Consider the following 55,300-nt stretch of genomic DNA (forward strand, 5'->3'; position numbering starts at 1 on the left):
TTTCAAGCCTGTTCTGCTTGTCCGCTGGGCAGCTTTTTGTCCAGATGATCAAAACCGGGCGTTCCGCGGTCTTCCGGGTGGCGCGCCAGATGCTTGGCCTTGATCTGTTCCGAACTGTCCCGGCTGCCGTCATGGCTGTACCCAGGTGGGGCAAAGCAGTAGGCCAGCCGCTGTTTCAGGGTCAAACCCGGCTGGGTCGCGTCGCGCCAGATGGCCACCCATTCGTGAAAGGCCACCCGCAGGGGATTGAAAGTGCCGATATTGTGCACCAGGCCATAGTCCACCCGGTCGTCCTCCTGCTCGGGGACGAAGGTGCCGAACAGCTTGTCCCAGATGATGAACACCCCGGCATAATTGCAATCCAGATAGCGTGCGTTGCGACCGTGATGGGCGCGGTGGTGACTGGGGGTGTTCATTACCGCCTCGAACCAGCGGGGCATCTTGCCGATGGCCTCGGTGTGAATCCAGAACTGATAGATAAGATTGAGGCCACCGACGAACAAAACCATCGCAGGATGGAACCCAAGCAGGATCAGTGGGGCGCGTACGACCATCATGAAAGTAAACGTATAAGTCCAGGTCTGCCGCAGCGCGGTCGTCAGGTTGTAGTGCTGCGAGCTGTGATGGTTTACGTGGCTGGCCCAGACCCAGCGGATGCGATGGCCAAAGCGGTGGACCCAGTAGTAACGCAGATCGTCCAGGACAAAGCACAGGATGATAACCGGAATTGACGTACCCAGGTTCATCGGCGTGATCTGCCAAAGCCACATGAAAAACGCATAGGCGATAAAGCCCAGCAAAAAGCCCGATGCGATGTTTCCGGCCCCCATGATCAAAGAAGTCACCGCGTCGCGTGTTTCATAACGCCCGCCTTTGCCTTTGACTGCGATCCACAGAAACTCGGCCAGAATTGCTGCGATGAAAAAGGGAACGGCCCATTGCACCGCATCGGGAAAACTAATTTGGTCTGTCATGCGGGCTCCATCAGGTCACGCCAGTGATGGCGTTCGAATTCGTCCAGTCGGATGAGTGTTTTGGGCACCGAGAATTCGTGAAACAGAATCTCAAATCCTTCCGGATGATCCAGAAGATCATAGTCCAGCAGATGCCGGGCCACGGTGTCGGCCCCGAAGGACCAAAGCAACCCATTGCCTGAACTGGTGCGCACCATCGCGGCGTGGCCATCATGGGAAACCGTGACGTCGACCACATCATCGTCCGGAAAGTGACGTGCCCATTGTGATCGTGCAATGTCGGGCGTCAGCATCACTTGCTGCGATTTGCCGGTGAGATGCAATAACAGGGTGACACCAGCTATGCCGCCGACGACCAGCGTCAGTAGAATTTCAAGTGGCATTCCATCCTCCTGAGCGCAGAGTGCAAAGGAGTTGAAACTCTGTCAAAGGTGGCGTTGCGTCAGCTGTTTTCCAGCCGTTCCAGTATCTCGTGTTGCACCACACGTTCGACGAAGGGCACCAGCCCCTCGGGGCCGGATGTACGATCCTTCAGATGGATGCAGATATCCGGGCGCCGGGCGGCAATTATGCCCACCATTTCACCACGGATCGTGTCGTCAAGCCCCGCGCCCAAGATGGCGCAGGCAATTCGGGGCTCGGCATCCAGCTGTTTCCGGACCTCGTCCGTGTCATGTGCGCCCAGCCACTGAATCGGCAGATGATCCAGTTGCCGTGCCACATCACCGATCACATTTGGCAACCGTCCGATCAAAAGAACCACCGGCTTCATCGTCGCCTCCTTCCTATAAGGTCACAAACGAAAACCGGCCCAATTGGGCCGGTTCGAGTGTATCACAAACAGGCGGACGCTGCGCCATTCGTCAGCTATTGGATTCCACAAGCGTCGAGATAATCGCCTTCGCACTGTCCGAGTTCCACTCGGCGTCGCCGATCAGCCGGGCGATTTCCTGCCCTTCGGGGTTCAGGATGACCGTGATCGGCAAGGCGATGACGCCGAACTCACGGGCAGCGGCTGAACTGGGGTCCTGGTGACGGGGCAGGTTGGCGATGCCGTTCTCTTCAAAGAACTTTTTGATGCCGGCAGGCGAGTTGCGGCCCGTGGCCAGTGTCAGAACCTGAAACTTGTCGCCGCCGAACTCTTCCTGAAGTTCAGCGATCTGAGGCATCTCTTTGCGGCAGGGCGCACACCAGGTGGCCCAGAAATTCAGCAGCACATACTTGCCCTCATAATCAGCAAGCGTGCCGACACCGCCGTCATCTTCCAGCTGGAATTCGATTGATTTGGCGGGTTTCGGTTCCTTGTGCAGGATCAGACGTTTCAGGCTCTCTTCCCGCAGAGGGGCCAGCGTCTCGGCATCGGTCGCCAAGGCGGCATTTGCACCCAGCGCAAGGGCCATATAAAGGGGGATCAGACGAAATAGGCGCATATCAACTCCGGGTTTTCTTACATGACCGATCAATCCTCGAACCAGATGTGGGGCGGCCGCTTTGCCGCCGGTCCAGACGCGATCATGGAGGCAATCAACGCCTCGATCGGGTTCGATCAGCGGATGGCAGCCCAGGACATCGCAGGCTCGCGCGCCCATGCGGCCATGCTGGCAGCCACAGGCGTCATAAGTGATAGTGACGCCGAAGCCATTCGGGAAGGGCTGCTCACCGTTTTGTCAGAAATCCAGAACGGAGAGTTCCAGTTCTCGACCGCGCTGGAAGACATTCACATGAATGTCGAGGCACGTCTGAAAGAGATCATCGGAGAGCCCGCAGGCCGTTTGCACACAGGCCGGTCACGCAATGACCAGGTCGCAACCGATTTCAAGCTCTGGGTTCGTGATCAGCTGGACGCTGCTGAGAGCGGCTTGCTGGCCCTGATCCGCGCGCTTTTGGCGCAGGCCGAGGCTGGCGCCGATTGGGTCATGCCGGGCTTTACCCACCTGCAAACGGCGCAGCCGGTGACATGGGGCCATCACATGATGGCCTATGTCGAGATGTTTGGCCGTGATCTGTCCCGCGTTCGTGACGCCCGTGCCCGGATGAACGAATCGCCACTGGGGGCTGCGGCGCTGGCCGGAACGTCCTTTCCCATCGACCGCCATATGACGGCCGAGGCGCTGGGCTTTGACCGGCCTGCCGCCAACTCGCTGGACGCCGTCAGCGATCGTGACTTCGCGCTGGAGTTCCTGTCCGTGGCCTCGATCTGCGCCGTGCATCTGTCGCGGTTTGCCGAGGAACTGGTGATCTGGTCTTCGGCGCAGTTCCGTTTCGTTACCCTGTCGGATCGGTTCTCAACCGGATCGTCGATCATGCCGCAGAAGAAAAACCCCGATGCGGCAGAGCTGATCCGCGCCAAGGTGGGTCGGATCTTTGGCGCCAACACGGCGCTGATGATGGTGATGAAGGGCCTGCCGCTGGCCTATTCCAAGGACATGCAGGAAGACAAGGAACAGGTCTTTGACGCCGCCGACAACTGGATGCTGGCGCTGGCCGCGATGGAAGGCATGGTCAAGGACATGACCGCCAACCGCGACAGCCTGGCCGCCGCCGCCGGCTCGGGCTTTTCCACCGCGACCGATCTGGCCGACTGGCTGGTTCGGGTGCTGGGCCTGCCCTTCCGCGACGCGCATCATGTTACCGGATCGCTGGTGGCCATGGCCGAGAAGAAGGGTTGCGACCTGCCCGATCTGACGCTGGACGACATGCAATCGGTCCATGCCGAGATCACAAATGACGTCTACTCTGTCCTTGGAGTCGAAAATTCTGTAAACTCACGCCAGTCCTATGGTGGCACAGCTCCTGATCAGGTGCGTGCTCAGGTTGAACGATGGAAGGCAATGGTGTGATGACCGTGCTGCGCGCGATTCTGATTGCAGGGTCCGGCCTGATGCTGGCCGGATGCGGAGCCGATGGTGAGCCCGTTCAGCCAGCGCCCGCTCAGCCAACTGTCAGTGCAACCGTCGGTGTCGGCTCTGGCGGAGCGTATGTAGGCGGTGGCGTAGGTCTGAGCCGTGGCCCGCTGGGGATCTACCTGGGATTCTAAGCCACTTTCATATTGCGCATCGGTTTTATATCCACCAACGTGAGGTGGCATGTCGGTGCGCATGTCATCCAAAGAAAAGATACTGAAATGAGAACACTAGGACTGTTTCTGGTATTTGCGGCTTTGACGGCTTGCGAACCTACATCGGCAAGACGCCCGGAACCTGCGGCAGAGCCCAAACAATCGGGCACCGGAGTTTCGATCTCGGGCTATGGCCGGGTTGGAGTTTCGACCCGAAATTAAACTTGGTCGATGGGTTCGGAATCCATTGATCCGAAGCTATCTTCTGGTCTAAGCGCGCAGACATGGATCATTTTCTCTACCGCGACGGCGCGCTATTCGCCGAGGATGTCCCTGTCTCCGAAATCGCTGCCGCGGTCGGAACGCCGTTCTATGTCTACTCCACAGCAACCTTGCTGCGGCATTTTCAGCTGTTTGACGATGCGCTTGACGGCACGGACCACCTTGTCTGCTATGCGATGAAAGCGGCCAGCAATCAGGCGATCCTGAAAACTCTGGCAAAGGCGGGCGCAGGGATGGACGTGGTTTCGGGCGGGGAATACCTGCGCGCCAAGGCGGCGGGCGTTCCGGGCGACAAAATCGTGTTCTCTGGCGTGGGTAAAACGGCGGATGAGATTCGTACCGCACTGACCGGCGGCATCCGTCAGTTCAACGTCGAATCCGAGCCCGAGATGGAAGTGATCAACGCCGTTGCACTGGAATTGGGTGTGCTTGCGCCGATTACTGTAAGGGTGAACCCGGATGTCGATGCCAAGACCCATGCCAAGATTGCCACGGGCAAGTCCGAGAACAAGTTTGGCATTCCGATTGCCCGTGCCTCGGAAGTTTACGCCCACGCTGCCAGCTTGCCGGGGTTGGAGGTGATCGGCATCGACGTCCATATCGGCTCGCAACTGACCGAACTTGAACCGTATGAGCTGGCCTACACAAAAGTAGCCGAGCTGACCGAACGCCTCCGTTCTGAAGGTCACAACATTCGGCGTCTCGATCTGGGTGGCGGTCTGGGCATTCCTTACACCCGGTCGAACAACGCACCTCCCTTGCCGATTGAATATGGTGCGCTGGTCAAGAAAACATTGGGCCATCTTGGCTGTGAGATCGAGATCGAGCCGGGCCGCCTGATCGCGGGCAACGCCGGGATCATGGTTAGCAAGGTCATCTACGTGAAATCAGGCGAAGGTCGCGATTTTTTGATCCTTGATGGGGCGATGAATGACCTGATCCGCCCGGCAATGTACGAAGCTTACCACGATATCGTCGCGGTGCAGGAACCTGTCGCCGGTGTGGAACAGCGCCCTTATGACATCGTGGGCCCGGTCTGCGAATCCGGTGACACTTTTGCCAAACAACGCAACATGCCGCCGCTTAAATCGGGTGACCTGATCGCCTTCCGCAGCGCGGGTGCCTATGGCGCGGTGATGGCCAGCGAGTACAATACCCGCCCGCTGATCCCCGAGGTTCTGGTCAATGGTGATCAATTTGCAGTCATTCGTGAACGACCAAGCTTTGACGAAATCATAAACCGCGATACCATACCTTCATGGCTTTGACGCGATGACCGCGCGGGCCTAACCCCGGAGGCCCGTCTTGTCCGACCGTTCAAACCTGCCCATTCCGCGCCTGTCCGTGTGGCTGACTCATGTCGGCATGGTGGCAGAACAGGTGTTGCGCGCGTTCTGGCCGGCGTTCTCGATTGTTCTTGTTCTGCTTGCGGCATTGATGCTGGGGCTTCAAGATGTTGTTTCCGTGGAAATTGTCTGGGCGGTCGGCGCGCTGTCCTTGGGGTCGTTTTTGACGGCTGCGGTGCTTGGCCTGAGGGGTCTCAAGTTGCCTTCGCGCGCCGAGGTTTTGATGCGGCTGGATGAGACCTTGCCGGGACGCCCAATTCAGGCCTTAATGGATGATCAGGCTATCGGTGCGGCCGATCGGGATTCCGTGGCGCTGTGGCAAGCCCACAAAGCCCGGATGGCGCAACGGGTCGCGACGGCCGAGGCCGTGAAACCAGACCTTCGGCTGGCATCGCGAGATCCTTATGCACTGCGCTACGCGGCATTGCTGGCTTTTGTCGTAGCGCTGGTTTTCGGCTCTTTGTGGCGCGTGGGGTCTGTGGCGGACATGGCCCCGGGCACTGCCGCCGCCGGGCAAGGGCCGACTTGGGAAGGATGGGTCGAACCCCCGCGCTATACGGGCCTTCCAACGCTGTATCTTGCGGACCAAACGGATGCAGAGCTTGCCGTTCCCAAGGGCAGCCGCGTTACCTTGCGGCTTTATGGTGAGGTTGGCGCACATAGCCTGACGGAAAACAGCTCGGCCCTGGGAGCCGAGGCGGCGACCGACCCCGAGCAGGAGTTCGTGGCAGAACGCTCTGGCCAATTGCGCATCGACGGGCCAGCGGGGCGGGAATGGGCCGTTGAGATCATTGACGACACGGCACCACAGATAGCCGTGGCTGGATCGGCTGAGGCCGAGGCGGGCGGGCAGATGAAGCTGCCATTCGTCGCAGGAGATGACTATGGTGTGGTTGCAGGCTCTGCCCTGATCGAACTGGATCTGGCTGCCGTTGATCGCCGCTATGGTCTGGCGGCAGAGCCCGAACCACGCGAAGCGATCGCAGTTGAACTGCCTATGCCGATCACCGGCGACCGGGTGGATTTTGCAGAAGATCTGATCGAGGATTTCTCGCAACACCCATGGGCGCATTTGCCGGTTCGGATCACCTTGATGGCCACGGACGCGGCGGATCAGCAATCGTCTTCCGAACCTTATGTGACCGATCTTCCGGCCCGTCGGTTCTTTGATCCGCTGGCCGCTGCGGTGATCGAACAACGGCGCGATCTGCTGTGGTCGCGGTCCAATGCGCCTCGGATCGCGCAACTGCTGCGGGCTGTATCTCATCTGCCAGAGGACTTGTTTCGCTCGGAAACTGCCTATTTGCGTCTGAGGGTCGTGCTGCGGCGGCTTGAGACCTTTGATCAATACGGGCTGAAACCCGAACAGCAGGCAGAGATCGCCCAGGCGCTCTGGGATCTTGCCGTGTTGATTGAGGACGGCACGCTTGCGGATGCGCTGGAACGGATGCGGCGCGCGCAGGAACGTCTGACCGAAGCAATGAAGAAAGGCGCCAGCGACGAGGAAATCGCGGAACTGATGCAGGAATTGCGCGAAGCGACGCAGGATTACCTCCAACAGCTGCAACGGTTGGCCCAGCCGAACGGCGAAGATGGCGAGCGTCAGCAGGGCCAGAACGGCGAGTCCCTGCAAATGACGCAGGATGATCTGCAACGCATGATGGACCGCATTCAGGAGCTCATGGAACAGGGCCGGATGGCCGAAGCCCAGCAGGCACTGGAAGAGTTCCAGCAGATGATGGAAAACATGCGTGTGACTCAGGGCCAGGGCGGAGGGCAGCAGTCCGAAGGTCAGCAGGCCATGGAAGGTCTTGCGGAAACCCTGCGCGAGCAACAAGGTCTGAGCGATCAGGCCTTCCGTGATTTGCAGGAACAGTTTAATCCAGGTGCTCAATCCGGTGAAAGCCAGGGCAATGAGGGACGCAATGGCGGGCAAGGCCGGGGGCAAAGCCACGAAGGTCAGGGCGGTCAGGGGGAAGGCTCGGATCAGGCTGGCGAAGGCCAGCAGGGTCAAGGCTCACTTGCGGATCGGCAGCAAGCGCTAAGAGATGAGCTGAGCCGCCAGCAACAGGGTTTGCCCGGCGCCGGCACGCCCGAAGGTGACGCCGCGCGCGAGGCGCTGGACCGGGCCGGGCGCGCCATGGACGAGGCGGAACAGGCCCTGCGTGGGGATGATCTGGCCGAAGCCATCGACCGGCAATCCGAGGCGATGGAAGCCCTGCGCGAAGGGATGCGTTCGTTGGGTGAGGCGATGGCGCAGAACCAGCAGAATCAGCCGGGTCAGGGAACGCAGGATGGCGACATGCAAGCCAACAATCGCGATCCGCTGGGCCGAAATCCGGGTGCCGCCGGTTCGATTTCAACAGATGAGAATTTGCTGCAAGGCGAAGACGTGTATCGCCGGGCGCGGGAACTGCTGGATGAAATCCGGCGCAGAACCGGGGAATCGGACCGCCCCCAGATCGAACTGGAATACCTGAAACGTTTGTTGGAGAGGTTCTAGACCTCAGTTCTGGGCACCGGATCCAGCCTGTGCTTCAAGCCAGATACGCGCCTGATCCACAAGCGACACGTATGAGCTGAGCAACGGGTCGGCCTGAGGGACCGCTTCGCTGATCTGTTGGGCATTTCCATAGATCAGATACAGAACCACGCCGATGATCAGCATCAACGCGAAGCCGCGCAGGAATCCGCCCGATTTGCGGGGTGGCTGCGGGACCTCTTCCGACTCGTCAGATCGCATTGTCGAATTGATGGCTTCAACATCCGGCAGCGCGTCTTTCTGCCCTGCATCGACAGCGGTTTCGGAAGCCGAAGGCCGTTTGGGGCGCACCTTGGGTTCTGGTGGCGTATCCAGCCCCAGATCGGGCTGGCTCTCAAGGCTGCTGCCTTCCTGCGCCCGCAATTCCGCTTCGCGGGCAGCTTCCTCTTTCAGAATGCTGGCAACGGACGGATCGACATTCCCTGTAGGCGCAGCGGGTTTTTCAACTTCTGGCTTGCCTTCGGATACCGCTTCTTCAACAGGACCCGGTTCGGCGTCCTGCGGAGCGTCGACCACGTCGGGCGATGTGTCATCCTGTTCGGGGGTTTCCGCTTTTTCGTCCGGTGCGCCTGCGGCTTCGGCAGGGTGCTTCGCTTGAAACCAGGTCTGATCACAGTTGGAACACTGTACGTCGCGGCCTTCCTCGGGGATGACCTCGTCAGGAACCTCGTACTGCGCGCTGCAATTCGGACATGTAAGACGCATGCTGCCTCCTCGGCCGGGCGAAGGGCCGATAATAGTTTTTTCAGGAATGATATTCGGTTAAGACCCAACAGCAAAGAGCGTTTTCGGTTTCGCGGGTCAAGTGTCACCAATTGGACCCGGTAGAGCCATTGAAACCATCACCATGCTCGGGCAAGAAGAGCGGCAAAATAACGGGGGCACGTGTGATCGAGCTGGAAAATGTCAGCTACACCTACGGTGGCGGCGAGTTGCTGAGTGATGTCTCGGTACAATTGCAGCCGGGTTCGTTTCACTTTCTGACCGGGCCTTCCGGGGCGGGCAAGACCACGTTGCTCAAGCTGTGCTATGGTGCCCTGCTGCCGAGCTCGGGGCGGTTGAGTGTGTTTGACCAGGATATTTCAACCCTTGATCGCGACCAGCTGGCCGTATTGCGTCGCCGCGTTGGTGTCGTGCATCAGGATTGTCAGTTCCTTGACCACATGACGCTTGCCGAAAACGTCGCGTTGCCGCTGATGGTGTCCGGGCGTTCGGAAACATCCGAGCAGGAAAACCTGACCGAGCTGCTCAGCTGGGTGGGACTTGGCGCCAGGCTCGAAGCGCTCCCGCCTGAACTGTCCGGCGGCGAGCGGCAAAGGGCCGCTCTGGCGCGTGCCGTCATATTGTCGCCTGACGTGGTTTTGGCGGATGAGCCGACGGGCAATGTTGACTGGGAAATGTCGCAACGGCTGCTGCGTCTTCTGATCGAACTGAACCGGATGGGCAAAACCGTCCTGATCGCCACCCATGATCTGAGCCTGATCCGCGCGGCCAAAAGCCAGGTACAGGCTCGTGTCCTGCGTATTTCGCAGCGCAAGCTGCAACTGGCGGGGGCGGATCTATGATCAGTCCTGATCTCAAAAATCTGTTGCGCGGTGACAAACGGGCAGACCGGGTTGTTCCCCCAACGGGATATACGGCACACCTGACCCTGTTTGTCGCGGGTGCGATGGCGTTTCTTGCAGTATTCGCACTGGCCCTGTCTCTGGCTTCGGGGCGCATTGCGGATCGCTGGGCCTCGGAACTGGCCGGAGCTGCAACCCTGCGCATCAACGCGCCAGCGGAACAGCGTGCGGCCCAGACCGAGGCCGCGCTGACCGTTCTGAGCCAGACGCCTGGCGTGGCCTCGGCCCGTGCTTTGACGCAGGAAGAGCAGGCGGCGTTGCTTGCCCCTTGGTTCGGGCCGGATCTGCCGCTGGATACGCTGCCCGTGCCGCAGCTTATCGAGATCATTGAAACCGAACCGGGCATCGACGTGGCTGGGTTGCGTTTGCGACTGGGGGCCGAGGTGCCGGGCGCCGTGCTGGATGATCATACGCGGTGGCGGGAGCCTTTGGTTGATGCGGCGATGTCCCTGCGTCGTCTGGGGTGGATTTCGATCCTGCTGATCGGTGGTGCGACCGCGGCCATGATTACTCTTGCCGCCAATGCGTCGCTTGCCGCAAATGCCCAGATCATCGAAGTGCTGCGCCTGGTCGGTGCACGCGATGGGTTCATAGCGGGCGCATTCGTAAGGCGGTTTACATATCGCGCATTCTTTGGGGCATCAGTCGGTACATTGCTGGGCATGACCGGTGTTCTGATGCTGCCCGAAGCCTCGGAATCGGGTGGTTTTCTGGCCGGCGTCGGCTTTCAGGGCAAAGACTGGGCGTTGCCGGTTCTTATCCCGATCCTTGGTGCCATGGTCGCGTTTTTTGCTACTTGGGCTGCGGCCCGACGCAAATTGAAGGAGCTTTCCTGATGTTGATGGCTGTTCAATGGGTTAGGTCATTGATCTTCATGATCGTGATCTACGCCTGGATGCTGATCCTTGGCATTGTCTTTCTGCCCTATGCACTGTTTTCCAAGGCTGGCGCCCTGAGGGCGTGCAAGACCTACGCGCGCAGCACCATGTGGCTGGCCCGGTGGATGGTTGGCATTCGGTGTGAAGTGCGGGGTAGGGTCCCAACGAATGAAGTGGTCATAGCCGCAAAACACCAGTCGTTTCTTGATATCATCATAATTTTTGATGCGATTCCGCACGGCAAGTTCATTATGAAGCGCGAGCTTTTGTTTACACCCGTCATTGGAATGTATGCGCGGCGACTTGGCTGTATTCCGGTCAATCGCGGCAAGCGCGGTGCTGCCGTGACCAAGATGGTCAAGGATGTATCGAAAGAGTTTTCGGAACCCGGGCAGCTTGTGATTTACCCGCAAGGGACACGTGTGGCGCCCGGTGCGAAGAAACCTTACAAGGTTGGAACAGCCGTTCTTTACGAAGGGCTCGGCTTTCCCTGCGTTCCGGTCGCGACGAATGCCGGCGTCTTCTGGCCCCGAACGGGTGTCATGCGCAAACCGGGCCTTGCGATCGTCGATTTCCTCGACCCAATCGAGCCGGGTGTTGGTCGGGACGAATTCCTTGCCCGGCTGGAAGATGTGATAGAAACGCGTTCCAACGAGTTGATGCGGGAAGTGGGGTTTGATCCGGATGGAGCACATTCGTGACATTGAAACGCTTGAAGCGTTGTATGGTCGGCCCGGCGCGCCGTCCTTGCGAAAGGTCGTTCATCAGCTGACGCCTCTCTATCGCAAGTGGATCCTCGCATCGCGCCTCTGTGTGCTCAGCACGGTTGGCCCAGAAGGTGTGGATGGCAGCCCGCGGGGCGATGATGGCCCGGTCGTGAAAGAGCTGGATGCGAATACGCTGGCTCTGCCGGACTGGCGCGGCAACAACCGTCTGGACAGTTTGCGCAATATCGTGCGCGATCCACGTGTTTCGCTGATGTTTCTTGTTCGGGGGGCCAACAACGTCGTTCGGGTGAACGGGTTGGCGCGGGTAACGGCGGATGAGACCCTGCGGCATCAATTCGAGAAGGTCGGCAAACGCCCGGCGACCGTTATCGTCGTTGAAATCGCCGAGATATACAGCCAATGTGCCCGTGCTTTGATCCGGGCGCGCATCTGGTCAAGCGGTGATGACAGCGGCGATCTTCCCACGATAGGTCAGCTTCTGTCCGAGGCATCAGACGGCGCGGAAGGCGGCGCGCAATATGACGAGGAATGGCCTGCACGCGCCGCAAAAACGATGTGGTAGATGTGGGTGTCGGCTGTGGTTCAAACCGCAGCGGCCCCGATCCTTGATACTTTTTCCACCCAGCGATCTACGCTGCCGGGCTTGGGATAGCTTGCGCCGGAAAAATAGGTGAAACGGGTTGGTTTGAAGCCGACGAACCCAAGAATCTGGTCCCGTACCTGACGGATTAGCGCCTGCCGGTATATCAGGCGCATGAACCATCCCGGGGTGTCTGACGTCAGGATGACGCGTGCAGTACGCCCAGTCAGCATGGGCGCCGGAAATCCGATCTTGGTGGTGTTCCGTGTGTCAAAGGTTCGTCCCGGAATGAACATTCGATCGATCAGTCCTTTGAGTTTGGCTGGAAGGCCGCCCCACCACATCGGGGTGGTCAGGACCAAGTGGTCGCTCCACTCAAAGTCCTGAAGCACTTGTTCCAGAACCGGCTCAAGTGGTTTGAAGTCGTGATAATTGCCCTGACCGAAATCAAAATCAAATTGCAGATCGCTCAGATGAACCAACCGTACATCGTGCCCGTTTTTGCGGGCCGCGTCTCTGTATGTTTCGGCAAATGTGCGTGACAGGCTGCTTTCTGCGGGGTGTCCGTCAAGGATGAGAATCTTTTTCGGTTGCATCGGGTATCTCCTGAAAAATGACCGTGGTCAATTTATAGAATCAAAAAATGACTACGGTCAATAAAAATTTGACCACGGTCAGAAATTATGCGATTGAGCCGTATGCAAAAGACAATTCAGAAACGTACGATCAAGACCCGCGCCAAGCTTCTCTCGGCCGCTGAAGAGGTCATCCGCAATGGCGGATATGAAGCGTTACGGGTGGAAGAGGTCGTGAAGGCCGCTGGGGTCGCGAAGGGCACCTTTTTCGCGCATTTTCACGACAAGGATGCGCTGATGGAAATTCTGATCGCAGACAAGCTGAACGCCTGTCTGGATCAGGCCGAGGCCGGAACACCGCCCAAAACTGTTGCAGAAATCGTCACTGCGCTGGAACCGGTTCACAGTTTCATGACGTCCGAGCGATATGTATTCGATTTGTTGATCAGGTATTCCGGTGCTACGGCTGTCGCCGAAATAGGACCGGTGGCCTATTGTTTTGAGCGATATTTCCGCATCGTGATGCTGTGGCTCGAAGATGCAGAGGTGCGCAAGGATGTGCCACCCGAGTTGTTGGCCGAAGGTGTGCAGGCCTTTGCCATTCAGGCCATGTCACTAAGATTCTGCGCATTGCATTCCGCGACGACATTCACCGACAGGTTGGAGACCTATCTGGATGCCTGGTTGACCCCGACAGGCTGATCGCTGCCGGGGGCAAGGTTGTCAGCTGTGGATCGGACCGTCGCCGCAGGCCAGTGCGGCCTCGCGCATGGCCTCGGAATAGGTCGGGTGCGCGTGGCAGGTCAGGGCCAGATCTTCGGCGGATGCGCCGAATTCCATCGCCACGCAGACCTCATGGATCAGGTCGCCTGCGCCGGGGCCGATGATGTGGCAGCCCAGGATACGGTCGGTTTCCTTGTCGGCCAGGATCTTGACGAACCCGTCAGAGGCAAAGTTGGCTTTGGCGCGGCCGTTGCCCATGAACATGAACTTGCCGACCTTGTAGGCACGGCCTTGTTCTTTGAGCGTCGCCTCGGTTTCACCAACATTGGCGACCTCGGGCCACGTATAGATCACACCCGGAATGACACCATAGTTCACATGCCCATGCTTGCCCGCAACCTGTTCCGCCGCGGCCATACCTTCATCTTCGGCCTTGTGCGCCAGCATCGGGCCTTCGATCACGTCGCCGATGGCGTAGATGCCCGGTACGTTGGTCTGCCAGTCCGCACCCACCTTGATCTGGCCGCGCGGGGTCATCTCGACGCCCAGAGCGTCCAGCCCCAGACCATCGGAATAAGGCTTGCGCCCGGTGGCCACCAGCACGGTATCGGCGTCGATCACATGCTCGCTGTCGTCCTTGAGCAGCTTGTATGTCACTTTGGCCTTGGTCTTGGTTGCTTCGGTTTTCTGCACCGCTGCACCCATGATGAAGTTCAACCCCTGTTTCTTGAGGATACGCTGGAATGTCTTCTGCACCTCAGGGTCCATGCCCGGCGTAATTTCCTTGAGGAATTCGATCACCGTTACATCTGCGCCCAGGCGGCTGTACACCGAACCCAGTTCGAGCCCGATCACACCCGCGCCGATCACCACCATTTTCTTCGGGATCTTGCCCAGAGACAGCGCTCCGGTTGAGGTCACAACCACCTTCTCATCGACTTCGACACCGGGCAGCGAGGACGGTTCGGAGCCTGACGCAATGATAATGTTCTTGGTTTCATGGATTTCATCGCCAACCTGAACCTTGCCGGCCGCAGGGATCGAGCCCCAGCCTTTCAGCCAGTCGATCTTGTTCTTCTTGAACAGAAACTCGATGCCCTTGGTGTTGCCCTCGATCACCTCATCCTTGTAGGCCTGCATCTGTTTCCAATCGACCGAAGGCGATTTGCCCTTCAGGCCCATCTTGGCAAAGTTGTGTTCGGCTTCATGAAGCTGATGGCTGGCATGCAGCAGAGCTTTTGACGGGATGCAGCCCACGTTCAGACAAGTGCCACCCAGCGTTTCGCGCCCCTCGACCACAGCGGTTTTCAAGCCCAGTTGAGCGCAGCGGATCGCGCAGACATAGCCGCCGGGTCCGGCGCCGATTACGATGACGTCATAGTTTGCCATTACATTCTCCTAAACCGACCGGACGATCCGGCGCTTTCCCGACCCGATCTGGCGGGTCGGGAATATCTTTGTCAAACGGGTTCCAGCAGCTTGATCGAGATATGCGCAATGCCGCCTCGTTCATGGTGCATTGCCAATTCTTCGGATCCGAAAAATGCCTTGGCCTTGTCCAGGTTGATCACCTCGAACATCGCGATCGCATGGTCCTTCTGATCGGGGTCGCGCCAGACATGCAGGTCGCGGATACCCGCGGCCTTGCGCATCGGCTTGTCCTCGCGGAACACTTTCAGCCAGGCGTCGAAATCGGCCACATCGGCCTGCCAGAGTACATGTGTCGCCATGGTTACAGATCCATCAGCAGGCGGCGCGGATCTTCAAGCGCCTCTTTCACGCGAACCAGGAAGGTTACCGCGCCCTTGCCGTCAACAATGCGGTGGTCATAGGACAGGGCCAGATACATCATCGGACGGATCTTGATCTCGCCATTGATGACCATCGGTCGTTCCTGAATCTTGTGCATGCCCAGAATGCCCGACTGCGGGGGGTTCAGGATCGGCGAGGACATCAGCGAGCCGTAGACGCCACCGTTCGAGATTGTGAAGGTACCGCCCTGCATCTCGGCCATCGAAAGCTTGCCATCGCGGGCGCGCTTGCCCTTTTCGGCGATGGCTTTTTCAATGGCTGCAAAGGACATGCTGTCCGCGTCGCGAATGACCGGAACCACCAGACCCTGCGGCGTGCCGGCCGCAACGCCCATGTGAACGAAGTTCTTGTAGACGATGTCGGTGCCATCGATCTCGGCATTGACCTCGGGCACTTCTTTCAGGGCATGGCAGCAGGCCTTGGTGAAGAAGGACATGAAGCCCAGGCGCACACCGTGCTTCTTCTCGAACTGGTCTTTGTACTGATTGCGCAGGGCCATGACTTCGGTCATGTCCACCTCGTTATAGGTGGTCAGGATCGCGGCGGTGTTCTGCGCATCCTTCAGGCGCTTGGCGATGGTCTGACGCAGACGGGTCATCCGTACACGCTCTTCGCGAGCCTCATCTTCGGCAGCAACCGGTGCGCGCGGAACCTGAGCAACGGGCGCCGGCGCAGCCGCCGCAGGTGCGGGGGCCGAAGCAGCCGCGACTGCCTTGGCGACATCTTCCTTCATGATGCGACCATCGCGACCGGTGCCGATGACCTGATCGGCTGACAACCCGGCTTCGGCCATCGCCTTTTCGGCAGACGGCGCATTTGCAACATCCTTGCCGGTGCTTGCCGCAGCAGGAGCCGCAGCAGCAGCTGCCGGTGCAGGGGCTGCGCCTGCGGCCGCGCCCGAGATAACTGCCAGCTTGGCGGTTGCATCAACGGTTGCACCTTCCGGCGCGACGATTTCCGCCAGAACACCCGCAGCCGGGGCGGGTACCTCGACCGAGACTTTGTCGGTTTCCAACTCACACAGCATCTCGTCCTGCGCGACGCTGTCGCCGACTTGCTTGAACCAGGTCGAAACAGTCGCCTCAGTCACAGATTCGCCAAGCGTGGGCACCATCACGTCAACCGACCCGCCCGATGCAGAGGGTGCGGCCTCGGGGGGTGCTGCAGCTGTTGCCGGGGCAGGCGCGGCTGCACCTTCACCGGCAGCAATCGTCGCCAGCAAAGCATCGACACCAACCGTGTCGCCTTCGGCGGCCACAATCTCACCCATCACGCCAGCTGAGGGAGAGGGCACTTCGACCGTCACCTTGTCAGTCTCCAGCTCACACAGCATCTCATCCATGGCGACCGCATCACCGGGCTTTTTGAACCATGTTGCAACAGTGGCTTCGGTGACCGACTCGCCAAGCGTGGGAACACGAACTTCAATCGTCATCGCTTATTTTCCTTCGAGGCTCAGCGCTTCGTTAACCAGCGCTTCTTGTTGGGCTTTGTGTTGGCTGGCCAGGCCCGTCGCGGGCGAGGCCGAGGTTGCGCGACCGACATAAGCCGGACGGGTATGTTTCGCGCCGATCCGGGACAGAACCCATTCGATATTGGGTTCGATAAAGGTCCACGCACCTTGGTTTTTGGGCTCTTCCTGACACCAGACCATTTCGGCATTCTTGAACCGTTCAAGCTCGTTGATCAGAGAATGCGCCGGGAAAGGATAGAACTGTTCGATCCGCATCAGATAAATGTCGTCGATGCCGCGAGCATCGCGTTCCTCCAGCAGGTCGAAATAGACTTTTCCGGAACACATCACCACACGTTTGATCTTGTCATCCGCCACCAGTTTGGTGTCGGAATTGCCCTTCTGTGCATCATCCCACAGTACCCGGTGGAAGCTGGATCCGGTGGTGAAATCATCGGCGGTGCTGACGGCCAGTTTGTGACGCAGCAGTGATTTCGGTGTCACCAGGATCAACGGCTTGCGGAATGTCCGGTGCAGTTGGCGGCGCAGGATGTGGAAATAGTTCGCAGGCGTCGTGCAGTTCGCCACAATCCAGTTGTCCTGACCGCACATTTGCAGGAACCGCTCCAGCCTTGCCGACGAGTGTTCGGGGCCTTGCCCCTCGAACCCGTGCGGCAGCAGACAGACCAGGCCGGACATCCGCAGCCATTTCGATTCACCCGAACTGATGAATTGGTCGAACATGATCTGCGCGCCGTTGGCGAAGTCCCCGAACTGGGCTTCCCACAGGACCAGCGCATTTGGTTCGGCCAACGAGTATCCGTATTCGAAGCCGAGCACTGCATATTCGGACAGCATCGAGTCGATCACTTCGTAATGCGATTGACCTGCGCGAATGTTGTTCAGCGGGTAATACCGTTCTTCGGTCTCCTGATGAACGAATCCGGAATGGCGTTGGCTGAAGGTGCCGCGCGTGGCGTCCTGCCCTGCAAGGCGTACCGGGTAGCCCTCGGTCAGCAAGGATCCGAAAGCCAACGCCTCACCAGTGGCCCAGTCAAAGCCTTTACCGGTTTCAAACATCTGTTTCTTGTGCTCAAGCAGACGACCAACCGTCTTGTGCATGGCAAATCCGCTTGGTGCGCGGGTAAGGGCATCCCCGATTTCGGCCATGGTTTCCGGCGTGATCGCCGTCTCGCCGCGCATGTATTCGTCTTTGTTCTTGTCAAGATGAGACCAGCGCCCATCCAGCCAATCGGCCTTGTTAGGTTTATAGTCCTTACCTGCCTCGAATTCGTCGTTCAGATGAGCCTGGAAGGCCGCTTTCATATCCTCGATCTCACCCTCGGGGATCAGGCCATCCTTGACGAGGCGCTCAGTGTACAAAGACAGCGTGGTCTTATGCGTCTTGATCTTCTTATACATGATCGGGTTGGTGAACATGGGCTCGTCGCCCTCGTTGTGACCAAACCGACGGTAGCAGAAGATATCCAGAACCACGTCCTTGTGGAATTTCTGGCGGAACTCGGTCGCCACCTTGGCTGCATGAACAACTGCCTCGGGGTCATCCCCGTTCACGTGGAAGATCGGCGCCTCGACCATCAGCGCGATATCCGTCGGATATGGGCTGGAGCGTGAAAAATGCGGCGCGGTGGTAAAGCCGATCTGGTTGTTCACCACGATATGCATTGTCCCGCCGGTGCGATGCCCGCGCAGACCGCTCAGGCCAAAGCCTTCGGCCACGACGCCCTGACCGGCAAAGGCTGCATCGCCGTGCAGCAGAATGGCCATGACCTTGGTGCGGTCCGTGTCGCCCAACTGATCCTGCTTGGCGCGGACCTTGCCCAGAACCACAGGGTTCACCGCCTCAAGGTGCGACGGGTTCGCCGTCAGCGACAGATGCACGCTGTTGCCGTCGAACTCGCGATCGCTTGAAGCACCGAGGTGGTATTTCACGTCGCCCGAACCATCCACGTCTTCGGGTTTGAAACTGCCGCCCTGGAATTCGTTGAAAATGGCGCGGTACGGTTTGCCCATCACATTGGCCAGAATGTTCAAACGGCCCCGGTGCGGCATCCCGATCACGATATCACTGAGCCCGAGCGCGCCACCACGTTTGATGATCTGCTCCATCGCCGGAATAAGCGCCTCACCGCCATCGAGACCAAAGCGCTTGGTGCCCATGTACTTGACGTGCAGGAATTTCTCAAAGCCTTCGGCCTCGACCATCTTGTTCAGGATAGCTTTGCGGCCTTCCTTGGTGAACTGGATTTCCTTGCCATAGCCCTCAATGCGCTCTTTCAGCCAGGCGGCCTCTTCCGGGTTCGAGATATGCATGTATTGCAGCGCAAAAGTACCGCAATAGGTCCGTTTCACGATCTCGACGATCTGCCGCATCGAGGCGACCTGAAGTCCCAGAACGTTGTCGATAAAGATCGGGCGATCCATATCGGCATCGGTGAAGCCGTAGGTTTTGGGATCCAGTTCCGGATGATTGCTGGCCGCGCGCATGCCAAGTGGGTCAAGGTTGGCGGCCAGATGGCCCCGGATCCGGTAGGCCCGGATCAGCATCAGCGCCCGCAGACTGTCCAGCACCGCGCGCTTGATCTGGTCATCGCTGACTTCGACACCTTTGTCGGCGGCCTTTTCCTTGATCTTCTTGCCTGCGGCCTTGGCGTCAATCTCGGCCCACTCGCCGGTCAACGCACCGGTCAGATCATCCGCTGGCATGGGCGGCCAGTCGGTTCGCGCCCACGAAGGCCCCTCGGCCTCGCGCTGAACATCAGGCGCGGCGTCACCCATGGCCTTGAAGAACTCGACCCAGGCAGCGTCTACCGCACCGGGGTTCTTGGTGTACTGCGCATAAAGCTGTTCCAGATATTCGGCATTGTGCCCCTGCATGAAGCTGGAGGCGTGAAAGGCAGTATTGGGCGAGTGTTCGGTCATTGGGCTACCTCATGTGGGTTGGGACCGTATTGATTGGTGCCTGGCTGGCTGGGGCGGGTCAGCCACCACAGCACCAGGAGGGGCGACACCACCAGAACGATAAGTGTCGGGATGACGATCAGCAATGTTGCGCGGGTAAACAAAATGTCGAGCGTTCCGCCATGCTGGAAACTCGAGGCGATCCCGATACCAAAGATCAGGACGGCAAAGGCCCCAAGGATCAGCAGGATCGGCAGCAGAGCATACAGCCCGCTGCGCCCGGTATCGTGCATCCGCCGCCACGCAACGGCCAGATGCGGGAAGAAGACGATCAGGCCGACGATGCTCTGCACCGGAGCCGAGGACGTTGCGGTGACGGATTTCACCTCATCGCTTTCGGTGATCGGGACCTGAGTGAAGAACTGCCAGTCGATGATGCCGGCAATGATGTTCCAGATCACGATGAACAGGAAAAAGAACCAGTACTCGGGCCGCGAGGCACGACCTGAGAAGGTGAAGACATTGGCAAAACAGGTGCGGATGGCGTCGGAGAAGGTCATGGTGTCACTCCTCCCTCGGGCGCTCCGAAGCGATTGCTTTGCGGATCTGATGCTACAAGCATCATGCCAAGAACGTTGGCTGCAACCAGTGCGCTTGTGATAAATCCAATAAGGAGCGCTGCGGCGATAAGCACGATGACGAACAACCCGAGAAAGAGGATGCCGAAACCGCTACCGGCTAGCAGGACTAACCCAAGCCAGTATGTCACCTGATAACCTAACCAGAGAATAATTAAAGGCATGAATGGATAGAATGCCTGACGACCCTCCTCACCAGTATCTTGCAACCGGCGGCTCATGGCCGATAGCAGAGGGACACAGGCTACCATAACGACAAACAGTTGCCAGATGCCCCAAATCTCGGCTTTCTGCCATTTAAGCTGTGTTGCTGTTACGATCGGCAAGACAAGCGCGACCGGTGCAAACCACCAGAATTCTGAGCGTGTGGCTCTGCCGGAGCAAACAAAGGTTTTCCGAAATCCGGTCGATATGGCCTGCATTGGTACCATCAATACCCACCTGCCCGGCGACACCGCCGGGCAGCGCCCGACCGCCCCCATGGGCGGGCGCTTTGCACCCACCCGCGGTCGGGCGCTGCCCTCAGCACATATGCGCTATGGGCAATCACAGCTTACCCAATCGCTTCCAGCACAGCCTCGCCCAGCTGAGCCGGGCTTTCGGCCACGACGATCCCAGCACTGCGCATGGCTTCGATCTTGTCCTCGGCACCGCCCTTGCCGCCAGCGACAATCGCGCCCGCGTGGCCCATGCGGCGGCCCGGAGGGGCTGTGCGGCCCGCGATGAAACCGGCGGTCGGCTTCTTGCGGCCCTTCTTGGCCTCATCCGCCAGGAACTGCGCGGCTTCTTCCTCGGCCGAACCACCGATCTCACCGATCATGATGATCGACTCGGTCTCGTCATCGGCCAGGAACCATTCCAGCACGTCGATATGCTCAGTCCCTTTGATCGGGTCGCCGCCGATGCCCACACAGGTGGACTGGCCCAGACCCACATCGGTGGTTTGCTTGACGGCCTCATAGGTCAGGGTGCCGGAACGCGACACAACACCGACCGAGCCGCGCTTGTGGATATGGCCGGGCATGATGCCGATCTTGCAGGCGTCGGGCGTGATGACACCGGGGCAGTTCGGGCCGATCAGGCGGGATTTGCTGCCTTCCAGCGCGCGCTTCACCTTCATCATGTCCAGCACCGGGATGCCTTCGGTGATGCAGACGATCACCTCCATCTCGGCATCAATCGCTTCGAGGATCGAATCCGCAGCAAACGGCGGCGGCACATAGATCACGCTGGCATTGGCTTCGGTCACGTGCTTGGCCTCATGGACCGAGTTGAACACGGGCAGGCCCAGATGCTCCATCCCGCCTTTGCCGGGGGTGACGCCGCCGACCATCTTGGTGCCATAGGCAATGGCCTGTTCGCTGTGGAATGTACCCTGCGAGCCGGTAAAGCCCTGACAGATCACTTTGGTGTTTTCGTCGATGAGGACTGCCATTTTGTCCCTTTCTCTAGGCGGTGTTGGATTGATTGGGTTCAGTCGCCGGCAGAACCTGCGGCGCATAGGTAATTTTCTCGAGCGTGGCACGTCCCAGGGCCAGGTTGGCCGTGGTACGCAGGCCGCTGCTGATTTCAGCGATGCCACGCCTTACTTTTTGCCGGATCAGAGGCCAGCCTGTTGGCCGCGCGCGCGGTGCACCCATATTGTATTCGCCGGGCGCTTCGTTGCCCTGTTCGACCATGGCCGGGATCACCTGATAGATGTTGATCTGACGCGCCGCCGGCGAGGCGGACGGGTTGAACAACAAACCATCCAGCGTGATGTCAAAGGGTTTCTGGGCCAGAAAGTGCCGGGCCGCTTCGCGTGTCAGCGCATAAGCTGCACCACCGGGATGGCGCGAGCGCATCAGGCGCAGTTCCCGCCCCAAATGGGACAACCGCTTGCGTCCAAGTGCCACGTAAAGCTTCGTGCTGCGCCAGCGTTCGAACCGGACGATATCGGCATCTGCGGGCCACCATGACGCATCATTCAACCAGTCGGCCAATTCCGGTGTCAGAAACACATCATCTTCGAGGATCAAGGCCTGTTCCGCGCCCGAGGCGATCAGCGCCTCCCATGCTTTGGCATGGCTGAGGGTGCAAGCCATGTCCTTGGTATGGAAATAGCCCCACGGCCCCTCGGCCTTGCATTCGCGCAGGAAATCCTCACGGGTGGCGGCATCGCAGTCAACAGCGTTGACGCGCGTCGCCGACAGGCCTGCCTTTTGCAGCTCCTGCTCCATCAAACGCGCCCGCCCTGTGGCGCGTTCCAAGCCTATGAGGAAGATTGGGATGGTCATCAGATCGATTGCTTCTTTCAGCCTTGCGCGGCAATGTTTTTCAGCTTGGTTTTAACCGCGATGGGGCGGGCCCGAGGCCAGCCCCACTTGAACAAGCTTAACCCTTAACCGCCTTCACGATCTTTTCGGCGCCGTCCTTCAGGTTGTCCGCCGCGATCACGTCCAGGCCAGAGGTGTTGATGATCTCTTTGCCCTTCTCGACATTCGTACCTTCCAGACGCACAACCAGGGGAACCTTCAGGCCGACCTCTTTCACCGCGGCGACAACGCCCTCGGCGATCACGTCACAGCGCATGATGCCGCCGAAGATGTTGACCAGAATGCCTTTGACCTGCGGGTCCGAGGTGATGATCTTGAACGCCTCGGTGACCTTCTCTTTGGTGGCGCCGCCACCCACGTCGAGGAAGTTGGCAGGCTCAGCCCCGTACAGCTTGATGATGTCCATCGTCGCCATCGCCAGACCGGCACCGTTGACCATGCAGCCGATCTCACCATCCAGTGCGATGTAGTTCAGGTCGTACTTGGAGGCTTCCAGTTCCTTGGGGTCTTCCTCGGTCGTGTCGCGCAGTTCGGCGATGTCCGGGTGGCGGTAGACCGCGTTGCCGTCAAAGCCGACCTTGGCGTCCAGCACCTTGAGATCGCCGCTGTCCGAGACGATCAGCGGGTTGATTTCCAGCATCTCCATGTCCTTCTCGACGAAGGCTTGATAGAGCTGACCCATCAGTTTGACGCATTGCTTGACTTGCGGGCCTTCCAGACCCAGCGAGAAGGCGATGCGGCGACCGTGATACGGCATGTAACCGGTGGCCGGATCGACCGAGAAGGACAGGATTTTCTCGGGCGTCGCTGCGGCCACTTCTTCGATGTCCATGCCGCCCTCGGTCGAACAGACGAAGGAAATGCGGCTGGTCTGGCGGTCCACCAGCAGGGCCAGGTACAGTTCACGCTCGATGCCCGAGCCTGCTTCGATATAGATGCGGTTGACCTGCTTGCCTGCCGGACCGGTCTGATGCGTGACCAGTGTACGGCCCAGCATCTTTTTGGCTTCTTCAGCGGCTTCTTCAACCGATTTGGTCAGACGAACACCGCCTTTTTCACCGGCGTCGGCCTCTTTGAACGAACCCTTGCCGCGACCACCTGCGTGGATCTGTGCTTTGACAACCCAAAGCGGGCCGTCCAGCTCACCTGCTGCGGTTTTGGCTTCTTCGGCGCGCAACACGGCGCGACCATCGGACACCGGTGCGCCATAGCTGCGAAGGAGGGCTTTGGCCTGATATTCGTGAATGTTCATCGAAACTGTCCCGTCTGACTGCGTTTAATCGTTATAGGGGTGTCTAGCGGGCAAGTTTAAAGGGTTTTTTGATGCTCGATGGGTTTTTAGCGAAGATTTTCAACATTTGTGATCACGGGTTTTTAGGGTGTGATCACAAAATTTCTGATGCGGCAAAACGATTCGAAAAAACTGCGCCGCGTCAGAAAATCACATTCGAAAAAAGGGATTTGCGGCGTTTGCGCCAACATTTGCGACCGGGACATGCGCGGACCAAAAGAAAACCGGCCCTGAAACGGGCCGGTCTGTTATTCGGACTTCAGAGCTGTTTTACGCCAGCGAGCTGTCGATGCCCTTGCATGCGTCGATCAGACCCTTCACGGCGTTCACCGAGTTGTCGAACCCTGCCTGCTCGTCTTCGTTCAGCTTGATGTCAACGATACGCTCGACGCCGCCTGCGCCGATCACGGTCGGAACACCGACATAGAGCCCGTCTACACCCAGTTCACCGTTGCAGTAGGCCGCGCATGGCAGAACGCGCTTCTGGTCTTTCAGATAGGCTTCGGCCATTTCGATCGCCGACGTTGCAGGCGCGTAGTAGGCCGAACCGGTTTTCAGCAGGCCAACGATTTCGGCGCCGCCGTCACGGGTGCGCTGCACGATGGCGTCCAGTTTCTCTTGCGTGGTCCAGCCCATCTCGACCAGATCAGGCAGCGGAATACCGGCAACGGTCGAGTAACGGACCGACGGCACCATGGTATCGCCGTGGCCGCCCAAAACGAAGGCGGTGACGTCGCGCATCGAGACGTTGAACTCTTCCGACAGGAAATGTGCAAAGCGTGCCGAGTCAAGCACCCCTGCCATGCCACAGACCTTGTTGTGCGGCAGGCCCGAGAATTCGCGCAAAGCCCAGACCATCGCGTCCAGCGGGTTGGTGATGCAGATCACGAACGCATCGGGTGCGTGGGCTGCGATGCCTTCACCGACCGACTTCATGACTTTCAGGTTGATGCCCAGCAGATCATCGCGGCTCATGCCCGGTTTGCGGGCCACGCCTGCGGTCACGATGCACACATCCGCGCCAGCGATATCGGCATAGTCGCTGGTGCCTTTCATCGAGGCGTCGAACCCTTCCGAAGGGCCGGATTCAGCGATGTCGAGCGCCTTGCCCTGAGGCAGCCCGTCTGCGATGTCAAACAGGACAACGTCACCCAGTTCTTTGACAGCTGCGAGATGTGCGAGCGTGCCACCGATGTTCCCCGCGCCGATCAGCGCAATCTTGGGTCTGGCCATTTGGAATTTCTCCATATCCGGTCGGTATTGAAATCGCGGTCGTGCTAGTCGTTAAAACGTCAATAGGCAAGAGTTCTGCGACGTGGCATACAACCGCATACTGTTTGCAGGCCTTGCTTTGATTGCGCTAAACGGCCTTTGAGACAAGCCAAAACCGGGACTGTCACATGTTCGAATTGAACTTGATGTTTTTTGCCGTGGCGATCCCTGCCGTGATCTTTGCCGGTATTTCAAAGGGCGGTTTCGGTTCCGGCGTGGCATTTGCCTCGTCGTCGATTCTGGCCTTGATCCTGACGCCCGGGCAGGCTTTGGCCTTGATGCTGCCAATCTTGATGGTGATCGACGTGGCCACGTTGGGTCCCTATTGGAGGCGGTGGAGCTGGCCGGATTCCCGTCTGCTGATCCTTGGCGCGCTGCCCGGTGTGGCGGTGGGTGCGTGGCTTTACCGTGCAACGGATGATGATCTGTTGCGTCTGCTGATCGGTGGCATCTCGGTCGGGTTCGTAATCTGGCACATCGCGCAGTCGAAAGGGTGGGTGCGCGGGTTTGCCAGGCGATTGCCGCCGTCTTCCGGTTTGTTTGCCGGGCTGGTCGCGGGTTTCACAAGTTTCGTCAGCCATGCCGGCGGTCCTCCGGCAGCGGTCTATCTTTTGTCGCAACGCCTGACGAAAACCGAATTTCAAGCCAGTACGGTACTGGTTTTCTGGGTGATCAATATCGCGAAATTCATCCCCTATGCGTATCTGGGTATGTTTACATGGCAGACGTTATGGGCGGATTTGCTGCTGACACCCTTTGCGATCCTGGGGGCATGGCTGGGCGTCCGGGCACATTTCATGTTGTCCGAACGCCTGTTCTTCGGGCTTGCCTATGTGCTGTTGACGCTCACCGGCAGCAAGCTGATCTGGGACGCGCTTACCTGATCAGGCATTGGGTGGCAGCGCCTCGACCACCTCTTCAAAAGCCTGACCCGAAGCCACAAGGCAGGTGATCCCGTTTGGCAAAGTCACCGTGATCGTCCAACTGCCGGTTTCGTCCGAGGCAAAGAGCTCCATGACGGCGCCTTTCCGGGCCAGTCCCAAACCCCTGCGCGTTTCGCCATAGGCCTCGTGCAACCGTTCCAGCACAGCCTCTCTGGGCGCACAGTTTTGACCCTGAGCGTGCACATGTTGCGCGGCCAGGACCATGATCCCAAGCCCCATCGTCATCTTGAACACCGTCTTTTGCATGCCGCACCCTTTTTGATTCCAGCTGCCGATCAGGGTGCGTGGCAAGGGACGAAATCCGGTTAAGGGAACGCACGTTGCGTCGGGTTTGCTGCGGTGCGGCGATTTTGTGCTTGAACTTTCCTGCAAAAAATGCCCCATTCCGCGCAACTTTATTTCAATGGGAGTGGTCCATGGATCCTCGTCTGCGCCCCTATCGTTCGGTTCTCTACATTCCTGGTTCGAGGGACCGGGCCCTGGACAAGGCCCGATCTTTGCCTGTGGATGCGATCATCTTCGACCTGGAAGATGCAGTTGCAGCGGACGAAAAAGAAAACGCTCGCGAAACGCTGAAAGGGGCCTTGGCCGCTGGGGGCTATGGTGCGCGGGTCAAGATCGTCCGGATCAATGGGCTGGACACCGAATGGGGGCGTGCCGATGCCGAGGCGGTGCGCGACATGGATGCCGATGTTGTCCTGTTGCCCAAGGTGAATTCGGCGGCTGACGTGGATGCTCTGGCGGCGATCACGGGAGAATTGCCGATTTGGGCCATGATGGAAACGCCGCGCGGAATGCTGAACGCTGCCGAGATCGCGGCGCATCCGCTGATGGCCGGATTCGTGATGGGCACAAACGATCTGGCCAAAGAGCTGCAAACCCGCTTTCGCCCCGATCGCCTGCCGATGATGACTTCGCTGGGTCTGTGCCTGTTGGCCGCCAAGGCCGAAGGGCTGATCATCATTGATGGCGTTTACAACGCTTTCAAGGATGCCGAGGGTCTGGCCGCCGAGTGTGCGCAGGGCCGCGACATGGGCTTTGATGGCAAAACACTGATCCATCCGGCCCAGGTCGATGTGGCCAACACGGCCTTCGCACCATCGGATGACGAGATCGATCTGGCCCGCCGCCAAATTTCGGCATTCGAAGAGACCGAAGCGCAAGGGCAGGGTGTTGCCGTCGTGGATGGCAAGATCGTTGAAAACCTGCACGTTGCAACGGCCCGTGAAATTCTGGCAAAAGCAGAGGCGATTTCAGCTTTGCAAGCGGGGTAAGCCAGCATGGGCTTTGTTCTTCTGATCTTGGGCGTGGCACTGTGGTGGGCCGCGCATCTGTTCAAACGTGTGGCGCCTGAACGCCGTGCCGCGATGGGCGACGGGGGCAAGGGTGCAGTAGCCCTGGCGCTGGTAGCGTCGATCCTGCTGATGGTGTTCGGCTATCGCATGACCGACTTCATCTATGTCTGGGCGCCGCCGACCTTCCTGATTCACGTCAATAATCTGTTGGTTCTGATCGCGATCTTCATGATGAGCCCCGCGGGCACCAAAGGCCGGGTGCTGAGCAAGTTTCGCCATCCGATGCTGGGTGGTTTCAAGCTGTGGGCCTTTGCGCATTTGCTGGTGAACGGAGATCTGGCCTCGATCATCCTGTTCGGCGGTCTTCTGGCATGGGCCGTGGTCGAAGTTGTTGTGATCAACAAGACCGAACCCGACTGGACGCCCAGTGAGCCGGGAACCTATGGCAAGGATGCCATGTTCTTTGTGGCGTCGATCGTGCTGCTGGGGATTATCGGATATATCCACGGCCTGGTCGGTCCGTCTCCGTTTGGCTCATGAGGACCTGACCCCATGGCGAAACTCTATCGTTTGTTGACCGAAGAAGACACGTCAGCCTTCTGCCACAAAGTGTCAGATGCGCTGGCGAAGGGATGGGAGCTGTACGGCGACCCGTCCTATGCCTTTGACTCAGCCAACAATGTAATGCGGTGTGCGCAGGCTGTGACCAAAGAGGTCGACGCCGACTATTCCCCCGACATGAAACTGGGACAGCAGTAATGGTAAAAACAAATCCGGGCCGATTTTTCGAGGATTATTCTGTGGGGCAGGTGTTGCATCACGCCGTGCCGCGCACAGTGACCGAGGGCGAACGCGGTTTGTATCACGCGCTTTATCCCGCGCGTCACGCGCTGTATTCTTCGGACGAATTTGCCCGGGATTGCGGTTTGCCGGAAAGTCCGCTTGATGATCAGGCGGCGTTTCATCTGGTGTTCGGCAAAACGGTTCCGGATGTCTCGTTGAACGCGGTTGCCAATCTTGGCTATGGCGAAGGCCGCTGGCTGAAACCCGTCTATGCCGGTGATACCCTGCGATCTGTGTCCGAGGTGATTGGCGTCAAACAGAATTCCAACGGGAAAACAGGTGTCGTCTGGGTCCGCACCCGTGGATTGAACCAATTGGACGAAGTCGTCATCGAATATGTCCGTTGGGTGATGGTGCGCAAGGCAGACGTGAATGCACCAGCGCCCGAAACGGTTGTTCCCGAATTGAAGAAGGCCTTGACGCCCCAGGATCTGATCGTGCCCGAAGGTCTGGATTTCTCGAATTACGATTTCGCTTTGGCCGGTGAAGCGCATCGTTGGGGCGATTATGAAATCGGAGAGAAAATCGACCACGTGGACGGCGTCACCGTGGAAGAGGCCGAACACATGCTGGCCACGCGATTGTGGCAGAACACCGCCAAGGTGCATTTCGACCTGACGTTCCGCCCGGAAGGCAGGTTGATCTATGGCGGGCACGTGATCTCGATGGCGCGGACATTGTCGTTCAATGGGCTTGCGAACGCGCAGATGATTGTCGGCCTGAATGGCGGCGCGCATGCCAACCCATGCTTCGCGGGCGACACGATCAAGGCCTGGTCCGAAGTTCTGGATAAGGCGGAAACCGGTGTTCCCGGCGTGGGTGCGATCCGCCTGCGTCTGGTGGCGACAAAGGGTGGTGATCCGTTCGTGTTGAAGAATGACGAGGGCCGGTATTTGCCGGATGTTCTTCTGGACCTCGATTATTGGGCGCTCATGCCGCAATAGGCCTGCTGACGGTAATGTGAGCCATTTGCGTGCAAGCCGTGTTAGGCTTGCACCATGCATATTCTGCGCGCGATATTGACCAGCGTTTGTCTGGCGCCGGCGGCTCAGGCCTGCGATCTGGCGCTGGCCCTGGCGGTTGATGTTTCCGGCTCGGTCGACGCCAGCGAGTTTCGTATCCAGATGGACGGGTTGGCCGCTGGTCTGCGCGACCCGATCGTGTCCGAGGCATTGGTTCGTGGTCAGGCTCAGTTGATGCTGGTGCAATGGACCGGGTCGTCGCGCCAGCAGGTCACGATCCCCTGGACTCGAGTCGACAGTTTCGCGGCGCTGGATCGTTTTGCCGATCAGGTTGCCGAAGATCCACGCATCTGGCGGAACTTCTCGACTGCGATTGGCGAGGCGCTGCACACGACGCTGGACGCGTTTGAGTCCGTATCCGATTGCAAACGGAGACTGATCGATCTGTCTGGGGACGGCGTATCCAATGAAGGCGTCGAACCGACGCAAGTTCACGCGGCTTTGCGGGACCGAGGCATTGTCGTCAATGCGTTGGCCATTGAAGAAAGTGAACCGGACCTGACGGCCTATTTCTTTGAGAATGTCATCGTGGGCGAAGGCGCTTTTGTCGTTTCGGCCTCGGGCTTCGCGGACTACCCGGAACGAATTCGCAAGAAACTGCTGCGCGAAGTGACGCAGCAAACAGCGGGCCTGAAATGACAGTCAGGAGATTCGTGATCACATGCCTTTGATCTTGAAATCGCTAACATTGATGAAGGGGAATGTTAAATGTGATCACGACAATATTTTGTGTGATCACATACCGGAATAATCCGTCAAATTGCGCTGAATTTAGTGGTTTTTGCACCCGCAGCACGTGACAGTGTCGCAAAAAACAGTAAAACGTTCGGTAGCCAACCGAAAAGGAGCCGCCATGGCCGATGTAAATCGGGGCAACCGCCCACTTTCGCCGCACCTGTCGATCTATCGTCCACAGCTGACGTCGGTCACATCCATCCTGACACGCATCACCGGAAACGCGCTACTGCTGGCGGCGCTGCTGATCGTCTGGTGGTTTCTGGCCGCAGCAACGTCGCCCGAGGCCTTCGCCGTTGCGAACGGAGTGATTACTTCGGTGCTTGGCGATCTGGTGATGGCTCTGTCCGTATGGGGTCTTTGGTATCACACGCTGGCCGGTGTACGGCACCTGATCTGGGACAATGCGATTGGGCTGGACCTTCCCACAGCGACAAAGCTGGGCTGGGCCGTTGTCATCGGATCGGTCGTGCTGACCCTTCTGACCCTTGTCATCGTCGCGTGATTGGAGGCCTGACATGCGTTATCTGACCGACCGCAAACGCGCCGCTGGCCTTGGCTCGGCGAAATCCGGCACCGCCCATTTCTGGGCGATGAAAGTCAGCTCGGTGGCTCTGCTGATCCTTGTGCCTTTGTTTGTTTTCACCTTCGGCCCGGTTCTGGGTCAGCCGTTTGACGTGGTACTTGAATACTATTCGCGGCCCTTCCCTGCCATCGTGGCAGCACTGACGCTGGCAGTTGGCTTCAAACACTTCGCAGACGGTGCGCAGGTGATGCTTGAGGACTATGTTCACGGCACGCTTGAAAAGGTCCTGATCATTCTGGTGACCTGCCTGTCCTACGGTGCGGCTGCGGCCGGCATCTTCGCCATCGCGCGCATTGCCCTCTAATTCCCGGAGCTGAAAGAAATGGCTGCATACGAATACGAAACGCATGAATATGACGTGGTCGTTGTTGGCGCCGGTGGGGCCGGTCTGCGGGCGACATTGGGTATGGCGGAACAAGGCCTGCGTACGGCCTGCGTGACCAAGGTTTTCCCAACCCGTTCTCATACCGTGGCCGCGCAGGGTGGCATTGCCGCGTCGTTGTCGAATATGGGCCCCGACCATTGGCAATGGCACATGTACGATACCGTCAAGGGCTCGGACTGGTTGGGCGATACCGACGCGATGGAGTACCTCGCCCGCGAGGCGCCAAAGGCGGTCTACGAGCTGGAGCACTATGGCGTTCCGTTCAGCCGTACGGAAGAGGGCAAGATCTATCAGCGCCCCTTCGGTGGACACACCACTGAATTCGGAGAAGGTCCTGCGGTACAACGCACCTGTGCAGCCGCCGACCGGACCGGCCACGCGATTCTGCATACACTGTATGGGCAGTCGTTGAAGAACAACGCCGAGTTCTACATCGAATATTTCGCCATTGACCTGGTCATGTCCGAAGACGGTCAATGTCAGGGTGTCGTCTGCTGGAAGCTGGACGATGGCACCATGCATGTCTTCAACGCCAAGATGGTGGTATTGGCGACCGGCGGCTATGGCCGTGCCTATTTCAGCGCCACCTCGGCCCATACCTGCACCGGCGATGGCGGCGGCATGGTGGCCCGTGCCGGGCTGGCCTTGCAGGATATGGAATTCGTTCAGTTCCACCCTACCGGCATCTACGGTTCGGGCTGTCTGATCACCGAAGGCGCGCGCGGCGAAGGCGGGTACCTGACAAACTCGGAAGGTGAACGGTTCATGGAGCGCTATGCGCCCCAGTACAAGGACCTCGCACCACGCGATTACGTTTCGCGCTCGATGACCATGGAAATCCGCGAGGGACGTGGCGTAGGGGCCGAAGGGGATCACATTCACCTGAACCTCAGCCACTTGCCTGCCGAAGCTCTGGCGGAGCGCCTGCCCGGTATCTCGGAAAGCGCCAAGATTTTTGCGGGTGTGGATGTCACGAAGGAACCGATCCCGGTTCTGCCCACCGTGCATTACAACATGGGCGGTATCCCCACGAACTATTGGGGTGAGGTTCTGAACCCAACTGCCGAGGATCCGACTGCGGTCGTTCCCGGTTTGATGGCCGTTGGCGAAGCCGGTTGTGCCTCGGTCCACGGTGCGAACCGACTGGGGTCGAACTCGCTGATTGACCTTGTGGTCTTTGGCCGGGCGGCAGCGATCCGGGCTGGCAAGGTTGTCGACGCCGAATCCCCCAACCCGGCTCTGAACCAGGTGTCGGTCGACAAGGCGTTTGACCGTTTTGATGCGGTGCGTAACGCCAGCGGTTCAATCCCAACCGCCGATCTTCGGCTTGAGATGCAAAAGACCATGCAGGCGGATGCGGCCGTGTTCCGAACCGCCAAGACAATGGCCGAAGGCGTCGAGAAGATGACGGCGATTGCCGCAAAGATGGACGACCTGAAGGTCACAGACCGTTCGTTGGTCTGGAACAGCGATCTGATGGAAACCCTTGAACTGACCAACCTGATGCCAAACGCGCTTGCCACCATCGTCGGCGCCGAGGCCCGCAAGGAATCCCGAGGGGCCCACGCGCATGAGGACTTCAGCGAGCGAGATGACGAAAACTGGCGTGTTCACACGGTCAGCCGGGTCGAGGGCAACAAGGTTGAGCTCAGCTATCGTCCGGTCATCGTTGATCCGCTGACGACCGAGAGCCAAGGCGGTATCAGCTTGCAGAAAATCGCGCCCAAAGCGCGGACGTTCTGAGGGCTGGGCAGGAACAGGGGCGAGATGGCAGAGTTTTCTTCGACCGATTATTGGCAACGCCGATATGAGCGCGGCAAGACCTCGGGAGCGGGGTCTTACGGGCGTCTTGCTGTCTACAAAGCGAATTTCATCAACACGATGGTCGAGATGGAAGGCGTGGACTCGGTTGTAGAATTGGGATCGGGCGACGGAAATCAGGCGCAATTGTTTGATATCCCGAATTATACCGGTCTAGATGTCTCGGACCTCTGCATTCGGCGCTGCAACGAAGTTTTTCGATCCCGCCCCAATTGGGTGTTCAAAAACGCCGATTCCGAGGTTGAGCCGCATGACGTTTCTCTTTCGCTGGATGTCATTTATCATCTGACCGAAGACAGCGTTTTCGAAAACTACATGCGGCGGTTGTTCGGACTGGCAAAGCGTTTTGTCGTTATCTATTCGTCTGATTTTGACCAGAACCCTTCCAACCAGCATGTGCGCCATCGCCCGTATTCCCTGTGGGTTGAAGAATTCATGCCCGGCTGGCAGCTCTATTGTGAAGAAGAGAACCCGTTTGCCGTCAAAGGGCATGCGCATGCCTCAAAGAACAGCTTTGCCGCGTTCAAAGTGTTCGAGCGGAGTTGAACGTGTGACTGGCGCAAGCACCATATCAACCCGGGAAGCCAAACAAGCCGCTTTTGATCATGTCACATGCCGGAGGGGCGTGCAAAAAAGCGCAAGTCATGGTGAAATCCCAGGCGTGCCAAGGCGTATGCTTTGCTGGTGCCCGCAATGACGGTCGAGAAACTCAAATCCGGGCAAAGCGATCCCAAGATCATCCTGATCGGCTTGAACCGCTGTGCGACGACCTCGTTTCACAAGCTGTTTCAGAACAGCGGGATTCCTTCGGTGCATTGGGAAGATGAACAGGGTCTAAACCTTGCACATCGGATGGTAACCAATATTGCCATGGGGCGCAGACCGCTGGATGGGTTCGGTGCCGTCCGGGCCTTCACCGATATCGCCTTTGTCAATTCGCGCTTCATGCTGGACGGCGCGCGGTTCTTTCGAGAGCTGCACGCGGCTTACCCCGACGCCTATTTCTTGCTGAACACGCGCAATCGCGATGACTGGATCGCATCACGTGCCAACCATTCCGGCGGTAGGTACCTAGAGCGATGCTGCAAGGCCAATGGACAGACGGCCGACGAGGTAAAACGGGGCTGGGCGCATATGTATGACGTGCACCATTCCGAGGTCGAAGCTTTCTTTGACGACAACCCGCGCTTTCTGCGCTTTGATATCGACCGGGACGATCCGCAAAGCCTTGCGGATTGGCTTTCGCCGGATTTCGACGTGAACATCGCCCATTGGGGGCATTATAACCGAGGGGCGTCTGAATGCGCCCGGACAGGCTGAAAGGCGGCCTTGTGCTGAATGGAGAATTGACATGGTTCAACTGACCCTGCCCAAGAATTCCCGGATTACCACCGGCAAGACCTGGCCAAAGCCGGACGGCGCCACGAACGTGCGCAAGTTCCAAATCTATCGTTGGAACCCCGATGACGGGCAGAACCCGCGTGTCGACACCTATTTCGTTGATATGGATACGTGCGGTCCGATGGTACTGGACGCGCTGATCAAGATCAAAAACGAGATCGATCCGACGTTGACGTTCCGCCGGTCTTGCCGCGAAGGCATCTGTGGATCTTGCGCGATGAACATCGACGGGATCAACACGCTGGCCTGTATCTATGGCATGGATGAGATCAAGGGCGATGTGAAAATCTATCCGCTGCCGCATATGCCGGTGGTCAAGGACCTGATCCCTGATCTGACTCATTTCTATGCCCAGCATGCGTCCATCATGCCGTGGCTGGAAACCAAGACCAATCGCCCTGCGAAGGAATGGAAACAATCCATCGAAGATCGCAAGAAGCTGGATGGTCTTTATGAATGCGTGATGTGCGCCAGCTGCTCGACCTCATGCCCCAGCTACTGGTGGAATGGTGATCGCTATCTTGGCCCCGCGGCCTTGCTGCATGCCTATCGCTGGATCATCGACAGCCGGGATGAAGCCACTGGTGAGCGTCTGGATGAACTGGAAGATCCGTTCAAGCTCTACCGCTGTCACACCATCATGAACTGTGCCAAGACCTGTCCGAAAGGTCTGAACCCGGCCAAGGCGATTGCCGAGATCAAGAAGATGATGGTCGAGCGCGCGGTCTAAACACAGGCCCGATTTGCGATTTTCGCATGTCCATCTTGCAAAAATAGGCGATGCAGCCCCGGCTGCATTGCCTTATTTTTTTGGCAGGGAGGAGTGATGAGCTTTAGTCAGGATCACTCCAATGAGCAAAGACACATCCAAACGGAAAACCGACGCCCAAGACGCGCTGGAACTGCTTGAACAGGCATGGGCCTATTACACGCCCGAACCTGCGAAGGCTGACAAGGAACCAGAGCTTTTCGAATACGCAAACGCAGCCTGATACAGGCTGCAAGGCTTGCAAACTGACGGTTTATCGGCAAAGCAGAGGGATGCCTGTTCTTCTGCTTCTTCTGGCGGCCGGCGTGTTTGCCTATTTCCTCTGGCGCTCGCGCCATTCCGGGCTGACACGTGATTGCAGGTGGCGGCAGGACAAGAGCCACGGCATCTGGCGGTGCAGCTTCTGCGGTGCCGAAATCACTGCACTGGACCAACCTTTGCAGTGTTTGAAGGCGCGTGACCCCTGAAAGATAGGGCTTTCCGAGGGTTGAATAATGCGCCACTCTGCCCGGCATGACCGTTTCAGAAAACACTCTCCACCCGCCTGAAGATGCCGAAGCCCGTCGCGCGGTTTCCCCTGTCATCTGTTACCCGAACGAGGCATTGCCGCGACCGGATGTGACTTGGATGAAGTCCCTTCGCGAACGCGCAAGCAAAACGGGCGAAGTGCTGGTGCCGCCACGTGATGCACGTTGTTTTGACGTGCCTGCCGGCCATTTCTTTCGCATCACTTCCGTCGAGGGGCCGCAGGTTGGCGATCTGAACCTCTGGAACCGAAACGACCTGTCGGAACGCTTCTATTCCGGAAAAACCCGGGCGCTGCATGGCACGCATCTGACCACCGGAGAGCGGATGTGGTCCAGTTTTCCTCATCTGCGCCCGATGGCCACGATTATTGCGGATACGCTGGAGTGGTACGGGATCGATTCCTATGGGGGGTCGGTTCATGACGTCATCGGCACGCGATGCGATCCGTATACGGGCAACCTTTTGTCCGGTACGCAATATCATCATTGTTGCCACTCCAACCTGACCCGCGCGCTTGCGGATCACCTCAATATTCCGCTGACCGAAGCCGAACCCGCGGTGCACGACGTACTGAACGTCTTCATGTGTACCGGTTTCACCCGCGACACGGGTCAGTACTTCATGAAAGCCTCACCCGTGCGGCCCGGGGATTTTCTGGAATTCTTTGCCGAGATTGATTTGCTGGGCAACCTCAGCGCCTGTCCGGGCGGGGATTGTTCCTCGGAACATTCCTCGGACACGGCTGCATGCCACCCCTTGCTGGTCGAGGTATTCGCTCCTGCCAGTGGTGATTTGAAGGGGTGGGACAGCCCTGCGAGCAATGGTTATGATCGCTCGCACGGGCGTTAGCAAAGGCAGGCACCCGTTTCCTCGTGCCTGCCCACCATCAGCTGTTGGGGAACGCAGCCTGAAGCGCGATTTCCACCATTTCACCAAAGCTGCTTTCACGTTCTGACGATGGCAGGGCCTCTCCGGTCAACAGGTGGTCGGAAACAGTGAGAACGGCCAAGGCTCGGCATTTGTGGCGCGCCGCCAGGATATAGAGTTCGGCCGCTTCCATCTCGACCCCCAGAATGCCGTGACGCACCATCTGTTCATTGAGATCTGGACGTTCGTCATAAAAGACATCTGACGAGTAAATTCCACCAACATGGGTCGGCGTTCCCTTGGCGGCAGCCGCTGTGGCGGCAGCTTGCAGAAGCCCCCAATCGGCGCAGGGCGCAAAGTTGAGCTCTTTCATGATGCCGCGCGACGGCGTGCTCAGCGTGGTTGATGTCATGGCCAGAATAACGTCACGAATTTTGACGCTGTCCTGCATCCCCCCGCAGGATCCGATGCGGATCAGGGTTTTCGCATCGTAATCGCGGATCAACTCGTTTACATAAATGGAAAGGGACGGCATTCCCATGCCGCTTCCCTGAATTGTTACGGGGTTTCCCTTCCAGTTTCCGGTAAAGCCAAGCATTCCCCGAACGTTATTGACCTGTTTGACATCATCCAAAAACGTCTCGGCCGCCCATTTCGCCCGGTAGGGATCACCGGGCAATAGAACGGTTTCAGCTATTTCGCCTTTTTCGGCGCCAATATGAATTGTCATTTTCCAAATCGCTCAGATTAGATTTCCAGATCAGAAATATCCGCGCCTGCCGTCAGCGCGTCATGCACCCATTGAGGTTTGCGGCCGCGACCGGTCCAGGTTTGATCGGGATTCTCCGGATTACGGTATTTAGCCTTTGTTTTTGTGGGCTTAACGCTGCGCGACGTTTCTTCGGACAGTTCAGACAAAGAGAAGCCGAATTCTGCCGCAGCCTTTTCTGCAGCTTTCAAAGCCTCCTGACGCTCGCGTTTTTCTGCCCTGACCAAAGCTTTTTCAATGTCATTGCGCAAAGCCAAAAGGTCTTTGCGTGACATATTCTCTAGATTGATCCCCATCATTCTTCTCCATCAGATAATAATTACGGTGCACATGAGCGCGCACCGTAATTCCAATTATCAGCGTATTCCATCCCGAATTTTTCAGAGACGGAAACAGGAGAAAAAGTGCCTTGCAGCTAATTTACTCTGCGGCGAGGTTCCGAGGACCCGCCAGAGTAACAATATCGCCCATTATCGAATTGAGTTCGAAGTTTTTCGGGGTGTAGACCTTGGCCACACCCATGGTTTTCAGTTTTTCGGCATCTTCGTCCGGAATAATGCCGCCCACCACTACTGGGATATGAGATAACCCTGCCTGCCGCAGACGTTCCATGACGTCTTTGACCAGTGGAAGGTGGCTGCCGGACAGGATCGACAGTCCAATGACATGCGCGTCATCTTCGCGGGCGGCCGCAACGATTTCTTCGGGTGTCAGGCGAATGCCCTCATAGCTGATGTCCATACCGCAATCGCGGGCACGGAAGGCGATCTGTTCGGCACCGTTGGAATGGCCGTCCAGCCCGGGTTTGCCTACAAGGAACTTCAGACGCCGGCCCAGCTTGTCGCTGACGGCATCAACGGCGGCACGCAGGTCGTCCAGCCCTTCGGTCTTGTTCGAAACAGACCCCGAAACACCAGTTGGGCCGCGATAGGTTCCATAGACTTTGCGCATTTCTTCGGCCCATTCGCCCGTTGTCGCGCCGGCCTTTGCGGCGGCAATGGACGGTTCCATGATGTTTGCCCCGGTCTGTGCCGCTTCACGCAGCGCGGCCAGGGCAGCGGTTACGGCCGCTTCGTCCCGTTCTGCGCGCCACGTGTTCAGGCGGTCGATCTGTTCTTGTTCCACGGCAGGATCAACAACCATGATGCCACCGTCTTCGGTTTGCAGGGGTGATGCCTCGCCTTCGATCCATTTGTTCACACCAACAACAACGGTTTCGTTGCGTTCGATCCGGTTCAGGCGTTCAGCGTTGGAATCCACCAGTCGGGACTTCATGTATTCGATCGAAGCGACCGCGCCGCCCATCGAATCCAGGTTGGCCAGTTCGGCCCGCGCGCCTTCTTTCAACTCTTTCACCTTGGCATCGACAGCGGGGTTGCCATCGAATAGGTCATCGTATTCCAGGAGATCGGTTTCGTAGGCCAGGATCTGCTGCATCCGCATCGACCACTGCTGGTCCCACGGGCGCGGCAGACCCAGCGCCTCGTTCCAGGCGGGCAACTGCACCGCTCGGGCGCGGGCATTCTTCGACAGGGTAACGGCCAGCATCTCGATCAGGATGCGATAGACGTTGTTTTCGGGCTGCTGCTCGGTCAGGCCCAGAGAGTTCACCTGCACGCCATAGCGGAATCGACGGAATTTCGGATTTTCAACGCCATAGCGTTGTTGCAGGATCTCATCCCAAAGATCCACGAAGGCACGCATTTTGCACATTTCGGTGACAAAGCGGATGCCAGCATTCACAAAAAAGGAAATCCGGCCGCAGAGCGCCGGGAAATCCTCGGCAGGTACACGTGGGCGCAATTCGTCCAGCACGGCGATGGCAGTGGCTAGGGCATAGGCCAGTTCCTGCTCTGGAGTCGCGCCCGCCTCTTGCAGGTGATACGAGCACACGTTCATCGGGTTCCATTTCGGAACATTGGTATAGCAATACTCGGCCACGTCCGCGATCATCTTGAGCGACGGCTTGGGCGGGCAAACATAAGTGCCGCGGCTCAGGTATTCCTTGATCAGGTCGTTTTGAACCGTGCCCTGTAGTTTGGATACATCCGCGCCTTGCTCTTCCGCGACGGCGATATAAAGCGCCAAAAGCCATGGCGCAGTGGCGTTGATCGTCATCGATGTGTTCATCTGCTCAAGCGGAATCTGGTCGAACAGAACCCGCATGTCGCCCAGATGACAGACCGGCACACCGACCTTGCCGACTTCACCGCGGGCCAAGGTGTGGTCGCTGTCATAGCCTGTTTGCGTGGGCAGATCGAAGGCCACGGACAGGCCGGTTTGGCCTTTCGCAAGATTCCCCCGATAAAGCGCGTTCGAGGCTTTGGCCGTGGAATGACCGGCATAGGTTCGGATGAGCCAGGGGCGATCTTTCTGCGTCTGCGTCATAGCGGGGCCTCGCGTTTCAGTGGGCAATAAAATTACGTCTTCAGGTTCTAAAGCGCAATTTTCGGGACATGTCAATTCGCTGCGTTGCGGCATGTCGCAATTGTTCAGATTGTGGGCGGCTGTGATTGGTGGCAATCTGCCGCCATGACGCAAACCGTGGAACTTCCGCTTTGGCTTTTCGTGCTGATCGTGGTCTTTGCCATGGTCACTTTCGCATCGCATTTCCTGTTTCCGTCCGTCCGCTGGTTTTTCCGTCGCAGATTGGAACGCGCGGTGGCGCGCCTGAACCAGCGCCTTCAACGCCCGATCCAGCCCTTCAAGCTGGCGCGTCGGCACGACATGATCCAGCGCTTGATTTATGATCCGCAGGTCGGCCAGGCGGTTCAGCAACATGCCCGTGAAACCGGCATGCCCGAGGCCGTCGCCTCGGAGCAGGCACGTCGTTATGCCCGAGAGATCGTTCCGTCCTTTTCGGCCTTCGCCTATTTCAGCTTTGCGATCCGGTTGGCCCGCTTGCTGAGCAACACATTCTACGAGGTGCGGCTTAGCTATCAGGACGAAGAATCCGTCAGGAGCATTGACCCCGAAGCTACGGTTGTCTTTGTCATGAACCACCGGAGCAACATGGATTACGTTTTGGTCACGTATCTTGCAGCCCGACATTCTGCACTGTCTTATGCTGTCGGAGAGTGGGCCCGGGTCTGGCCGCTCAGCCGATTGATCCGGGCGATGGGGGCGTATTTTATCCGGCGCAAGTCCGGCAGCGAACTCTATCGTCAGGTTCTGTCCACCTATGTGCGCCACGCAACCGAAGCCGGCGTAACTCAAGCCATGTTTCCAGAAGGCGGGCTGAGCCTGACCGGGGCTATTGCGCGCCCCAAGCTTGGACTGCTCAAATATATTATGGATGGAACGTCGCCACAGGGGCGCGATGTGGTGTTTGTCCCGGTTGCCCTGAATTACGACCGTGTGTTGGAAGACACCATCCTGACCCGCGCAGCACTTGGGACAGAGCGACGGTTTCGCGCACGGATCGGCGTCATCACGCGCTGGATAGTGAAACAGATCTGCCGTCGTTTGATCGGCCGATACAAGCGGTTCGGTCTGGCGTCCGTCCGGTACGGCAGGCCGATCTCTCTCAGGGAATTCCGCGCTGAAGGCAGTGACGACATGATGACGGATTTGGCCCGGGCGCTGATGCAGCGTATCCAGCATGCTATTCCGCTGGTGCCGGCACCAGCGGCCTGTTTGCTGGTGCGCGACAACGGCCCGATGTCCGAAGAAGACGTGCTGTCACAAATTCGACAGATGATGGAGCGCGATGATCCGCAGACCAAGGACAATTCGCAGGCCATATCAAATGCTCTGGATCAACTGGTTGAACGCCGGATTCTGAACCGACAGGGGAATATGCTGTCCGTATCAGGTCAGCGCGGCGATCTTCTGGACTATTACGCCGCATCCGTCCCAACGGATTCAAGTTACCAGGTTTCTGCATCCGCAAAATAGCTTTCTGCAACCGCTGGGTCATAAAATTACAATATGACACCAAAAACGGTTGCAATATTACTCATCGACCAATATTCCAGTCTGTGAAGCGCGCGATTCTGCGTCGCGGCAAAGGCACTGAACAGAGGAGGCCGGCATGGCTTTGGACACCGAAAGTGGTATCGCGTCGTACGAGGCACCTGAAAAAGATCTGTATGAAATGGGTGAAATCCCACCCATGGGATATGTCCCAAAGCAAATGTACGCTTGGGCCATCCGCAAAGAACGTCATGGTGAGCCGAACACCGCCATGCAGCAGGAAGTTGTGGATGTTCCAACCTTGGACAGCAACGAAGTGCTGGTTCTGGTTATGGCCGCAGGGGTCAACTATAACGGCGTCTGGGCCGCTCTGGGGCAGCCGATCAGCCCGTTTGACGGTCACAAAGCACCCTACCATATCGCGGGTTCGGATGCGTCGGGCATCGTTTGGGCCGTTGGCGACAAGGTGAAGCGCTGGAAAGTTGGCGATGAGGTTGTGATCCACTGCAACCAGGACGACGGCGATGACGAGGAATGCAACGGCGGTGATCCGATGTATTCGCCCAGCCAGCGGATCTGGGGCTATGAAACGCCGGATGGCTCGTTCAGCCAGTTCACCCGCGTGCAGGCACAGCAGCTTATGCCGCGCCCCAAGCATCTGACATGGGAAGAAGCGGCGTGCTACACCCTGACGCTGGCAACCGCGTACCGGATGCTGTTTGGCCACGAGCCACACGATCTGAAACCGGGTCAGAATGTCCTGGTCTGGGGCGCATCCGGGGGTCTGGGGTCCTACGCAATCCAATTGATCAATACCGCAGGCGCAAATGCAATCGGTGTGATTTCAGACGAAAGCAAGCGTGATTTCGTTATGGGGCTGGGCGCCAAAGGTGTTCTGAACCGTCGCGACTTCAACTGCTGGGGTCAATTGCCCACGGTCAACACACCGGAATATGCCGAATGGTTCAAAGAGGCCCGCAAATTCGGCAAGGCGATCTGGGACATAACCGGCAAAGGCAACAATGTTGACATGGTGTTCGAACACCCGGGTGAAAGCACTTTCCCGGTATCGACCTTCGTTGTGAAAAAAGGCGGTATGGTCGTGATTTGCGCCGGAACATCGGGTTTCAACTGTACATTCGACGTGCGCTACATGTGGATGCACCAAAAGCGTTTGCAGGGCTCGCACTTTGCTCATCTGAAGCAGGCGGCAGCCGCGAACAAGCTGATGGTCGAGCGCCGCCTTGACCCCTGCATGTCCGAGGTGTTCACCTGGAATGACTTGCCCGAGGCCCACATGAAAATGCTGCGGAACGAGCACAAGCCGGGCAATATGTCCGTTCTTGTTCAGGCGCCGCGTACTGGTCTGCGTACCCTCGAGGAAGTCCTGGACGCAGGTTGATAACGCGCCAGGGTTGTAGACAAAAAACGCCCGCGAATCACTTTGCTGGTTCGCGGGTGTTTTACGTTTTTCAGGCCTCTGACAATCTTTCAAATGCTTGCAATTTTGCCCATCGCTATTTTTGGGGAGTAGAAACCGGTGAATAGGCCAAAAAAGATCATACATGTTATGGTTGTGTTAACCCTTCGTTAACTGTTTCAGAGAGACCCTGATGGCGCAAAATGAGTGGATATTGGACGTATTGTCGGACCTCAATGCTTTCGCCGTTGCGAATGGTTTGAGCGCGCTTGCAGAGCAGCTTGATGACACAAGACTGATCGCGGCTGCCGAGATTGCGTCCTTGAAGAACGAGGCACGAGCGCCCGCGAATGGCAACGAAGGTCGATTTGGGTCAAATCCTTCAGGATTTGGAAAACACCAACACGCTTGAAGAACTCAGCGCCGTAGCTGAGCGTTTGCGGGACGCGTTGAAGGTCGAGCACCTGACGTATCACTGGGTTGACGGTGCCGGAGATCAATACGGCTACACCACCTATTCAGACGCCTGGGATGAGCGCTACAGGGAAAAAAACTATCACCGTATCGACCCTGTGATCTTGGGGTGTTTCCAGCGGTTTCATCCGGTTGACTGGAAGTCGTTGGATTGGTCCGGCAAGGTGGCAAAGGCTTTCCTTCTGGATGCGCAAAACCATGGCGTTGGAAATCAGGGGTATTCCATCCCAATTCGGGGTCCAAATGGTCAGTTCGCCCTGTTCACGGTCAACCACAGTTGTGATGATCAAACCTGGAAGAACTTTATCTCGACTTACGGGCGAGATTTGATTCTTGTTGCGCATTACATAAATCGCAAGGCGCTGGAGTTTGAAAAAGACAGGCAGCCGGACTGCCCGCGCAGCTTGTCGCCAAGGGAAATCGACGCGATCACACTTTTGGCGTTGGGATACAGCCGCGCCCAAGTGGCCCATTCCCTGACGATTTCCGAGCATACGTTGCGCGTTTACATTGAAAGCGCGCGCTCAAAGCTGGGCGCACATAACACAACCCACGCAATCGCCACGGCACTCAGCCGGGGATTAATAGTGGTTTAAGAGGCGAACGGCCTCCACACGCAAAATTAACCACGACTCTGTACTCCCTTCGTTCCTGCACAGGACGACAAGGGGAACAAGTCATGCTGCGTTATCTATATGCCGATGAGTTACACAGATTTCCGACTCTGGCAGAGGGGATGTTCAAAGATCGTGCGGATCAGTTCAAGACCCGGTTGGGGTGGGATGTCCACGTCAACGAGAAGGGCGAAGAACGGGACGAATACGATGATCTCAATCCGCTTTATGTCATCTGGGAAGAGCCGGATGGCAGCCACGGAGGGTCGATGCGTGTATTGCCTACGACCGGTCGGGTGATGATCAATGAGGTTTTTGGTCATCTGAATGGCGGCAAGCCGATTTGCAGCCCCCTGATCTGGGAGGTCACCCGGTTCTGCCTGTCCCGAACAGCCAGCCCGCATACTGCCGGCGCCATCATGTTGAGCGGCGGTGAAATGATGGAAGGTTTCGGCCTGACGCATATTGCCGGTGTATTCGATGCCCGGATGATCAGAATCTATCGCCTGATCGGGTCATCGCCCGAGGTTCTGGGAACCCAGGGCAGCGGGCGCGATCAGATTTCAGTCGGATTGTGGCCCTATTCCGCGGATGACTGCAACCGTGTGGCAGAGCGTGCGGGCATCCCGCGCGACCTGTCTCGGATGTGGTTCAAGGCCGCATTCGGGCCGAAGAGACAGCACCGGTTCGCCCTGTCCGCTTAAGTGTCGGAAAACGCCAATCCACATCTGGTGATGGCTGGCGCGGCCCTGTAGGGTCGCGCCATGTCCTTGCCGAATGTAACGTTCTCAGATGATCAGGCCGCCGCGTATGACAGCATCGCCGAGATGCTGCGGGCAGCAGGTGTTGATCTGGAAGATGATGCCCTTCTGAAACTGCCGGGCGCAGGAAAATCCGGTGTGATGGCCGTGATCGGCAAAGCCGGCTCGGGCAAAACACTGCTGTTGGCCGAGCTGTACAAGGCACTGGCAGAGACGGGTGTTCAGATCGTGTCCGGCGATTATGAAAGCCGCAAATCGAAAGACAAGCGCAGCCTTGCCATCCTGGCCCCGACGAACAAGGCTGCAAGCGTTCTGCGATTGCGCGGCGTGCCTGCGACCACGATTCACCGAATATTGTACACGCCGGTTTATGATCCGGAATACGAGCGTATTGCGGAATGGCTGGCCGGCAATGACGAACGCCCCGATATCGAAGGTTTGACGGATGAAGCCTTGGATCGCGCGGCTGCTTTCTATCAAAATAACAAATCGATCCCCGGGGCCCTGGCCGCTGCCGGTTTGCGAGGGTCGGATTTCATCACAGGGTGGAAGCGCCGTGACGAACCACTGGATATCGGGTTTGTCGATGAAGCGTCGATGCTGGATGACCGTCAGTTCGATGATCTCAAAGAGATTTTCCCGACCCTTCTGTTGTTCGGCGACCCGGCTCAGCTGGCACCGGTAAACCAGTCCGGCAGCATGGTTTTCGAGGCATTGCCCGAACCCAGGAAGCTGACACTCCAGCGGGTGCACCGCCAGGATGCGGACAATCCAATTCTGGATCTTGCGCATGCGCTGGCTGACCCGGCAATGGGCTTTGAGGATTTCGAGCGACTGATCGAAGAAACAGCCCGTAGGGATGACCGAGTTGTCTGGGGCCAGCGGGTTGAGGTCGATCTGATGGCCCGAAGCCCGGTTCTCGTCTGGCGCAACGCCACGCGCATTCGTTTGATACAGGCCTTCCGGCAAGTTCACGGCGCACCGGATACAGAATTGCTGGCAGGTGAACCGCTCATTTGTGATGGGATCGAATTGCCCCTGAAACATCGCAAGAAACGGCTGGACCTTGAGGCGCGTGGGCTGATCAAAGGAGCTCAGGTGGTATATCTGGGGCCGGGACGAAAGCCGGGGTTCTCGCGTCTTCACGTGATGGGGGCCGAAGACCCTCAGGTCAGTGCCGCCTCGATCGTTCAGATCGAAAAACCGGACGAGGAAGAGCCTTTTATTCCCTACGCTGCCCGCATGGGGGCGACCTTTTTGCACGGAGCGGCCGTGACGATCCACAAGGCGCAGGGGTCACAATGGGATACGGTTCAGGTGTTCGCTCCGGACCTCTATGCCGCCGCTCGTATGGGCCGGACCGAGGCCGGACAGCCATTGTGGAAGCGTCTGGCATATGTCGCGATCACGCGCGCGCAAGAGCGGTTGATCTGGGTGGTGCGAAATCGCCTGTCAAAGCCCACGCACCCCCTGCGTGTGGATGACTTGAGGGCGATTCCGGCGGCGTCGCTGACATTGGAGGCGGAAGAGACATGAAATCCATCATCGTAACGGGTGCCAGTTCAGGTATTGGCCGGGCAACGGCCCTGCTGTTCTTGTCTCAAGGGTGGACGGTCGGGCTGTTGGCGCGCAGCAAAGACAAACTGGATGCTCTGGCAAAAGAGCATCAGGCAGCCATCGTCCTGCCTGCGGATGTGACCGACCCGAATGCGGTTGGACGGGCTTTTCGGTCTTTTACAGACCGCACCGGGCGGCTGGATGTTCTGTTCAACAACGCCGGGATCTTTGCGCCGGGCGGCACGATCGACGAGATCGCTCTGGACGATTGGTACCAAAGCGTCAACGTGAACCTGAACGGCATGTTCCTCTCCGCGCGTGAAGCTTTCAAAATCATGCGTCACCAAAATCCACAGGGCGGCCGGATCATAAACAACGGCTCGATAGCGGCACATGTTCCGCGCCCGAATTCGGTACACTATTCGGCCACAAAGCACGCCATTACAGGGCTGACGCGCAGCCTTTCGTTGGATGGGCGTCGCTTTGGAATCGCCTGCGGGCAGATTGATATCGGAAACGCGCGTACACAGATGGTTCAGGGCCTTGTTAACGCGGCGCAAGCCGCTGGCGAGACACCGGACCCGACGATGGCCGTGGAAGACGCCGCGCGTTCGGTTCTGCACATGGCAAGCCTGCCGCCTGAGGCCAACGTGCAGTTCATGACCGTCATGGCCACAACCATGCCCTATATCGGCCGAGGATGACGGTTACTTTTCTCGCAACAGCCGGAAGGCTGTCGAGGCGCCCCAGCCTGCCGCGATCGCTATAACCAGCGACATCAGACCGTACCAGACGGGTTGCTGGCGGGACATATTGTACAAAAAACGCTCTAGGCCAACTTTCCGAACATCAATGATCGTTTCATATTGCGAGACGACCTCTCCGCCACGGGTCAGGAAAATCCGGGCGGTATAATCGCCTTCGGTCAGGTCGGCGGGCATATCGATCGAGGTGCGGAACAGGGTCTGTTCATCCACTGCCACGGTATTTTCGCGGATCGAATACAGGTGTTCGTGTTCTCGAATTCTTATTACGGCGTCTGCAAAATCCTGTGCGCCCCGGATATGCATCGCGGCACCGACCGAGCGGATCGCGCGTTCGATCGAAATCCGGTAGCGCAGGTCTTCGGTGTCGGACAGGATGTCGTCAAAGGGTCCGCTGGTTGCGACGGCGTAAAAGCTGGGTGCAAGATCGACAAGAACACTGTCGGTGTTCACCCAGATCCCAAGCTTGCGTTCCTTGCGTCGCACGGTGACAGGCTCGGACGGACCAGCAACCGCGACGATGACTTCGACCGGAGGGCCTGAAGGGATTGGGGTTTCCCGCTTGATTGCCCCAAATATCAGAAGTTCCGATCCGTCGAATGTCGCGGTGATGGCAACCCGGTCCTGGCTGAGACCAAGGACAACCTGCTCTTCCGCCGCCAAAGCGGGCATGCAGAACAAGCACAGGGCGGCAATAAACGAACGCAACATCCTCAGTGCCCTCCACCGCTGCCAAGCGAGTAGAGCTCGGCAGGTTCAATAAGCAGATCAAGTGCCAGCTTGCCACATACGGCCAGTACCAGAGCGGCAAGCAGCACGCGCAATTGTTCCGCCGGCATCCGGGCTCCGATCACGGTTCCGATCTGGGCGCCAATGACGCCGCCCACCAGCAACAAGACCGCCAGAACAACATCAACCGTATAGTTGGTGGTGGCGTGCAGCATCGTGGTGAAGGCTGTCACAAAGATGATCTGGAACAGCGACGTGCCGACAACGACCTTGGTCGGCATACCCAGCAAATAGATCATGGCAGGAACCATGATGAAGCCGCCGCCAACGCCCATGATCGCGGACAAAACCCCAACGCACAGACCGACCAAAGCTGGCGGGATGACCGAGATATACAGGCCCGAGGTGCGGAAACGCATTTTGAAGGGCATGGCATGGACCCAGCCCCGCTGCCGACGCTTGGCAGGGGCCGCGCCGCCTTTCTTGGCTTTACGCAGGGCCCTCAGGCTTTCGACAAACATCAGGCTGCCGATGACGCCAAGAAAAACAACGTAACAGAGTGTCACCAGAAGATCGACCTGACCCAGGCTTTTGAGATAGTTGAAGACAACCACGCCCAGAGCGGCCCCAACAAGCCCGCCAACCAGCAATACCGTTCCCATCTTGAGGTCCACGGTCTTTCGTCGGAAATGTGCCAGAACTCCGGAAAAGGATGATGCGACGATCTGATTGGCTTCGGTAGCAACAGCCACCGCCGGCGGAATACCGATGAAGAACAGCAGCGGGGTCATCAAAAAGCCGCCACCGACACCGAACATGCCGGACAGGATGCCGACCATACCGCCCAACCCCAACAAGAGGAAAGCGTTTACTGAGACTTCGGCGATGGGCAGGTAAATGTGCATGGTACCGTTACTTTGCGTATGGCCGTGGCTTGCCTGTTATGGGTTGAGATTTCAAGGGTGGTAATTGTCGTGTGCCGTGGGTCAAACAACATCAAACTCCCCCGGGTTCCGCCAAAGAAAAGATCTCTTCTGGCGGTAGAAAAAGGTCAAACCCGATTTTACCGGCGACGCCCATGACAAGAAGCGCCAAAAGGATACGCAATTGTTCGGCTTTCAGACGTGCACCAATCTGCGTTCCCAATTGCGCACCCAAAACACCGCCCAGCAACAGGAACAGGGCGAGGACAACATCGACACTGTAGTTGGTCGACGCATGTATCATCGTTGTGAACCCGGCAACGAAAATGATCTGGAACAGGGATGTCCCGATAACCACCTTTGTCGGGATGCCAAGGACATAGATCATTGCGGGAACCATGATGAACCCACCGCCGACTCCCATGATCGCCGACAGAACACCAACGCCGAAACCGACCAGCGCCGGAGGTATGACAGAGATGTAAAGTCCAGACGCCGGGAACCGCTTCTTGAACGGCAGGGCGTGAACCCAGGTTCGCTGACGTCGCTTGGGGGCAGGACCATTGCCTGACTGGCTGGCCTTTCGGATGGCCGCAAGGCTTTCGATAAACATCAGGGTTCCGATGGCGCCCAAAAACACGACATAGCAAAGCTGTACCGCCAGATCGACCTGCCCGAGATGCTTCAGGAAATTGAAAACCACCATTCCAAGGGCCGCACCAAACAGCCCTCCGGCCAGCAGAACGCTTCCCATTTTCAGGTCCACGGTCTTGCGTCTGAGATGGGCCAGCAAGCCCGAAATAGACGAGGCAACAACCTGATTTGCTGATGTGGCCACAGCAATCGCCGGGGGTATGCCGATAATGAACAGCAACGGGGTGATCAAAAACCCGCCTCCAACCCCGAACATGCCGGACAGAATGCCGACAGCCCCACCGATCCCCAAAAGCAGGAATGGGCTGACAGAAACTTCTGCTATGGGAAGGTATACGTGCATACCCTCTTAGAACGGTTGCGGCATGCAAAATCAACTCTGCATGCCGCTCCGCAGCGAACAGGACTGAAACTCAGTTCGGAACTGGCCTTATCAGCGCTCTTTGACGTAGGGTTCTCCGCCCGCTCGAGGTGGGATGGCTTTGCCGACGAACCCGGCAAGAATCACCACCGTCAGGATATAGGGCAGGGCGTCCATCACCTGCACGGGAATCACGACGCCACCCAGGTCGATATTTTGGAACCGCAGCGCGATCGCTTGCAGCAGACCGAACAGCAAGCAGGCCCACATGGCATGCCACGGGCGCCACTTGGCAAAGATCAGAGCGGCCAAGGCGATAAAGCCACGACCAGCGGTCATTTCCTTGACAAATCCTGCCTGCAAGGCCGTAGCCAGATAGGCGCCTGCAATACCGCACAGCACACCACAGATGGCGACGGCGGCGAACCGCAGGCCAACCACCGAGACACCGGCGGTGTCCACTGCGGCAGGGTTCTCACCCACCGCCCGCAGGCGCAGACCGAACCGAGTGCGATACAGAATCCACCAGGTGGCCGGAACCATCAGGAACGCGACATAAACCAGGATCGAGTGGCCCGAGAGCAATTCGGAATAGATGGGACCAATAATCGGCACACCGCTGAGGGACTCGGCGAATGGGAAGTTGATCGGTTCGAACCGGCCCCCGCCAAACAGGGAGGGTGTCCGCCCACCTTGCTGAAACCAGCTTTGCGCGACCAGGACAGTCAGGCCCGAGGCCAGAAAGTTGATGGCCACGCCCGATATCAATTGGTTGCCCCGAAATGTGATCGACGCCAGCCCGTGCAGGCCCGACAGCAACAATGAGGATGCGATACCGGCCAGCAGGCCCAGCCACACGGACCCTGTGACAGCTGCGATTGCAGCCGAAAAGAACGCTGACATCAACATTTTGCCTTCGAGACCGATGTCGAAAATCCCGGCCCGTTCCGAAAACAGACCGGCCAGACAGGCAAGCAGCAGTGGCGTGGACAGGCGAATGGTCGAATCCAGAACCTGAATGAGGGTTACGAAAAATTCCATCACTCAGCCCTCTTCCGCATACCCAGGAACAGCTTTTCAAGCGGCATGCGCACCATATTGTCCAATGCGCCGGTGAACAGGATGACCAATGCCTGAATGACCACGATCAGTTCCCGCGGAATCGAAGCCCACAGCGCCAGCTCGGCGCCGCCCTGATACAGAAATCCGAACAAGAGCGCGGCCAGAAACACGCCGAACGGATGTGAACGCCCCATCAGAGCCACGGCGATGCCAATGAAGCCCGCGCCCTCGGTCGAGTTCATAACAAGTCGCTCGGCTTCGCCCATGACGTTATTGATGGCCATCAGCCCCGCCAGTCCGCCGGAAATCAGCATCGCGACAATCGTGATGCGCACAGGTGAAATACCGGCATAGACAGCGCCAGTCTCGGAATGGCCGTAAGCCCGGATTTCATAACCCAGACGCGTGCGCCAGATCAGTGCCCAGACAACGACGCAGGCAAGCAATGCGATGAAAAAGGTGATGTTCGCCGGGGCGCCGCGGAAAACAACGTTCTCTGCGGTCGAGAACATTTCCTGGAAAGAGGGCAGATGCACGCTTTCAGAGAACCGCGCGGTGGCCGGGTCCTGCGACCCTTGGGGGCGCATGACATTGACCAGCATGTAATTCAGGAAAGCAGCGGCGATGAAGTTGAACATGATCGTGGTGATCACGATATGGCTGCCGCGCTTTGCCTGAAGATAGGCCGGAATGGCTGCCCAGAGCGCGCCGAACAGCATCGATGCCGCACAGGCGGCAAGCAAGGCAATGCTCCAATGCGGCCAGTCGACATAAAGACAGACCATGGCCACGCCCAGCCCGCCCAGCATCGCCTGACCTTCGCCCCCGATGTTGAACATACGGGCATGGAAGGCGACGGCCACCGCAAGACCGGTAAACATGAAGTTTGTCGCGTAATAGAGCGTATAGCCCCAACCATAGGTCGACCCCAGCGCACCAGTGACCATCAGTTTGACGGCTTCGACAGGGTTTTCGCCGATGGCGAGGATGACCAGCGCCGAAAGGATTGCGGCCAGTATCAGACTGATCAGCGGGATCAGAACGACATCGGCCCATTTAGGCATTTTTTCCATGTTACGCGGCCTCTCCCGCAACACCGGCCATCAGAAGGCCCAGTTCTTTTTCATCTGTCTCATGGGGCAGGCGTTCTCCCATGATATGTCCGTCAAACATCACCGCGATCCGGTCCGAGAGCGAGAAGATTTCTTCCAGTTCGACCGATACCAGCAGGATTGCCTTGCCCTGATCACGCAGCGCGACAATCTGTTTGTGAATGAACTCGATGGCGCCGATGTCCACGCCCCGCGTGGGTTGCCCGACCAGCAACAGGTCGGGGTTGCGTTCAATCTCGCGGGCGACAACGATTTTCTGCTGGTTGCCGCCCGAGAAACTCTTGGCTGCCAACCAGGGATTGGGCGGGCGGACGTCGAATTTCTCGATCTTGGCTTCGGTATCGGCGCGCAACGCCGCGTTGTCCATGAATATACCGCGTTTATAGGCCGGGTCGCGGTGATACCCGAAGGCCACGTTTTCCCAGGCGTGGAAGTCCATGATCAGGCCTTCGCGCTGCCGGTCTTCGGGCACGTGGGCAATGTGTTGCGCGCGGCGGGCCTGACCATCTGATCCGGCCCCACTCAGTGCCAGCGGTTCGCCGTTCAGCTTGATCGTACCCTGTCCGGGGCGCATTCCACCAAGAACTTCCAGCAGTTCGGATTGACCATTGCCCGCCACGCCGGCGATGCCGACGATCTCACCTGCGCGCACGGTCAGGTCGATGTTTTTGACCCGTTCAACGCCCGCCGAATCAAAAACGCTGAGATTTTCGATCTCGAGAATGGGTTTGCCGGGCGTCGCGGGCACTTTGTCGACTTGCAGCAGAACCTTGCGGCCGACCATCAGTTCGGCCAACTCCTCGGGGCTGGTCTCGGATGTTTTGACCGTGGCCGTCATTTGCCCGCGCCGCATAACCGACACCGTGTCGGTGTTTTCCATGATCTCGCGCAGTTTGTGCGTGATCACGATGACTGTTTTGCCCTCGGACCGCAGTCGGTCGAGAATGCGGAACAGCTGATCGGCTTCGGCTGGGGTCAACACGCCGGTCGGCTCGTCCAGAATCAGAATTTCGGCCTTGCGGTACAGTGCCTTCAGGATCTCGACCCGCTGCTGCATCCCCACGCCGATCTCGTCGATGCGCTTGTCGGGATCGACGAACAGTTCGTATTCTTCCTCGAGCTCTTTCAGCTCTTTGCGGGCTTTTGCCAGTGATGGCGCCAGCAACCCGCCATCCTCGGCGCCCAGTACGATGTTTTCCAGAACTGTGAAATTTTCCACCAGCTTGAAATGCTGGAACACCATCCCGATGCCCGAGGCGATGGCCGCCTGGCTGTCCGGGATGTCGGTCTTTGTCCCATTGATCCAGATCTCACCTTTGTCGGCTTTATAAAAGCCGAAGAGAATGCTCATCAACGTGGATTTGCCCGCGCCGTTTTCACCGATGATCCCATGGATCGTACCGGGTGCAACGCTGATCGAGATGTCTTTGTTGGCCTGAACTGGCCCAAAGGCCTTGGATATCCCTTTGAGCTCAATGGCTGGGACGGTCATGTCTTGCCCTCAACTGCCGAGAAACCCATCCAGCTGTCCGCTCGGATGGCGAAGTGGGTGGCGAGGCGGAAGGCACTCTCCCGCCCCGCGCGTAATCAGAACTGCAGTGCCGGGCAGCTGTCGTTCTCGTAATAGCTTACAACATTGATGTCGCCGTTGATGATCGCCTTGCGGGCTTCGTCGACGGCGTCGCTCATGCGAACCGAAACAAGCTCTTTGTTGTTTTCATCCATGGCAACGCCAACCCCATCTTCGGCCAGACCCATGGTGAAAACGCCGGTTTCGACGTTTTCGCCTGCTTTCATCGCTTCATAAACAGCGACGTCCACACGCTTCAGCATCGAAGTCAGCACTTTGCCTGGGTGCAGGTGATTCTGGTTGCTGTCCACACCAATCGACAGGATGTCTTCGTCAGCTGCAGTTTGCAGAACGCCTACGCCGGTTCCGCCGGCAGCAGCGTAAATCACATCAGCGCCCTGGCTGATCTGTGCTTTTGTAAGCTCCGAACCTTTTACCGGATCGTTCCAGGCAGCAGGCGTTGTTCCTGTCATGTTGGCAACAACATTGATGTCTGGGTTCACGGCCTTCGCGCCCTGGGCATAGCCGCATCCGAAATGGCGAATCAACGGGATGTCCATGCCTCCGATGAAACCAACGGTGCCGGATTTCGACGCCATGGCGGCCATCATGCCGACGAGGTAGGACCCTTCGTGCTCGGCAAAGCCAATCTGGCGGATGTTTGGAGCGTCCAGCCAAGTCACGTCAACAGCGACGAATTTGGTGTCGGGGTAGTCACTTGCAACAGCGGCCAGGGCGTCAGCGATTCCGAACCCCATGGTGATGATCGGATTTGCACCGGATTCCGCAAAACGGCGCAGGGCCTGTTCGCGCTGCGGTTCTGCCTGAATTTCGATTTCCAGATACTTGCCGCCGGTTTCATTCGCCCAGCGCTGCGCGCCGTTATAGGCGGCCTCGTTGAAGGACTTGTCGAACTTGCCGCCCAAGTCAAAGATCACGGCCGGCTCGGCCAGAACCGCTCCGGCTGACATTGCGACCGCAGCGGCAGCACCCATCAAGGATTTCATCAGGGTCATTTCAGTCTCCCAATATTATTTTGTTGGCACAGGGTCAGATTAGCCCCGTTCACCCACTTTTAGCGAGCATAACTGTTGTGATGGCGGGTATTAAGGGGGTTTGCAACCACCATGGTCAAATGAATTCTGACCAAATGGTCTAAAAAACGGGCGATTGCCGTTGGGGCAGGCGGCATTCCATTACAAGAGCATCAATTTTTTGGCCCGTTTCGCGTGCATAGTACGCCTTGCGCAGCCCGCACTGCCGATATCCGCATCGATTGTACAGGGAGATGGCCGCAATGTTGTCGGCCGCGACATCCAGAAAGGCACGGGTTGCCAGCAAATCGATCGCCTGATCATGCCATTCCTGCATGAGTCGAAGTGCCAGGCCCTGCCTTTGAAACGAAGGGTGGGTCGCAATTGTCAGCAACTCGGCTTCGCCCGCAATCACCTGAAACAGTGCAAAGCACCGGGAATCTCCGACGGCATAAGTAAAGCGGTTTTTAAGAAGGGCGGCGAATTCGTCTTCTGTCCAGCCGCGCGATTGCGAAAACGCTGCGGCATGGGTCGATGCCATCTCGTGCGGTGTCATTCGTTCAGCAGGACAGGGGGTGTATCGCGGGACGGAGCCGCATCGGCGGGCCTTACGTACAAAGGTGCAGGCGGCAAGCAGGTGCGATCCCAGCGCCGCGCGGCCAGCCGGGCGATGGCTTGTGCCAGCAAGGCAGGGTCAGAGCAGGAATACAACTGCCCGCCAAGTTCCGCTTCGGCCCGAGGCAAGAGACACGGATCGGCACCGGGCATTTTCACATAAACATGGTCGCGCGGGGCAGGGATCGCCGGTATCTGCCCGTCTTCCGCCAGCTCACCCAAGGCATCGAAGCCGGAAACTCCGACCGCAGGGATTTCAAGCCCAAGTGCAAGACCGCGCGCGGCCGAGACCGAAATACGGATGCCGGTGAAGTTACCGGGCCCTATCCCAACGCCGATCGCGTCCAAACCGGCCCAATCACATCCGGTTTCCGCCAGCACGTCTTCCAACAGCGGAAACAATCGTTCGGCCTGTCCGCGTGACATTGCTTCGGCACGAGACGTCACGATTTCGCCATCACGCAACAAAGCGGCCGCGCAATGCGCGGCCGATGTGTCAAACGCCAGAATCGTCGGGTTAGACGGCAACAGGGCGAACCTCGGTCACTTCCGGAATGTAATGGCGCAGAAGGTTTTCGATACCCATCTTCAGGGTCAATGTCGAAGACGGGCAACCCGCGCAGGCCCCCTGCATGTGCAGATAGACCACGCCGCGATCAAACCCGTGGAACGTGATATCACCCCCATCCTGAGCCACGGCAGGACGCACACGGCTGTCCAGCAAGTCCTTGATCTGGTTGACGATATCAGCGTCCT

Annotated in this window: 60 protein-coding genes (1 of these 60 cut by a window edge); 30 read left to right on the plus strand and 30 right to left on the minus strand. The window is 58.2% G+C overall.

The annotated features are described in order from the left end of the window. Positions 1-2: 2 nt before the first annotated feature. From ACR0I0_RS13845 to ACR0I0_RS13860, 4 genes are all read right to left on the minus strand, one after another. Positions 3-974, minus strand: a complete 972-nt coding sequence (locus ACR0I0_RS13845) for a sterol desaturase family protein (RefSeq protein ID WP_480491875.1) — start codon at positions 972-974, stop codon at positions 3-5. Further along, the gene (locus ACR0I0_RS13850) at positions 971-1,357 is read right to left on the minus strand and encodes a hypothetical protein (RefSeq protein ID WP_171724278.1); all 387 of its coding nucleotides are present in this window, start codon (positions 1,355-1,357) and stop codon (positions 971-973) included. Before ACR0I0_RS13850 ends, ACR0I0_RS13845 begins: the two co-directional genes overlap by 4 nt. A gap of 59 nt (positions 1,358-1,416) precedes the next feature. Continuing rightward, positions 1,417-1,746, minus strand: a complete 330-nt coding sequence (locus tag ACR0I0_RS13855; RefSeq protein WP_152456810.1) for a hypothetical protein — start codon at positions 1,744-1,746, stop codon at positions 1,417-1,419. Positions 1,747-1,837: 91 nt separating this feature from the next. After that, a complete protein-coding gene (locus ACR0I0_RS13860; RefSeq protein ID WP_171634966.1) occupies positions 1,838-2,404 on the minus strand; it encodes a TlpA disulfide reductase family protein in 567 nt (188 codons plus the stop codon). Between the two features lie 21 nt (positions 2,405-2,425). Here ACR0I0_RS13860 and argH point away from each other — a divergent pair, with 21 nt between their 5' ends. The 5 genes from argH to ACR0I0_RS13885 all read left to right on the plus strand — a co-directional run bounded on the left by argH (position 2,426) and on the right by ACR0I0_RS13885 (position 8,163). Continuing rightward, complete coding sequence (argH, locus tag ACR0I0_RS13865) at positions 2,426-3,814, plus strand: argininosuccinate lyase (protein WP_209834677.1); 1,389 nt, start codon at positions 2,426-2,428, stop codon at positions 3,812-3,814. Beyond that, positions 3,796-4,011: a hypothetical protein gene (locus ACR0I0_RS13870; protein ID WP_224854660.1), complete on the plus strand. Its 216-nt coding sequence runs from the start codon at positions 3,796-3,798 to the stop codon at positions 4,009-4,011. The genes argH and ACR0I0_RS13870 overlap by 19 nt, the downstream gene beginning before the upstream one ends. An 87-nt stretch (positions 4,012-4,098) precedes the next feature. Continuing rightward, positions 4,099-4,254: a hypothetical protein gene (locus ACR0I0_RS13875; protein WP_171229797.1), complete on the plus strand. Its 156-nt coding sequence runs from the start codon at positions 4,099-4,101 to the stop codon at positions 4,252-4,254. 62 nt (positions 4,255-4,316) lie between these two features. Next, positions 4,317-5,582: a diaminopimelate decarboxylase gene (gene lysA / locus ACR0I0_RS13880; protein WP_480491877.1), complete on the plus strand. Its 1,266-nt coding sequence runs from the start codon at positions 4,317-4,319 to the stop codon at positions 5,580-5,582. 37 nt (positions 5,583-5,619) lie between these two features. Further along, positions 5,620-8,163, plus strand: a complete 2,544-nt coding sequence (locus ACR0I0_RS13885; RefSeq protein ID WP_480491878.1) for a TIGR02302 family protein — start codon at positions 5,620-5,622, stop codon at positions 8,161-8,163. Between the two features lie 3 nt (positions 8,164-8,166). Here the strand turns inward: ACR0I0_RS13885 and ACR0I0_RS13890 are convergent, their stop codons facing one another. Continuing rightward, positions 8,167-8,907: a zinc-ribbon domain-containing protein gene (locus tag ACR0I0_RS13890; protein ID WP_480491880.1), complete on the minus strand. Its 741-nt coding sequence runs from the start codon at positions 8,905-8,907 to the stop codon at positions 8,167-8,169. A gap of 182 nt (positions 8,908-9,089) precedes the next feature. Here ACR0I0_RS13890 and ACR0I0_RS13895 point away from each other — a divergent pair, with 182 nt between their 5' ends. From ACR0I0_RS13895 to ACR0I0_RS13910, 4 genes are read left to right on the plus strand one after another with little or no spacing between them, the layout of a single operon-like run. Continuing rightward, positions 9,090-9,767, plus strand: a complete 678-nt coding sequence (locus ACR0I0_RS13895) for a cell division ATP-binding protein FtsE (protein WP_152456816.1) — start codon at positions 9,090-9,092, stop codon at positions 9,765-9,767. Further along, a complete protein-coding gene (locus tag ACR0I0_RS13900) occupies positions 9,764-10,663 on the plus strand; it encodes a cell division protein FtsX (RefSeq protein ID WP_171634956.1) in 900 nt (299 codons plus the stop codon). The genes ACR0I0_RS13895 and ACR0I0_RS13900 overlap by 4 nt, the downstream gene beginning before the upstream one ends. After that, on the plus strand, positions 10,663-11,406 hold the full coding sequence (locus tag ACR0I0_RS13905; RefSeq protein WP_171171175.1) for a lysophospholipid acyltransferase family protein: 744 nt from the start codon (positions 10,663-10,665) through the stop codon (positions 11,404-11,406). The genes ACR0I0_RS13900 and ACR0I0_RS13905 overlap by 1 nt, the downstream gene beginning before the upstream one ends. Next, the gene (locus ACR0I0_RS13910) at positions 11,390-11,995 is read left to right on the plus strand and encodes a pyridoxamine 5'-phosphate oxidase family protein (protein ID WP_480491882.1); all 606 of its coding nucleotides are present in this window, start codon (positions 11,390-11,392) and stop codon (positions 11,993-11,995) included. The genes ACR0I0_RS13905 and ACR0I0_RS13910 overlap by 17 nt, the downstream gene beginning before the upstream one ends. A 20-nt stretch (positions 11,996-12,015) precedes the next feature. Here the strand turns inward: ACR0I0_RS13910 and ACR0I0_RS13915 are convergent, their stop codons facing one another. Beyond that, positions 12,016-12,609, minus strand: a complete 594-nt coding sequence (locus ACR0I0_RS13915; protein WP_171171173.1) for an NAD(P)H-dependent oxidoreductase — start codon at positions 12,607-12,609, stop codon at positions 12,016-12,018. Positions 12,610-12,711: 102 nt separating this feature from the next. Between ACR0I0_RS13915 and ACR0I0_RS13920 the strand changes: the two genes are divergently transcribed. Then, a complete protein-coding gene (locus ACR0I0_RS13920) occupies positions 12,712-13,290 on the plus strand; it encodes a TetR/AcrR family transcriptional regulator (RefSeq protein ID WP_480491885.1) in 579 nt (192 codons plus the stop codon). Between the two features lie 21 nt (positions 13,291-13,311). Here the strand turns inward: ACR0I0_RS13920 and lpdA are convergent, their stop codons facing one another. From lpdA to mdh, 10 genes are all read right to left on the minus strand, one after another. After that, positions 13,312-14,700, minus strand: coding sequence for a dihydrolipoyl dehydrogenase (lpdA, locus tag ACR0I0_RS13925; protein ID WP_480491886.1), 1,389 nt, complete (start codon positions 14,698-14,700; stop codon positions 13,312-13,314). 71 nt (positions 14,701-14,771) lie between these two features. Continuing rightward, entirely contained in the window at positions 14,772-15,041 is a 270-nt protein-coding gene (locus ACR0I0_RS13930) for a hypothetical protein (RefSeq protein ID WP_152456823.1), read from the minus strand. A 2-nt stretch (positions 15,042-15,043) separates the two neighbouring features. Continuing rightward, complete coding sequence (gene odhB, locus ACR0I0_RS13935) at positions 15,044-16,558, minus strand: 2-oxoglutarate dehydrogenase complex dihydrolipoyllysine-residue succinyltransferase (RefSeq protein WP_480491888.1); 1,515 nt, start codon at positions 16,556-16,558, stop codon at positions 15,044-15,046. Between the two features lie 3 nt (positions 16,559-16,561). After that, a complete protein-coding gene (locus tag ACR0I0_RS13940) occupies positions 16,562-19,519 on the minus strand; it encodes a 2-oxoglutarate dehydrogenase E1 component (RefSeq protein WP_480485788.1) in 2,958 nt (985 codons plus the stop codon). After that, positions 19,516-20,058, minus strand: a complete 543-nt coding sequence (locus ACR0I0_RS13945; protein ID WP_480491890.1) for a DUF805 domain-containing protein — start codon at positions 20,056-20,058, stop codon at positions 19,516-19,518. The genes ACR0I0_RS13940 and ACR0I0_RS13945 overlap by 4 nt, the downstream gene beginning before the upstream one ends. Beyond that, complete coding sequence (locus tag ACR0I0_RS13950) at positions 20,055-20,567, minus strand: DUF805 domain-containing protein (RefSeq protein WP_480491892.1); 513 nt, start codon at positions 20,565-20,567, stop codon at positions 20,055-20,057. The genes ACR0I0_RS13945 and ACR0I0_RS13950 overlap by 4 nt, the downstream gene beginning before the upstream one ends. A 122-nt stretch (positions 20,568-20,689) precedes the next feature. Next, positions 20,690-21,571, minus strand: coding sequence for a succinate--CoA ligase subunit alpha (sucD, locus tag ACR0I0_RS13955; protein ID WP_152456828.1), 882 nt, complete (start codon positions 21,569-21,571; stop codon positions 20,690-20,692). Positions 21,572-21,584: 13 nt separating this feature from the next. After that, a complete protein-coding gene (locus ACR0I0_RS13960) occupies positions 21,585-22,412 on the minus strand; it encodes a glycosyltransferase family 25 protein (protein WP_171634943.1) in 828 nt (275 codons plus the stop codon). Positions 22,413-22,509: 97 nt separating this feature from the next. Beyond that, positions 22,510-23,703, minus strand: a complete 1,194-nt coding sequence (gene sucC / locus ACR0I0_RS13965; RefSeq protein WP_152456830.1) for an ADP-forming succinate--CoA ligase subunit beta — start codon at positions 23,701-23,703, stop codon at positions 22,510-22,512. A 309-nt stretch (positions 23,704-24,012) separates the two neighbouring features. Continuing rightward, entirely contained in the window at positions 24,013-24,975 is a 963-nt protein-coding gene (gene mdh / locus ACR0I0_RS13970) for a malate dehydrogenase (protein ID WP_117870353.1), read from the minus strand. A gap of 167 nt (positions 24,976-25,142) precedes the next feature. Between mdh and ACR0I0_RS13975 the strand changes: the two genes are divergently transcribed. Continuing rightward, positions 25,143-25,898, plus strand: a complete 756-nt coding sequence (locus ACR0I0_RS13975; RefSeq protein ID WP_209834667.1) for a sulfite exporter TauE/SafE family protein — start codon at positions 25,143-25,145, stop codon at positions 25,896-25,898. Here ACR0I0_RS13975 and ACR0I0_RS13980 read toward each other — a convergent pair whose 3' ends face one another. Beyond that, the gene (locus ACR0I0_RS13980) at positions 25,899-26,204 is read right to left on the minus strand and encodes a hypothetical protein (protein ID WP_480491895.1); all 306 of its coding nucleotides are present in this window, start codon (positions 26,202-26,204) and stop codon (positions 25,899-25,901) included. 170 nt (positions 26,205-26,374) lie between these two features. On the opposite strand from ACR0I0_RS13980, the gene ACR0I0_RS13985 reads away from it, so the two are divergent. The 13 genes from ACR0I0_RS13985 to ACR0I0_RS14045 all read left to right on the plus strand — a co-directional run bounded on the left by ACR0I0_RS13985 (position 26,375) and on the right by ACR0I0_RS14045 (position 36,192). Then, entirely contained in the window at positions 26,375-27,232 is an 858-nt protein-coding gene (locus ACR0I0_RS13985) for an HpcH/HpaI aldolase/citrate lyase family protein (protein WP_152456833.1), read from the plus strand. A gap of 6 nt (positions 27,233-27,238) precedes the next feature. After that, a complete protein-coding gene (locus ACR0I0_RS13990; RefSeq protein WP_480491897.1) occupies positions 27,239-27,793 on the plus strand; it encodes an NnrU family protein in 555 nt (184 codons plus the stop codon). 12 nt (positions 27,794-27,805) lie between these two features. Continuing rightward, a complete protein-coding gene (locus tag ACR0I0_RS13995; RefSeq protein ID WP_171634933.1) occupies positions 27,806-28,012 on the plus strand; it encodes a DUF1737 domain-containing protein in 207 nt (68 codons plus the stop codon). Further along, positions 28,012-29,040: a MaoC family dehydratase gene (locus tag ACR0I0_RS14000; RefSeq protein WP_480491899.1), complete on the plus strand. Its 1,029-nt coding sequence runs from the start codon at positions 28,012-28,014 to the stop codon at positions 29,038-29,040. The genes ACR0I0_RS13995 and ACR0I0_RS14000 overlap by 1 nt, the downstream gene beginning before the upstream one ends. Before the next feature lie 54 nt (positions 29,041-29,094). After that, a complete protein-coding gene (locus ACR0I0_RS14005; protein ID WP_171171150.1) occupies positions 29,095-29,757 on the plus strand; it encodes a DUF1194 domain-containing protein in 663 nt (220 codons plus the stop codon). Positions 29,758-29,971: 214 nt separating this feature from the next. After that, a complete protein-coding gene (gene sdhC / locus ACR0I0_RS14010) occupies positions 29,972-30,358 on the plus strand; it encodes a succinate dehydrogenase, cytochrome b556 subunit (protein ID WP_152456838.1) in 387 nt (128 codons plus the stop codon). 13 nt (positions 30,359-30,371) lie between these two features. After that, positions 30,372-30,743 carry a succinate dehydrogenase, hydrophobic membrane anchor protein gene (gene sdhD / locus ACR0I0_RS14015; RefSeq protein ID WP_117870336.1) on the plus strand — a complete coding sequence of 124 codons (372 nt, stop codon included), beginning with the start codon at positions 30,372-30,374 and terminating at the stop codon, positions 30,741-30,743. A gap of 18 nt (positions 30,744-30,761) precedes the next feature. Then, positions 30,762-32,567 (plus strand): succinate dehydrogenase flavoprotein subunit, encoded by a 1,806-nt coding sequence (gene sdhA / locus ACR0I0_RS14020; protein ID WP_480491902.1) that lies wholly within the window; start codon positions 30,762-30,764, stop codon positions 32,565-32,567. A 24-nt stretch (positions 32,568-32,591) separates the two neighbouring features. Beyond that, on the plus strand, positions 32,592-33,191 hold the full coding sequence (locus ACR0I0_RS14025; RefSeq protein WP_480491904.1) for a hypothetical protein: 600 nt from the start codon (positions 32,592-32,594) through the stop codon (positions 33,189-33,191). A 147-nt stretch (positions 33,192-33,338) separates the two neighbouring features. Next, entirely contained in the window at positions 33,339-33,965 is a 627-nt protein-coding gene (locus tag ACR0I0_RS14030; RefSeq protein ID WP_480485771.1) for a sulfotransferase, read from the plus strand. A 31-nt stretch (positions 33,966-33,996) separates the two neighbouring features. Further along, positions 33,997-34,776, plus strand: coding sequence for a succinate dehydrogenase iron-sulfur subunit (locus tag ACR0I0_RS14035; protein WP_152456842.1), 780 nt, complete (start codon positions 33,997-33,999; stop codon positions 34,774-34,776). Between the two features lie 121 nt (positions 34,777-34,897). After that, positions 34,898-35,038 carry a hypothetical protein gene (locus ACR0I0_RS14040; RefSeq protein WP_171119692.1) on the plus strand — a complete coding sequence of 47 codons (141 nt, stop codon included), beginning with the start codon at positions 34,898-34,900 and terminating at the stop codon, positions 35,036-35,038. Between the two features lie 290 nt (positions 35,039-35,328). Then, positions 35,329-36,192, plus strand: a complete 864-nt coding sequence (locus ACR0I0_RS14045; protein ID WP_480491906.1) for an urea carboxylase-associated family protein — start codon at positions 35,329-35,331, stop codon at positions 36,190-36,192. A 37-nt stretch (positions 36,193-36,229) separates the two neighbouring features. Here the strand turns inward: ACR0I0_RS14045 and deoD are convergent, their stop codons facing one another. The 3 genes from deoD to ACR0I0_RS14060 form a co-directional block, all read right to left on the minus strand. Further along, a complete protein-coding gene (deoD, locus tag ACR0I0_RS14050; RefSeq protein ID WP_171119690.1) occupies positions 36,230-36,940 on the minus strand; it encodes a purine-nucleoside phosphorylase in 711 nt (236 codons plus the stop codon). A gap of 17 nt (positions 36,941-36,957) precedes the next feature. Beyond that, on the minus strand, positions 36,958-37,275 hold the full coding sequence (locus tag ACR0I0_RS14055; protein ID WP_171634916.1) for an H-NS histone family protein: 318 nt from the start codon (positions 37,273-37,275) through the stop codon (positions 36,958-36,960). A 124-nt stretch (positions 37,276-37,399) separates the two neighbouring features. Next, on the minus strand, positions 37,400-39,589 hold the full coding sequence (locus tag ACR0I0_RS14060) for a methylmalonyl-CoA mutase family protein (RefSeq protein ID WP_480491908.1): 2,190 nt from the start codon (positions 39,587-39,589) through the stop codon (positions 37,400-37,402). On the opposite strand from ACR0I0_RS14060, the gene ACR0I0_RS14065 reads away from it, so the two are divergent. The 6 genes from ACR0I0_RS14065 to ACR0I0_RS14090 all read left to right on the plus strand — a co-directional run bounded on the left by ACR0I0_RS14065 (position 39,512) and on the right by ACR0I0_RS14090 (position 46,424). Continuing rightward, positions 39,512-40,876, plus strand: coding sequence for a 1-acyl-sn-glycerol-3-phosphate acyltransferase (locus tag ACR0I0_RS14065; RefSeq protein ID WP_480491910.1), 1,365 nt, complete (start codon positions 39,512-39,514; stop codon positions 40,874-40,876). The two genes, ACR0I0_RS14060 and ACR0I0_RS14065, sit on opposite strands and share 78 nt — an antisense overlap. A 136-nt stretch (positions 40,877-41,012) precedes the next feature. Next, positions 41,013-42,296 carry a crotonyl-CoA carboxylase/reductase gene (ccrA, locus tag ACR0I0_RS14070; protein ID WP_170346380.1) on the plus strand — a complete coding sequence of 428 codons (1,284 nt, stop codon included), beginning with the start codon at positions 41,013-41,015 and terminating at the stop codon, positions 42,294-42,296. Between the two features lie 368 nt (positions 42,297-42,664). After that, positions 42,665-43,384 (plus strand): helix-turn-helix transcriptional regulator, encoded by a 720-nt coding sequence (locus ACR0I0_RS14075; protein WP_171634910.1) that lies wholly within the window; start codon positions 42,665-42,667, stop codon positions 43,382-43,384. A gap of 83 nt (positions 43,385-43,467) precedes the next feature. After that, entirely contained in the window at positions 43,468-44,106 is a 639-nt protein-coding gene (locus ACR0I0_RS14080) for an acyl-homoserine-lactone synthase (protein ID WP_171171131.1), read from the plus strand. Between the two features lie 60 nt (positions 44,107-44,166). Beyond that, positions 44,167-45,699: an ATP-dependent DNA helicase gene (locus ACR0I0_RS14085; RefSeq protein WP_480485759.1), complete on the plus strand. Its 1,533-nt coding sequence runs from the start codon at positions 44,167-44,169 to the stop codon at positions 45,697-45,699. Continuing rightward, complete coding sequence (locus ACR0I0_RS14090; protein ID WP_210093324.1) at positions 45,696-46,424, plus strand: SDR family oxidoreductase; 729 nt, start codon at positions 45,696-45,698, stop codon at positions 46,422-46,424. The genes ACR0I0_RS14085 and ACR0I0_RS14090 overlap by 4 nt, the downstream gene beginning before the upstream one ends. A gap of 3 nt (positions 46,425-46,427) precedes the next feature. Here the strand turns inward: ACR0I0_RS14090 and ACR0I0_RS14095 are convergent, their stop codons facing one another. The 10 genes from ACR0I0_RS14095 to ACR0I0_RS14140 all read right to left on the minus strand — a co-directional run. Beyond that, entirely contained in the window at positions 46,428-47,195 is a 768-nt protein-coding gene (locus tag ACR0I0_RS14095) for a TIGR02186 family protein (RefSeq protein WP_171634903.1), read from the minus strand. 2 nt (positions 47,196-47,197) lie between these two features. Beyond that, positions 47,198-48,118: a sulfite exporter TauE/SafE family protein gene (locus ACR0I0_RS14100; protein ID WP_171634900.1), complete on the minus strand. Its 921-nt coding sequence runs from the start codon at positions 48,116-48,118 to the stop codon at positions 47,198-47,200. A 91-nt stretch (positions 48,119-48,209) separates the two neighbouring features. Next, a complete protein-coding gene (locus ACR0I0_RS14105; RefSeq protein ID WP_171724258.1) occupies positions 48,210-49,133 on the minus strand; it encodes a sulfite exporter TauE/SafE family protein in 924 nt (307 codons plus the stop codon). A 90-nt stretch (positions 49,134-49,223) separates the two neighbouring features. Continuing rightward, the gene (locus ACR0I0_RS14110) at positions 49,224-50,192 is read right to left on the minus strand and encodes an ABC transporter permease (protein WP_171634895.1); all 969 of its coding nucleotides are present in this window, start codon (positions 50,190-50,192) and stop codon (positions 49,224-49,226) included. Next, on the minus strand, positions 50,192-51,286 hold the full coding sequence (locus tag ACR0I0_RS14115) for an ABC transporter permease (RefSeq protein WP_171634892.1): 1,095 nt from the start codon (positions 51,284-51,286) through the stop codon (positions 50,192-50,194). The genes ACR0I0_RS14110 and ACR0I0_RS14115 overlap by 1 nt, the downstream gene beginning before the upstream one ends. A 1-nt stretch (position 51,287) precedes the next feature. Continuing rightward, positions 51,288-52,817 (minus strand): ABC transporter ATP-binding protein, encoded by a 1,530-nt coding sequence (locus tag ACR0I0_RS14120; RefSeq protein WP_171634889.1) that lies wholly within the window; start codon positions 52,815-52,817, stop codon positions 51,288-51,290. A 95-nt stretch (positions 52,818-52,912) separates the two neighbouring features. After that, on the minus strand, positions 52,913-53,911 hold the full coding sequence (locus ACR0I0_RS14125) for a BMP family lipoprotein (RefSeq protein ID WP_171634886.1): 999 nt from the start codon (positions 53,909-53,911) through the stop codon (positions 52,913-52,915). Between the two features lie 139 nt (positions 53,912-54,050). Next, entirely contained in the window at positions 54,051-54,485 is a 435-nt protein-coding gene (locus tag ACR0I0_RS14130) for a GNAT family N-acetyltransferase (RefSeq protein ID WP_209834646.1), read from the minus strand. Continuing rightward, positions 54,482-55,072, minus strand: a complete 591-nt coding sequence (gene tsaB, locus ACR0I0_RS14135; RefSeq protein ID WP_480491915.1) for a tRNA (adenosine(37)-N6)-threonylcarbamoyltransferase complex dimerization subunit type 1 TsaB — start codon at positions 55,070-55,072, stop codon at positions 54,482-54,484. The genes ACR0I0_RS14130 and tsaB overlap by 4 nt, the downstream gene beginning before the upstream one ends. After that, positions 55,062-55,300, minus strand: partial view of a NifU family protein gene (locus ACR0I0_RS14140; protein ID WP_152456863.1) — the 3' portion only. The gene runs 325 nt beyond the window's last position; the window shows 239 of its 564 coding nt (coding positions 326-564); its start codon lies beyond the right edge, outside the window; the stop codon is at positions 55,062-55,064. Before ACR0I0_RS14140 ends, tsaB begins: the two co-directional genes overlap by 11 nt.

This window comes from Ruegeria sp. AG6, assembly GCF_056541565.1.

Coding starts and splice junctions, on each gene's coding strand:
- ACR0I0_RS13845 (WP_480491875.1), bottom strand. CDS start 974: ATGACAGACCAAATTAGTTTTCCCGATGCGGTGCAATGGGCCGTTCCC.
- ACR0I0_RS13850 (WP_171724278.1), bottom strand. CDS start 1,357: ATGCCACTTGAAATTCTACTGACGCTGGTCGTCGGCGGCATAGCTGGT.
- ACR0I0_RS13855 (WP_152456810.1), bottom strand. CDS start 1,746: ATGAAGCCGGTGGTTCTTTTGATCGGACGGTTGCCAAATGTGATCGGT.
- ACR0I0_RS13860 (WP_171634966.1), bottom strand. CDS start 2,404: ATGCGCCTATTTCGTCTGATCCCCCTTTATATGGCCCTTGCGCTGGGT.
- argH (WP_209834677.1), top strand. CDS start 2,426: ATGACCGATCAATCCTCGAACCAGATGTGGGGCGGCCGCTTTGCCGCC.
- ACR0I0_RS13870 (WP_224854660.1), top strand. CDS start 3,796: ATGGAAGGCAATGGTGTGATGACCGTGCTGCGCGCGATTCTGATTGCA.
- ACR0I0_RS13875 (WP_171229797.1), top strand. CDS start 4,099: ATGAGAACACTAGGACTGTTTCTGGTATTTGCGGCTTTGACGGCTTGC.
- lysA (WP_480491877.1), top strand. CDS start 4,317: ATGGATCATTTTCTCTACCGCGACGGCGCGCTATTCGCCGAGGATGTC.
- ACR0I0_RS13890 (WP_480491880.1), bottom strand. CDS start 8,907: ATGCGTCTTACATGTCCGAATTGCAGCGCGCAGTACGAGGTTCCTGAC.
- ACR0I0_RS13900 (WP_171634956.1), top strand. CDS start 9,764: ATGATCAGTCCTGATCTCAAAAATCTGTTGCGCGGTGACAAACGGGCA.
- ACR0I0_RS13905 (WP_171171175.1), top strand. CDS start 10,663: ATGTTGATGGCTGTTCAATGGGTTAGGTCATTGATCTTCATGATCGTG.
- ACR0I0_RS13910 (WP_480491882.1), top strand. CDS start 11,390: ATGGAGCACATTCGTGACATTGAAACGCTTGAAGCGTTGTATGGTCGG.
- ACR0I0_RS13915 (WP_171171173.1), bottom strand. CDS start 12,609: ATGCAACCGAAAAAGATTCTCATCCTTGACGGACACCCCGCAGAAAGC.
- ACR0I0_RS13920 (WP_480491885.1), top strand. CDS start 12,712: ATGCAAAAGACAATTCAGAAACGTACGATCAAGACCCGCGCCAAGCTT.
- lpdA (WP_480491886.1), bottom strand. CDS start 14,700: ATGGCAAACTATGACGTCATCGTAATCGGCGCCGGACCCGGCGGCTAT.
- ACR0I0_RS13930 (WP_152456823.1), bottom strand. CDS start 15,041: ATGGCGACACATGTACTCTGGCAGGCCGATGTGGCCGATTTCGACGCC.
- odhB (WP_480491888.1), bottom strand. CDS start 16,558: ATGACGATTGAAGTTCGTGTTCCCACGCTTGGCGAGTCGGTCACCGAA.
- ACR0I0_RS13940 (WP_480485788.1), bottom strand. CDS start 19,519: ATGACCGAACACTCGCCCAATACTGCCTTTCACGCCTCCAGCTTCATG.
- ACR0I0_RS13945 (WP_480491890.1), bottom strand. CDS start 20,058: ATGACCTTCTCCGACGCCATCCGCACCTGTTTTGCCAATGTCTTCACC.
- ACR0I0_RS13950 (WP_480491892.1), bottom strand. CDS start 20,567: ATGGTACCAATGCAGGCCATATCGACCGGATTTCGGAAAACCTTTGTT.
- sucD (WP_152456828.1), bottom strand. CDS start 21,571: ATGGCAGTCCTCATCGACGAAAACACCAAAGTGATCTGTCAGGGCTTT.
- ACR0I0_RS13960 (WP_171634943.1), bottom strand. CDS start 22,412: ATGACCATCCCAATCTTCCTCATAGGCTTGGAACGCGCCACAGGGCGG.
- sucC (WP_152456830.1), bottom strand. CDS start 23,703: ATGAACATTCACGAATATCAGGCCAAAGCCCTCCTTCGCAGCTATGGC.
- mdh (WP_117870353.1), bottom strand. CDS start 24,975: ATGGCCAGACCCAAGATTGCGCTGATCGGCGCGGGGAACATCGGTGGC.
- ACR0I0_RS13975 (WP_209834667.1), top strand. CDS start 25,143: ATGTTCGAATTGAACTTGATGTTTTTTGCCGTGGCGATCCCTGCCGTG.
- ACR0I0_RS13980 (WP_480491895.1), bottom strand. CDS start 26,204: ATGCAAAAGACGGTGTTCAAGATGACGATGGGGCTTGGGATCATGGTC.
- ACR0I0_RS13985 (WP_152456833.1), top strand. CDS start 26,375: ATGGATCCTCGTCTGCGCCCCTATCGTTCGGTTCTCTACATTCCTGGT.
- ACR0I0_RS13990 (WP_480491897.1), top strand. CDS start 27,239: ATGGGCTTTGTTCTTCTGATCTTGGGCGTGGCACTGTGGTGGGCCGCG.
- ACR0I0_RS13995 (WP_171634933.1), top strand. CDS start 27,806: ATGGCGAAACTCTATCGTTTGTTGACCGAAGAAGACACGTCAGCCTTC.
- ACR0I0_RS14000 (WP_480491899.1), top strand. CDS start 28,012: ATGGTAAAAACAAATCCGGGCCGATTTTTCGAGGATTATTCTGTGGGG.
- ACR0I0_RS14005 (WP_171171150.1), top strand. CDS start 29,095: ATGCATATTCTGCGCGCGATATTGACCAGCGTTTGTCTGGCGCCGGCG.
- sdhC (WP_152456838.1), top strand. CDS start 29,972: ATGGCCGATGTAAATCGGGGCAACCGCCCACTTTCGCCGCACCTGTCG.
- sdhD (WP_117870336.1), top strand. CDS start 30,372: ATGCGTTATCTGACCGACCGCAAACGCGCCGCTGGCCTTGGCTCGGCG.
- sdhA (WP_480491902.1), top strand. CDS start 30,762: ATGGCTGCATACGAATACGAAACGCATGAATATGACGTGGTCGTTGTT.
- ACR0I0_RS14025 (WP_480491904.1), top strand. CDS start 32,592: ATGGCAGAGTTTTCTTCGACCGATTATTGGCAACGCCGATATGAGCGC.
- ACR0I0_RS14030 (WP_480485771.1), top strand. CDS start 33,339: ATGACGGTCGAGAAACTCAAATCCGGGCAAAGCGATCCCAAGATCATC.
- ACR0I0_RS14035 (WP_152456842.1), top strand. CDS start 33,997: ATGGTTCAACTGACCCTGCCCAAGAATTCCCGGATTACCACCGGCAAG.
- ACR0I0_RS14040 (WP_171119692.1), top strand. CDS start 34,898: ATGAGCAAAGACACATCCAAACGGAAAACCGACGCCCAAGACGCGCTG.
- ACR0I0_RS14045 (WP_480491906.1), top strand. CDS start 35,329: ATGACCGTTTCAGAAAACACTCTCCACCCGCCTGAAGATGCCGAAGCC.
- deoD (WP_171119690.1), bottom strand. CDS start 36,940: ATGACAATTCATATTGGCGCCGAAAAAGGCGAAATAGCTGAAACCGTT.
- ACR0I0_RS14055 (WP_171634916.1), bottom strand. CDS start 37,275: ATGGGGATCAATCTAGAGAATATGTCACGCAAAGACCTTTTGGCTTTG.
- ACR0I0_RS14065 (WP_480491910.1), top strand. CDS start 39,512: ATGACGCAAACCGTGGAACTTCCGCTTTGGCTTTTCGTGCTGATCGTG.
- ACR0I0_RS14060 (WP_480491908.1), bottom strand. CDS start 39,589: ATGCGATGCGAAAGTGACCATGGCAAAGACCACGATCAGCACGAAAAG.
- ccrA (WP_170346380.1), top strand. CDS start 41,013: ATGGCTTTGGACACCGAAAGTGGTATCGCGTCGTACGAGGCACCTGAA.
- ACR0I0_RS14075 (WP_171634910.1), top strand. CDS start 42,665: ATGGCAACGAAGGTCGATTTGGGTCAAATCCTTCAGGATTTGGAAAAC.
- ACR0I0_RS14080 (WP_171171131.1), top strand. CDS start 43,468: ATGCTGCGTTATCTATATGCCGATGAGTTACACAGATTTCCGACTCTG.
- ACR0I0_RS14085 (WP_480485759.1), top strand. CDS start 44,167: ATGTCCTTGCCGAATGTAACGTTCTCAGATGATCAGGCCGCCGCGTAT.
- ACR0I0_RS14090 (WP_210093324.1), top strand. CDS start 45,696: ATGAAATCCATCATCGTAACGGGTGCCAGTTCAGGTATTGGCCGGGCA.
- ACR0I0_RS14095 (WP_171634903.1), bottom strand. CDS start 47,195: ATGTTGCGTTCGTTTATTGCCGCCCTGTGCTTGTTCTGCATGCCCGCT.
- ACR0I0_RS14100 (WP_171634900.1), bottom strand. CDS start 48,118: ATGCACATTTACCTGCCCATCGCCGAAGTCTCAGTAAACGCTTTCCTC.
- ACR0I0_RS14105 (WP_171724258.1), bottom strand. CDS start 49,133: ATGCACGTATACCTTCCCATAGCAGAAGTTTCTGTCAGCCCATTCCTG.
- ACR0I0_RS14110 (WP_171634895.1), bottom strand. CDS start 50,192: ATGGAATTTTTCGTAACCCTCATTCAGGTTCTGGATTCGACCATTCGC.
- ACR0I0_RS14115 (WP_171634892.1), bottom strand. CDS start 51,286: ATGGAAAAAATGCCTAAATGGGCCGATGTCGTTCTGATCCCGCTGATC.
- ACR0I0_RS14120 (WP_171634889.1), bottom strand. CDS start 52,817: ATGACCGTCCCAGCCATTGAGCTCAAAGGGATATCCAAGGCCTTTGGG.
- ACR0I0_RS14125 (WP_171634886.1), bottom strand. CDS start 53,911: ATGACCCTGATGAAATCCTTGATGGGTGCTGCCGCTGCGGTCGCAATG.
- ACR0I0_RS14130 (WP_209834646.1), bottom strand. CDS start 54,485: ATGACACCGCACGAGATGGCATCGACCCATGCCGCAGCGTTTTCGCAA.